Origin of the sequence: Burkholderia sp. lig30 (assembly GCF_000687455.2) — a bacterium.
In the GTDB taxonomy this organism is placed as follows: Bacteria; Pseudomonadota; Gammaproteobacteria; order Burkholderiales; family Burkholderiaceae; genus Burkholderia.
Window position 1 is genome coordinate 1 of the sequence record NZ_JGVW01000055.1, and the last position, 48323, is coordinate 48323.

Genomic DNA, 48323 nt, shown 5'->3' on the forward strand with positions numbered 1-48323 from the left:
ATCAAGGCGAAGACGGGCGCGCCGCTCGACGTGAGCGCCGTTTCGTAAGCGCCGTCTCGTAAGCGCGATACGCGCGTTGCGCACGGACGCCCGGCGTTCCTGAATGGAGCGCGCGGCGTCATGAGAGGGGCGCCCCGATCCCTGCTTGGCGGGCTACGCTGAGCAGGGATTTTTCATTTGGCAGGCCGTCATGAACGCCATCTCGTCATGGTGCGTGACGCCGCGCGTTGTGCAGCGCCTGCGGCATGCCGCACACGCCGGGTCGTATCCGGCCCGCCGACCCGACCCCTCGCGCGGAAGCGGTTTACAATCGACCGCATCGGGCGGCGCGGCGGTCGCGCCGCCGCGCCTTCGTTCGACAGGATGCTTCCGATGCCCACGACTCCAGCGAATTCCCCGGTTCCCCGCATGCGGCGCGTGCAGTGCGCGAGCGCGGCCGGCCTGCATCGCATCGCCTATACGGAATGGGGCGATCCCGCCAATCCGCGCGTGCTGGTCTGCGTGCACGGGCTGACCCGCTCGGGGCGCGACTTCGACCGGCTCGCCGCCGCGCTGTCGGATGCCTATCGCGTCGTCTGCCCGGACGTCGCCGGGCGCGGCCAGTCAGACAGGCTCGGCGATCCGCGGCTCTATGCGATCCCGCAGTACGTCGCCGACATGGTGACGCTGATCGCGCGGCTCGACGTCGAAGCGGTGGACTGGTTCGGCACGTCGATGGGCGGGCTGATCGGCCTCGGGCTCGCCGGGCTTCCGGGCTCGCCGGTGCGACGGATGATCGTCAACGACGTCGGCCCGCACATCGAGCCGGATGCGCTCGCGCGCATCGGCGAGTATCTTGGCGTCGCGCCGCGCTTTGCGACCGAGCAGGAGGGCATCGATTACCTGACGTCGCTGTCGTTGCCGTTCGGCGCGCTGAGCGCCGACGAATGGCGGGCGCTCAACGCGCCGCTGCTGCGCGCGCTGCCGGAAGGCGGCTTCACGCTGCGCTACGACCCGCGGATCGCGGAGCCGTTCAAGGCCGTGACGCCGGAACTGGCCGCGCTCGGCGAGGCCGCGCTGTGGCGCTCGGTCGAGGCGATGGACGCGCAGGTGCTCGTCGTGCGCGGCGAGTCGTCCGACCTGCTGTCGCGCGAAACGGTCGCCGACATGGTGACGCGCGGCAAGCGCGTGTCGCAGGTCGAGGTCGCCGGAGCCGGCCACGCGCCGGCATTCGTGAGCGCGGATCAAATCGCGCTCGCGCGCGGGTTTTTCCTCGGAAACGAAGGGCACGCGTCATAATGTGCGGTTCGGCGTCGCATGGGCCTGGCTCGCGCGACGCGTCCGCTCCTTTCATCCATCCATTCAATCGGGACATTTCATGGCAGTTATTCGTCACCACGTCGGTGCCCGCCTTTCCGAAACCGCCATTCACAACGGCACCGTGTATCTTGCCGGCCAGATCGCCGAAGACACCGCGCAGGACATCCTGGGCCAGACGCGCGAAGTGCTCGGCCACATCGATCGTCTGCTTGCCGAAGCAAACAGCGACAAGGCGCACCTGCTGTCGGTGCAGATCTATATCTCCGACATGGCGAATTTCGCGGGCATGAACGAAGTGTGGGACGCATGGGTCGCGCACGGCGCCACGCCGCCGCGCGCCACCGTCGAAGCGAAGCTCGCGGATCCCGCGTGCCTCGTGGAAATCGTCGTCGTCGCCGCACAGCGGAGCTGAGCGCCGTTTCACGATGACCGTATCCTGCAAGGCCGCCCGATGATCGCCGGTTCCACTTCCAGTCCGTTGGCCGCGTCGCCGTCGTTCGACGACGTGCTTGCATTCGTGCGCGAGCACGCGGGCGACGTGCGGCTGTCGTCGGGCGAGCGGCTCGCCGATCACGCGGCGGGCACGGCGTCGATCGTGCGCACGCTGAACGTCGATCCGCCCGCAGTGGAGGCGGCGGCGCTGTTTGCGCTGACGCCGCACCTGAGCAATCCGGAGCGCGAGCTTGCCGAGCGCTTCGGCGACGAGGTCGCCAGCCTCGTCGCCGACGTGCGCAAGCTGCTGCGGCTCGGCACGGTCAGCCTGCGCGCCGCGCAGAACGCGATGCCGGAGTCGGGGCGCGACGCGGCCGCCGCGCGCCGCGCACAGATCGAGGCGCTGCGCAAGATGCTGCTCGCGTTCGCGCAGGATATCCGCGTCGTGCTGATCCGCCTCGCGTCGCGGCTGCAGTCGCTGCGCTACTACGCGGCGGCGAAGGTCGATCCGCCGCCGGAAGTCGCACGCGAGACGCTCGATATCTACGCGCCGCTCGCGAACCGGCTCGGCATCTGGCAATTGAAGTGGGAGCTCGAGGATCTCGCGTTCCGCTTCGAGGATCCGGTCACGTACAAGCGGATCGCGAAGCTGCTCGACGAAAAGCGCATCGAGCGCGAGGCGTACGTCGCGCAGGCGATCGAGCGCCTGCAGCACGAGCTGGCCGCCGCGCACATCCAGGCGGAGGTGAGCGGGCGCCCGAAACACATCTACAGCATCTGGCGCAAGATGCGCGGCAAGGAGCTGGATTTCTCCGAGCTGTACGACGTGCGTGCGTTCCGCGTGATCGTGCCCGACATCAAGGATTGCTATACGGTGCTCGGGATCGTGCATCACCTGTGGCAGCCGGTGCCGAAGGAATTCGACGATTACATCTCGCGCCCGAAGCCGAACGGCTACAAATCGCTGCACACGGTCGTGATCGGCGACGACGGGCGCGCGTTCGAAGTGCAGATCCGCACGCAGGAGATGCACCGCTTCGCCGAATACGGCGTCGCCGCGCACTGGCGCTACAAGGAAGCGGGCGCGCGCGGCTACGGCGGCCAGTTCTCGGCGAGCGACAAGTACGACGAGAAGATCGCGTGGCTGCGCCAGCTGCTCGCATGGAAGGACGACGTCGAGGACGGCGCGGCCACGAGCGCGGCGGGTGGCAAGGCGTGGGCGCAGTTGCGCGAGACGACGCTCGACGACGACCACATCTATGTGCTGACGCCGCAGGCGCGCGTGATCGCGCTGCCGCAGGGCGCGACGCCGCTGGATTTCGCGTACTACCTGCACAGCGAGCTCGGCCACCGTTGCCGCGGCGCGCGTGTCGAGGGCGCGATGGTGCCGCTCAACACGGCGCTGTCGAACGGCCAGACGGTCGAGATCGTGTCGGTGAAGGAGGGCGGCCCGTCGCGCGACTGGCTGAATCCGCAGCTCGGCTACCTGCAGAGCCCGCGCGCGCGGCAGAAGGTGCGCGCGTGGTTCAACGCGATCGAGCAGCAGGAGAACATCGCGCACGGGCGCGCGCTCGTCGAGAAGACGTTGCAGCGCGAAGGCAGGACGTCGGTCAATCTCGACAATCTCGCCGCGAAGCTCGGCTTCAAGTCGCAGGACGACCTGTTCTCGGCTGTCGGCAAGGAGGAGTTCAGCCTGCGCCACGTCGAGCACGCGCTGTCGGATGCACCGCCGGCGGAGCCGGCGTCCGAGGCGCCCGCCGATTTCGAGAAGCGCGGCAGTGGCGCGAGCGTCGCGCACGGCGCATCGACGGGCGTGCTGGTGGTGGGCGTCGATGCGCTGCTGACCCAGCTCGCGCGCTGCTGCCGGCCGGCGCCGCCCGATCCGATCAGCGGCTTCGTCACGCGCGGCAAGGGTATGTCGATCCATCGCAGCGACTGCGCGACGTTCCGCCGGATGGCGGAGCGCGCGCCCGAGCGCGTGCTGCAGACCACCTGGTCGGCCGATGTGCTCGGCGGGCGCGGTGCGTCGGTCTACCCGGTCGACCTGATGATCGAGGCGAGCGACCGGCAGGGGTTGCTGCGCGACATCTCGGAAGTCTTCGCGCGCGAGAAAATGAACGTGGTCGGCGTGAAGACGCAGAGCCGCCGCAACGCGGCGTTCATGCAGTTCACGGTCGAGGTGTCGAATGCGGCGCAGGTGCAGCGCGCGTGCACGCTGCTTGGCGAGGTGGCGGGCGTGGTGCGCGCAGGCCGGAAGGCCTGATGCGGCGGTCGGCGGCGGGCCGCGCTGAAAAAAATTGGCAGCGAACGCATAAAACCCTTGCCAAGTGAATATCAGGTCCATATAATTTCAGCTTCTTCAGGCTCGTAGCTCAGCTGGTTAGAGCACCACCTTGACATGGTGGGGGTCGTTGGTTCGAGTCCAATCGAGCCTACCAACGAACAGGAGTGTCCGGCTTGCCGGGTACTCGAGGCAGTAAAACATTGACCGCGTATAAGGCGAATACGGTTATGACACCGCGAACGTTGACCGAAACGGTTTCGGAGCGACGCTAGTCGGGGAACGTCTTCGCCCTTGCGGTTGGTTGAAGTATCGAATGCGGCCCCTCGAAAGCGGGGCCGCATTTTTTTTGTCTTTTTAATGCGTTGTTTGCCTGCCGCGCACTGCCGGCATCACGGAGATTGCTATGGTTTCGATACGCCTGCCTGACGGCTCAGTTCGACAATACGAGCATCCGGTGACCGTCGCCGAAGTGGCGGCCTCGATCGGTCCCGGTCTCGCGAAGGCTGCGCTCGGCGGCAAGCTCGATGGCGAGCTCGTGGATACGTCCGCGGTGATCGATCGCGACGCGTCGCTCGCGATCGTCACGGACAAGGATGCGGACGGCCTCGACATCATCCGTCACTCGACGGCGCACTTGCTCGCCTACGCGGTGAAGGGGTTGTATCCGGATGCGCAGGTGACGATCGGTCCCGTGATCGACAATGGTTTCTACTACGACTTCTCGTATCACCGCCCGTTTACGCCGGAAGATCTGGAGAAGATCGAAAAGCGCATGCAGGAGCTCGTGAAGAAGGACGAGCCGGTGTCGCGTCGCGTGGTCTCGCGTGACGATGCGGTCGCGTATTTCCGCGGCATCGGCGAGAAGTACAAGGCCGAGATCATCGAGTCGATTCCGGTGAGCGACGACATCAGGCTGTATTCGCACGGCGGCTTCACCGACCTGTGCCGCGGCCCGCACGTCCCGTCGACGGGCAAGCTGAAGGTCTTCAAGCTGATGAAGGTCGCGGGCGCGTACTGGCGCGGCGATTCGAAGAACGAGCAGCTGCAGCGGATCTACGGCACGGCCTGGACGAAGAAGGAAGACCAGGACGCGTACCTTCACATGCTCGAGGAAGCGGAAAAGCGCGACCATCGCAAGCTCGGCAAGCAGCTCGACCTGTTCCACATGCAGGACGAGTCGCCGGGCATGGTGTTCTGGCACCCGAAGGGCTGGACGCTGTGGCAGCAGGTCGAGCAGTACATGCGCCGCCGCGTGAACGACGCCGGCTATCTCGAGATCAAGACGCCGATGATCATGGACCGCTCGCTGTGGGAAGCGTCCGGTCACTGGCAGAACTACCGCGAGAACATGTTCACGACGGAATCGGAGAAGCGTGACTACGCGATCAAGCCGATGAACTGTCCGGGGCACGTCCAGGTGTTCAAGCACGGCCTGCGCTCGTATCGCGACCTGCCGCTGCGCTACGCGGAATTCGGCTCGTGCCACCGCAACGAGGCGTCGGGCGCGCTGCACGGCCTGATGCGCGTGCGCGGGTTCGTGCAGGACGACGCGCACATCTTCTGTACCGAAGACCAGTTCATCTCCGAGTCGATCGCGTTCAACACGCTGGCGATGAGCGTCTACAAGGATTTCGGCTTCGAGCACATCGACATCAAGTTGTCGCTGCGTCCGGAGCAGCGCGCGGGCACGGACGAGACCTGGGATCGTGCCGAGCAGGGCCTGCGCGACGCGCTGACGGCGTGCGGCCTCAAGTGGGAAGAGCTGCCGGGCGAGGGCGCGTTCTACGGCCCGAAGATCGAATACCACATCAAGGATGCGCTCGGCCGCTCGTGGCAATGCGGCACGCTGCAGCTCGACATGGTGCTGCCGGAGCGCCTCGGCGCGGAGTACGTCGCCGAAGACAACAGCCGCCGCCGGCCAGTCATGCTGCACCGGGCGATCGTCGGCTCGATGGAGCGTTTTCTCGGCATTCTGATCGAGCACCATGCCGGTGCGATGCCGGTCTGGCTCGCGCCGTACCAGGCTGTTGTGCTCAATATCGCCGAAAGTCAGGCCGAATACGCGCAATCTCTGGCCCAATCGTTGCAAAAACAAGGGGTTAGGGTGGCGGCTGATTTGCGTAACGAGAAAATTAGCTATAAAATACGCGAGCACACGCTGGAAAAGGTGCCTTATCTGCTCGTCGTGGGCGACAAGGAGCGTGATGCACAAACGGTAGCCGTGCGTGCCCGTGGCGGCGTCGATCTGGGCGTGATGCCGATCGATGCCTTCGTTGAGCGTCTGCAGGAAGACCTGCGCTCGTTCAAGTAACCGCCCTGGCAGCGCGGCTCGTTTTTTTAATTTTTAGAGGAAACGTAACATCGCTACTGATAAGTCGTCGCATCGCATCAACGGTGAAATCACTGCGCCGGAAGTGCGTCTGGTCGGGGTCGAGAACGAAGCGCTCGGTATCGTAAAACTCGCTGATGCCTTCCGTAAATCGGAAGAGCTGGATGTTGACCTGGTGGAAATCGCGCCGCAAGCGGTTCCGCCGGTTTGCCGTCTGATGGATTACGGCAAGTTCAAGTACCAGGAAGCGAAGAAGCAGCACGAAGCGAAGCTCAAGCAGAAGGTCATCCAGGTGAAGGAAGTGAAATTCCGCCCGGGTACCGATGACGGTGATTACAACGTCAAGCTTCGCAATCTGCTGCGCTTCCTCGAAGAGGGCGACAAGACGAAGATCACGTTGCGTTTCCGCGGCCGTGAGATGGCCCACCAGGAAATCGGCATGCGGATGCTTGAGCGTCTGCGCGCCGACCTCGACGAAGTCGGCCAGGTCGAGCAGATGCCGAAGATGGAAGGGCGCCAGATGATCATGGTGCTCTCGCCGAAGAAGAAGAAGTAACGGGCTTGCGCGCGGGTCGCGCGCAAGTTCGGAAGTGGTTCGGCACGTCGCCCGGTCAGGGCGGCGCGCCAGAAACGACAGTGGCCGCGCATGCGGCGCGCTGTACACAAGTGGACTGGGTTTCGAAGGGCGGGTTGAGGGCGCAAGCCAACCGCACACCCATCTCCATCTAATAAACTGGAGTTGTTCGTCATGCCTAAGATGAAGACCAAGAAGAGCGCTGCAAAGCGCTTCGTGGTGCGTCCGGGCGGTACCGTCAAGCGCGGTCAAGCCTTCAAGCGTCACATCCTGACCAAGAAAACCACGAAGAACAAGCGTCACCTGCGCGGCGCCACGGCAGTTCATGATTCCGATCTGAACTCCGTCCGCGCGATGCTCCCGTTCGCGTAACCCCTCAACAGATACTCACAGGAGAGAAACATGCCTCGAGTCAAACGTGGGGTAACCGCACGGGCCCGTCACAAGAAGATCATCAAGCTGGCCAAGGGTTATCGCGGTCGCCGCAATAACGTCTACCGCATCGCCAAGCAGGCGGTGATGCGTGCAGGCCAGTACGCTTACCGCGATCGCCGCAACAAGAAGCGTGTGTTCCGCGCACTGTGGATCACGCGTATCAACGCGGCTGTCCGTCAGCACGACATGACCTACAGCGTGTTCATCAACGGCCTGAAGAAGGCGTCGATCGAACTCGACCGCAAGGTGCTGGCTGACATGGCGGTGTTCGACAAGGCTGCTTTTGCTGCGATCGTCAAGCAGGTGAAAGCCGCCGTTGCAGCCTAATTGAGAAATTAGCACTGCGTGGTTAGTTGCAGCGACGTTCCGGTAGTCTCGGCCGCTGCAGCGAAAACGGGGCTCTTCCGAGCCCCTTTTTTGTTGGTCGGGCGATTTCGCTCGCCGAAAACGAATGACGTTGGAAATGATGGGATCTATGGATCTGGACCAGATTGTCGCCGACGCGCAGCAGTCCTTCGAACAGGCTGCCGACATCACCACGCTCGAAAACGAGAAAGCCCGCTTCCTCGGCAAGTCGGGGGCGTTGACCGAGTTGCTGAAGGGCCTCGGCAAGCTCGATCCCGAAGCGCGCAAGACCGAAGGCGCGCGCATCAATGTCGTGAAGCAGCAGGTTGAAGCCGCGCTGACGGCGCGCCGCCAGGCGCTTGCCGACGCGCTGCTGAACCAGCGTCTCGCGGCCGAGGCGATCGACGTCACGCTGCCGGGCCGCGGCGCCGGCGCGGGCAGTCTGCACCCGGTGATGCGCACGTGGGAACGCGTCGAACAGATTTTCCGCACGATCGGCTTCGACGTGGCCGACGGCCCCGAGATCGAAACCGACTGGTACAACTTCACGTCGCTGAACAGCCCGGAGAACCATCCGGCGCGCTCGATGCAGGACACGTTCTACGTCGACGGCAAGGATGCCGACGGCCGTCCGCTGCTGCTGCGCACGCACACGAGCCCGATGCAGGTGCGTTACGCGCGCATGAACCGTCCGCCGATCAAGGTGATCGCACCGGGCCGCACGTACCGCGTCGACAGCGACGCGACCCACTCGCCGATGTTCAATCAGGTCGAGGGTCTGTGGATCGACGAGAACATCAGCTTCGCCGACCTGAAGGGCGTCTACACCGATTTCCTGAAGAAATTCTTCGAGCGCGACGACATCCTCGTGCGCTTCCGCCCGTCGTATTTCCCGTTTACGGAACCGTCGGCCGAGATCGACATGATGTTCGAGCACGGCAAGAACGCCGGCAAGTGGCTCGAAATCTCCGGCTCGGGGCAGGTGCACCCGACCGTGATCCGCAACATGGGCCTCGATCCCGAGCGCTACATCGGCTTCGCGTTCGGCAGCGGCCTCGAGCGCCTGACGATGCTGCGCTACGGCGTGCAGGATCTGCGCCTGTTCTTCGAGAACGACCTGCGCTTCCTGCGCCAGTTCGCGTAACGCGCCGCCACTGCGCCGACTTGTGCCCGCGCAGGCCCCTCGGGCGCCGGGCGTCGATCTAACCTGTTTCGAACGTAGACATCCATGCAATTCCCTGAATCCTGGTTGAGAACCTTTGTCGATCCGCAACTGACGACCGACGAGCTGTCGCACGCGCTGACGATGGCGGGGCTTGAAGTCGAGTCGCTGCGGAAGGCGGCGCCGCCGACGTCGAAGATCGTCGTCGGGCGCGTGCTCGAAGTCGTCAAGCATCCGGATGCGGACAAGCTCAATGTCTGCCAGGTCGATGCCGGCACGGGCGCGACGCTCAACATCGTCTGCGGTGCGCCGAACGTGGCGCCGGGCATCAAGGTGCCGGTCGCGCTCGTCGGTGCGGAACTGCCGCCCGCCGAGGAAGGCGGCAAGCCGTTCGCGATCAAGCTGTCGAAGCTGCGCGGCGTCGAGAGCCAGGGAATGCTGTGCTCGGCGCGCGAGCTGAAGCTGTCGGAAGACCACAGCGGTCTGTTGATCCTGCCGGAAGACACGCCGATCGGCCAGGATATCCGCGATACGCTGAACCTCGACGACGCGATCTTCGAAATCAAGCTGACGCCGAACAAGGCGGACTGCCTGTCGGTGTTCGGCATCGCGCGCGAGACTGCCGCGATCACCGGTGCGCCGCTGACGACGCCCGACATCCGCCCGGTGCGCGCGGAACTCGACGAGACGCTGCCGGTACGCATCGCCGCGCCGGATCTGTGCGGCCGCTTCTCGGGCCGCGTGATCCGCGGTGTGAACGCGCGCGCGAAGACGCCGCAATGGATGGTCGAGCGTCTCGAGCGCGCCGGCCAGCGCAGCGTGTCGGCGCTCGTCGACATCTCGAACTACGTGATGTTCGAGCTGGGCCGTCCGTCGCACGTGTTCGACCTGGACAAGATCCATGGCGGCATCGAGGTGCGCTGGGGCAAGCGCGGCGAGTCGCTCAAGCTGCTGAACGGCAACACGGTCGAGCTGGACGAGACGGTCGGCGTGATCGCCGACGACCGCCAGGTCGAAAGCCTCGCGGGCATCATGGGCGGCGACAGTACGGCCGTGACGCTCGACACCACCAACATCTACCTCGAGGCCGCGTTCTGGTGGCCGGACAGCATCCGCGGCCGCGCGCGCAAGTACAACTTCTCGACCGATGCGGCCCACCGCTTCGAGCGCGGCGTCGACTACGCGACGACCGTCGAGCACGTCGAGCGCATCACGCAGCTGATCCTCGAGATCTGCGGCGGCAAGGCGGGCCCGGTCGACGACCAGGCGGTCAACCTGCCGGAGCGTGCTCCGGTGAAGATGCGTGTGTCGCGCGCCAACCGCATCATCGGCGTGACGATCGACGGTGACGAGATCGCCGGCATCTTCACGCGCCTCGGCCTGTCGTTCGAGCGTGACGGCGACGTGTTTTCGGTCATGCCGCCGTCGCACCGCTTCGACATCGAGATCGAGGAAGACCTGATCGAGGAAGTGGCGCGCATCCATGGCTTCGAGAAGATCCCGGCGCGCCCGCCCGTCGCGGCGAGCGAGATGCGCCCGACCAACGAGACGCAGCGCTCGATCCACGTGATCCGTCATGCGCTGGCGGCGCGCGACTACGCGGAAACCGTCAACTTCAGCTTCGTCGATGCGGGGTGGGAGCGCGACTTCGCCGGCAACGAGAATCCGATTCGTCTGCTGAATCCGATCGCGAGCCAGCTGTCGGTGATGCGCACGACGCTGTTCGGCAGCCTCATCAGCGTGCTGCGCCACAACCTGAACCGCCGTGCCGACCGCGTGCGTGTGTTCGAGACGGGCCGCGTGTTCCTGGCCGATTCGTCGATCAAGGCGGGCGAGCTGGTCGTCGAGGGCTACGCGCAGCCGAAGCGTGTCGGCGCGCTCGCGTACGGGCCGGCGATCGACGAGCAGTGGGGCGCGGCAACGCGCGCGGTGGACTTCTTCGACGTGAAGGGCGATGTCGAGGCGCTGCTGGCGCCGGCCGTCGCGCGCTTCGTGAAGGCCGAGCACCCGGCGCTGCATCCGGGCCGCAGTGCACGCATCGAGATCGACGGCAACACGGTCGGCTTCATCGGCGAACTGCACCCGCGCCTGATGCAGAAGTATGAGCTGCCGCATGCGCCGGTGATGTTCGAGATCGATGCGGATGCGCTGATCGCGCGCGCGCTGCCGGCGCCGACCGATGTGTCGAAATTCCCGCCGGTGCGCCGCGATATCGCGGTCGTGGTCGATCAGTCGGTCGAGGTTCAGGCCCTCTTCGACGAAATGAAGAAGGCGCTTGCCGACGACGCCTGCCGGTTCGTCCAGAAGGTTGTACTCTTCGACGAATTTCGTGCAAAATCAAATACTTCCGGTGGACTTGCCGAGCACGAGAAGAGCCTGGCCTTCCGCGTGACGCTGCAGGACGCGGCCGGCACGCTGCAGGACGAGGTGGTCGATCGTGCGATCCAGATGCTCGTCGAGCGGATGGCGGCCGCAGGCGCGCGCATGCGCGGCTGAGGAAGAAGCCCGCCCGTGACGCGGGCGGCTTTTTCCCCATCGTGAGTTTTGGTTTAACGCGCTGTATGGCAGATATGAACGACATGACCTCGAGTGAATTCGAAGCCCTTCTGACGGCGCAACGCAGCGCCATGAGCCGTGACGCCTCGGCGCCGGCGTCCGCCGAGACGCCGACGCTGACGAAGGCGGAGCTGGCCGACCTGCTGTTCGACAGCGTCGGGCTGAACAAGCGTGAGGCGAAGGACATGGTCGAGGCGTTCTTCGAAGTGATCCGCGATGCGCTGGAGAACGGCGAGAGCGTCAAACTGTCGGGCTTCGGCAACTTCCAGTTGCGGGACAAGCCGCAGCGTCCGGGCCGCAATCCGAAAACGGGCGAGGCGATCCCGATCGCCGCACGCCGGGTGGTGACCTTCCACGCGAGCCAGAAGCTGAAGGCACTGGTCGAAAGCGGCGCGGAATCGGATCTCGCGCGCTGATCCCCCGCGCGGCCGCCGCGCACTTTACCGATGGTTGACTGACGATGACCACGACGGTTGACAAAGTCGTCTTGCCTCCGATTCCCGCGAAGCGCTACTTCACGATCGGCGAAGTGAGCGAGCTGTGTGGCGTCAAGCCGCACGTGCTGCGCTATTGGGAGCAGGAATTCACGCAGTTGCGGCCGGTGAAGCGGCGCGGTAACCGCCGCTATTATCAGCACCACGAAGTGCTGCTGATCCGGCGGATCCGCGAATTGCTCTACGAACAGGGCTTCACGATCAATGGCGCGCGCAACCGGCTCGATGCGCCGGGCGGCGATCGCGGCGAGCCGGCTCCGGCCGTGGAGGCCGAGGCATCGGCGGCCGACGCGAAGCCGGCAAGCCAGCCGGGCAGCGCCGTCGACGTTGCCGCGTTGCGTCAGGCGCTGCTCGACGTGATCGACGGGTTGAAGCAAGACTGAGAAGATCGCGCGTCAGCGCCAGGCCCGGCGGCGTCGTACTCCCGGGCTCGATGAGATGGTCAGCCCGATCCCCACTCAGCGGACGACGTCGAGTGGGGATTTTTCATGGGTCGCGCGCTGGTCTCATCGCGCGGCCAGCGGATTCCTCTGTCCGAGGTCGACGACCAGCGTGCCGTCCGCCAGCATGCGCACCGAGCCTTGCGCGACCTGGCTGCGATAGCCGTAGAGATCGAACGGCATCGGGTTCGCATCGGCCGAATTCCGGATCAGTGCACGGACGTTCAGCTCGAGGACGTTGAACATCTTCATGTCGCCGCCTTCCATCCACATGTAGCTCTTCGCGTCGACGGGCGGGCGGCTTGGCGCTCGTGCGTCGGAGGCATGCCGGAACGTCAGGCGCAAGCCGTCGCGCTCGACGCTCGCCTGCGCGAGCCGGCCGTCGAGGCGCGGCGGCGGGAAGGCCGTGTACTGGTCTAGCACCAGCGTGTCGCCGCGCAGCGCCGCGCCCCGCCGCTGGAGCGGCGTGAGCGACGCCAGTTCGATGCCGAGCGCGCGCAGCAATCGCGCCTGCGGGATGCCGAGCACCGACACCCGGGTCGGCGCGAACGCGAGATGCCGGTCGTCCAGCACCGACAGCGTGCCGCTCATGTTCGTCGGCAGCCACGCGCCGGGCACATGGTTCCACAGCTTGATGCCGCCTTGCACGCGCAGGTTCGGCCCGTCGGCGCTCAGTTGCAGATCGTTGAGCGAGCGCGGCGAATAGTCGAGCAGGTAGCCGTTGAAGAGCGCGGACAGCGCTTTCCACGATTCGACGACCGACCCGCCGAGTATGCGGATGTCGTACTGGTTCGGGTCGTCCAGATCGACGGGGGCGCCCGCCTGTTTCGCGACAAGTTCGACGTCCAGTTCCTCGACGTGAAAGCCGATTTCGCCCGACAGGAAGAAATCGACGTTGCGCAGGTGGATCGTCGGGTGGCGGTTCGATACGTGCCGCTCGTCGAATGGCGCACGCGCGGCGCGGCGCATCGCCACCTTCCGTATGCCAGGCTGCGCGGGAGCGTCATCGGCGCGCGCGAACACGTCCCAATACTGGCGGAGATAGCGCAGCGCGTTCTGCTGCGCGGCGAGGAAGCCGTCGTTCAGTCGCGCGGCGGGACTGGCGGCCGGCGCGGCATTTGCGGCGTCCGGCGCGGTGCCGGCATAGGAGGGCATCCGGATCGCCATTGCGCCGCTTTCGTCGAAATTGAAGTAGCCGGCCGATACCTGTTCGCGGTAATGGTAGAGGTCGAAGACGAACGGCCTGCCGGCCGTACGTGGCTCGACCTCGCCGATCAGGATGTCGGCGTTCATCGGCATCGAGCGCATGAACTTGACGTCGCCGCCGCGGATGTACATTGCCTGCTGCGGTGCGTCCGGCGGCATCGCGAAGCCGGCGTGCGTGCCGTCGTCGAGCGTCAGGTCGAGTCCGGCAGGCGTGACGCGCAGCGCGGCGATCGTGATTTTCAGGCGCGGCGGCGGCATCAGCCGGTCGACCGACATCACGAGATCGTCGCCGGCCAGCCGCGCGATCGGCGTGTCGACCTTCAGCAGGTCGGACATCCGCATGTTCGCCGCGCGCATCACGGCTTGCGCATCGACTCCGGAGACCCGCACGGCGGTTGGATGGAATACCAGCTGATTGCCGTCCCGGATCGCGAGCGTGCCGGACAGCGAGAACGGCACCCAGCCGTCGCGCTGCATCTCGCCGCGCAGGTGGATCACGCCATCGCCGGCCGTGACGACGAGCTTGCGCAGCGGTGCATGCCGATAGCCGAAGATGTAGGTGTCGAAGAGGGCCGTCAGCTTGGCGCTGTCGAGCGTCACCGTGCCGCGATGCACGTCGATCCCGAAGCTCCTCGGGTCGTCGAAGACGATCGGTGCGCCGGCCTGCGTCGGCACCAGTGTCGCCGACAGCTGATGCACGTAGAAGCCCAGGTTGCCGACGATGCGGAAGTCGATGTCCCGGAGGAATGTCATCGCGCCGTTCTGGCCGGAGTCGCGCAGGCTGACCGGGCGGGGTTGCGTCAGGCGGATCGACGCGAGCGACGGCACGGTGCGCGCGGCTTGCTGCTCGCGCGCGAGGCGCTCGGCTTTCGTGCGTTCGACGGTAGTGGTGGCGCCCGGTGCGTTGGCGCTTGCGTTGCGCGATGTGTTGGGCTCCGTGCCGCCGGTGTCGAGCAGCGCGAACGCAAGCACAACGCAGCCGAGCACGCGTGCTGCGCGACGCGACGCCAGCACGGTGCGCGGCGGATGCGGGATCGATCGGGGTACTGTCAAAGGCGAGCGATGGCCGAGCCGGACCGTGTGTCGCATCGTCTGTCTCCATGTCCTGTCGTGATCGCACGCGGGAGCGCGGTGCGCGTCGCCGGGTGTCGGTGGCGAGCAGTGTGGCATAGCGCGCTAGAGCGGCGTTACCAAACAGCGGACGGTGAAGGCGGAACGGCGGGTGCGTGGCGGCGCAATGGGGGCGGGGCGGTTTGTCCGGCGGATCAAACGGGCCGTGTGGCTATGGGGTGGTGCCCGTTTTGACACTGCAGAGAAACGTCACAAAAATCCCGAAAACCCGCACGGCGCAAGGCTGAGAGCGATTTAACCCGGCGCAAGACAGGAGCGCGAAAAGTGCGCGAAATCGAGCAGCCATCGGCAGATTTCGCGCACTTTTTGACACCGGAACGAGCAAAAACCGGGCAGTTTCAGACCTGCCGCCCAAACCACACGACTCGCCCGATGACGGCGAAATCGGCTGGCGGCTTTTCCATGTTCACTTCGAACGGCTCATAGGCCGGATTGGCACTGCTGACGCGAAGGATCGCGCCTGGCAGCCGCTGCAACGTTTTAACGATCACATCTCCGTCGATCCGCAGCACGTAAATACCAGCCGCCCCACTGATCTGGCTTCGGTCGATCAAGATCACATCCCGGTCATTCAGTACCCCCTGCTGGGAGTCCCCCTTCACCGACAGTACCGACAGATCCGCTGGATTGGCGTGCAGGTAGTTTTCAATCCAGTATCGGCGGAACGCCATCGTGTGCGTGGGCGTCTCGTCGGTCACGGCTTGGCCGTGACCGGCTGCGGCCTTCACGTTGTAGCGCGGGACGAAAACAAACTCGGATATATCGACGGGATTGCCGAGCGTGTCATGCGTTTGAGACCCGTGACTACTGGTAGTGGTTGACGAATCACCATCAGCCATCCATTCCAAGCTGCGGCCAGATGCACGAGCCAGCTTCACGATTACCTCAAAGGGCGGCTTACTGTCCCCTCTGATGTACCGGCGAAGCATGTCATCTGAGACACCTGCTGCAGCAGCGGCAGCTACACGTCCCCCAATCACCCGGCATGCCGCGTTTATGCGGCTTCCGATCCCCTCAAGAGGAAACGGAACCCGAACATCCGCGTGATCAAGGCTTTCCGGTTCTGACATAAGTTGCTGAAATCAATAGTAATTCCTTGGAATTCGAGAGAAATTTCGGGGTTCTGAAACGGAAAAGAATCGGAAACACGAATTTTCTCTTGATCGACCAAGAGTTTGTGCGTTAAGATCCACGCATATATTCACGGACTGGGTGAACAAATGCGCACATACGAGCAGCAAAAAAATAGTGGCGAAGACTGGAGCGCCAACAAGATTAGATACGCCCTCTATGAAGCCGGCTGGAATTGGTCGTCGCTTGCTAAAGCCACTGGGTACGCCAGTAGCGCAGCTCTTCGCAACGCCGCAGCACGACCGTATCCCAAGGCCGAGCGAATCATTGCAAGCGCAATTGGTGTCGCACCCGAAACTATCTGGCCGAGCCGATACGAGAAACGGAATTTTACGCCCGTTTTGTCACCATCCACCCCTGTCTGTGTGCCGCGTCGCGGGCATCAGCTCGCTGCTGCGATGGAGTGAATCGTAGATGTGCCGAAGCCCGGACGCCACCACGACGATTCCCGATACAGACGAAACGAAGATGAGAAAACGTTCCTGGAAATCCCAGCACGCAACGAGCCTGAGCGAGGCATTCGAACTGTGCGTTGAGCATGCGGCGGAGCGCCGCCGGCCGGCCAAGGTATTGGCCGACCTGATGGGCGTCGAGCTGAAGACGCTGTATCGTTGGCTGGCCGAGACGTCCATGCCGATGAACCGCGTTCGCCAGTTCGAGGAATTCTGTGGTGCACGCTTCGTTAGCGAGTACCTGTGCATTGCCGATGGGCGGCGCGTCGTAATCGAGATCCCGACCGGTCGGCGCCCAAATGTTGCCGATCTGTCCAGCCTGCAAAGCGCTTTTGCAGATGCGGCTGCGGTTCTGTGCCGCTACTACGCGTCCGGTCACGAACAGGCTGACGCGATTGCCGCGCTCACACACGCCATGACGCAGGCGGCATACCACCGCGAGAACGTGACGAAGGATCGCGCGCCCGAGCTGCTGTTCGACGAAGCGGAGGCCAAGTGATGCAGTATCCGAACGCTACTCGAACGGGGACGGTTCAATGTCCGCAAACGCCGTTGGCCACTGCGGAATGCGCATGCGCAAAAGCTCTCGGAATATCGACCCGGCAACGGATGTGGTGTCACGATAGGGCGCACCAGGTTCGAGCACTGGTGCGTTCAAGACAAGCGCATCTAGGACGGCGTGGGCCTGACGGCAATGAATTATCGCTGCTAGCGTTAGCAGCCGACGAATCTCTTCGTCTGCCCATGCCTTGCGACGGTTGCGCTCCGACGGAGTCGCAGCAACGAACGCTTCAATCGCGTCCGCGTTTTTCTCGCGCCAGTCGAGCCAGATTTGAAGCCCGGCGCGCCGTAAGTCGCGTGCGAGTGAAGCTATCTCTTCTTTGGTTAGAGAGTTTTCAAGTTCCGTCGCGAGTCGGATGCTGGCTGACGCGTACTGTCCTAATCCCATTGCGCTCACTCCTCGGAAATGACCGGGAAATCTAACATGGTAATCGTCAAGTCCCATTACAGCGCGCCAGAATTGGCAGCGCTCGGTCTTCGCGGCGTGCCGACTACAGAGCGTGGCGTCCGATATGGTGCGACTCGCGAAAACTGGGTATCTCGGCCGCGCCCGAAAGGAAAAGGTCTCGAATACGCATTTGACAGCCTGCCCGCCGACGCCCAGGCCGAAATCCGACGCCGCGCCGCAGCCGATCTGATCGGCACGCCCGCGTCGACGCCCGCCATCGCACGCCCGCAGCAGATTGACATGCTGGAAACGGACACGCAGCGCCTGAAGGCACATGCGCGAAAGGGCATTCTCACGATGCTCGACCGGCTCATGGATCAGTGCAATATCTCGCGCGAGACCGCGATGGCGACGCTGCTCGCGCAGGCGAAGCTCGGCACGCTCGACGATCACGCCGTCATGATGCTACGCGCCGCACGCGACGAGCGCGGACGCAAGGGTGATTTCCCGAGCGTGCGAACGCTCAAGCGGTGGCTTGCGCAGGAGAAAGCCGGCGACCTCGCACCGAAGATCGCCAGTCAGCAGGACTTCAGCGTGCCTGAATGGGCACGCGTGTTCCTCAGCCACTATCAACAACCGCAGAAGCCATCGGTCGAGCATGCTTATCGCGAGTTCGAGAAGGCGCACCGGATGCGCGACCGCGCTTGGGACTTCCCAACTATCCACCAGGTGCGTCGCTTCTTGGGCAAGCTCGGTAATGTGTCTCGCGAAGTCGGCCGCATGGGACCGCATGAGTTGAAGAATATCCGGCCGTATGTCGTCCGCACGTTCGACCAGCTACTGCCGAACGATGTCTGGAGCGCTGACGGTCATACGTTCGATGCCGAGGTCCAGCATCCATTGCATGGTCGCCCGTTTCGGCCGGAAATCACGACGATCATCGACATCGCTACGCGCATGGCCGTAGGGTTCTCTGTTGGCCTGGCCGAATCGAGCATTGCGGTGCTTGAAGCGATCAGCAATGCGACGCTGAACTGTGGTGCACCTGCAGTCTTCTACGTCGACAATGGCTCGGGATACTCCAATCAACTCCTGAAGCGAGAAGGTACTGGTCTGCAGGGGCTGCTCGGTTTCAACATCAAGCATTCGCTACCGTACAACTCGCAGGCCAAGGGGGTGATCGAACGCTCGCACCAGACGATCTGGATTCAGGGCGCCAAGCTGCTGCCGAGCTTCATCGGCGCATCGATGGATCGTGAAGCGAAGCTGGCTCAGTTCAAGGTCACGCGCAAGGCGATCAAAGACGGTGGTGCGTTGCCACTCATGGGATGGGACCAGTTCATCCAGTTCGCGCAGGAACGAATCGACGAATACAACCATCGACCGCATCGCTCATTGCCAAAGATCGTCGACGAGTCAGGCCAGCGCCGTCATATGTCGCCGCTCGAATGTCGCGAGGCACATCGTGCGCGCGGTTGGGAACCGATCATGCTGAACAAAGCGGAAGCGCAAAGCGTTTTCCGGCCACGCGTCGAGCGCTCGGTAATTCGCGGTGCGATTGCGCTGTTCAACAACGGTTACTTCAGCCCGATGCTGGAAGAGTTTCACGGCGAGCGCGTGCAGGTCGCATTCGACATTCACGATGCGAAGCAAATTTGGGTGTACGACGCCGACGGCCGCTTTGTGTGTACCGCAGATTTTCGTGCGAACGAACGCCACTACTTCGAGATGCCGTTTATCGATCAGTCTCGCGAGAAGCGTGCCGACGCGCGCGAAAAACGCGTCATGGCCAAGCTCGACGAGATCGATGCCGAACGTCGTGGACATCGGGCGTTGCCGATGGAAACGCCCGAGGTACTGGAAATTCCGGGAATTGGACAGATCACGCGCGAAGCCCTTCGTGCACGCGTCGTCAATGTGCAAGACATCGAGCCCGAACAACCGATGGCCACGGTCACCGTCGACGCAGCACCGGTGGCGCAAGTTCTCGCGTTGCCTGAAACGGCAGCGCAGAAGTTCGCCCGCTGGCAAGCCCTGGACCGACACATTACCAACGGAGGAACGATCGAGAAAACCGAAGACTTGAAGTTTTACAGCCTGTATATGAAGAGCAAAGAGTTCGCGGCGCAGAAGCGCCGCGCGGAAGACGCTGGCGAGTTGCAGCTCGCCAGTCAAATGTAAGACCAACCAATGCGAATAATGACACAACACGAATTGAACAGTAAATCCATCGGTTCCATCGCGCAGATCGCGAACCTAGGCATGTGCGACATCGCGATCGAGCGTGCCATCTCGCGCAGCACTAACCTGCCGGGCCTCGTCTGCTTCTACGGCCCGTCCGGTTGGGGAAAGAGCATGGCGGCGAACTACGTCGCTAACACGCGCCGCGCCCGCTACGTGCAGGCGAAGTCGGTCTGGACGAAGAAGCACTTCCTGAAGGCGGTGCTGTTCGAGATGGGCATCAAGCCCGCGGCAACGATTCCGGAGATGGCCGACCAGGTCGCCGAGGAACTCGCCGCGAGCGGCCGGCCGCTCGTCATCGACGAAATGGACCATCTGGTCGACCGCAACGCGGTCGAGCTGGTGCGCGACCTGTACGAGTCGAGCCAGGCCCCGATCCTGATGATCGGTGAGGAAGGTCTGCCGGCCAAGCTCAAGAAGTGGGAGCGGATGCACGGTCGCGTGCTCGCCTGGGTGCCGGCGCAGCCCGTCACGCTCGAAGATGCTCACAAGCTCCGTCCGCTTTACTGCCAGAACGTCGACGTGTCCGAAGACCTGCTCGCGAAGCTCGTCGAGCTGTCGCACGGTTCGGTGCGCCGCGTCTGCGTGAACCTTGAGCGCATCCAGGAAGAAGCGCTGGTACAAGGGCTGGATTCAATTGACCTCGCAGTATGGGGAAAGCGCGAGCTGTACACCGGCGAAGCGCCGAAGCGGAGGGTTTGACGAATGGCTCGCAAACCCGCACATCTGGAACAGAACGGTGGCAAAGGGCCGCGACAACGTGCTTGGGAGGCCATCCGCCGCCAGCGCAACGATTTCACCACGGATAGCGTCGTGAAGACGTCCAAGGTCGACAAGGCTGCGGTGCAGACTTACCTGCAGTCGCTTGCGCGCGGCGGCTTCATCGAGACGATCGGCGATCGTATGGCGCTCGGCGTCACGAAGCACTATCGGCTCGTCCGAGACACGGGTGTAGAAGCGCCGCGCCTTAACCGACAGGGACAGCCGGTGCTGCGTTCGCGCGGCAGCGAGAACATGTGGCGAACGATGCGCATCATGGGTGAGTTTTCGTGGCGCGAATTGGCGATGCACGCATCGACACCCGATACCGTGATCGCTGAAATGGCAGCGAAGGCATACGTTCAGGGCCTCGCGCATGCTGGCTATCTGACGGTGGTCGATCCTGGCCACCCGTTCATCAAGGGCAAGGGGGCGAAGCAAGCGCGCTACCGGTTACTGGTGTCGAAGTACACCGGGCCGCGTCCGCCGATGATTCAGCGTACGAAGTCAGTGTACGACCCGAATCTCGGGAAGGTTGTGTGGCAGGAGGAGCCGGATCATGACGACTGATGATCGCTGGCTCACACTGCTTCGCGAGGCTGTTTCTGTGTCGTCTCGGGCCGAGGTTGCGCGCGAGCTGGATCTATCGCGCACCACTATTTCCCTCGTGCTGTCCGAGAAGTATCCGGGCAAGACCGACCGTGTGGCCGCACGCGTTCTGCGCGTCTTCGGCCAAGTGAAATGCATGCATACCGCCGAGCTGGTGACGCCGACGGTATGCCTGGATTTTGCCGCGCGCCGGCCGCCAGTGAACAACCCGCTCGCCCTGACCCACTGGCGCGCATGCCAGACCTGTCCGCGTCGCCCCGTTAAAGGAGACTCCAAATGAAACAGAGTTCTAACGTACTGAACCCGACCAAGCCGCCGATCAATGAGTTGATGCAGTTGACAGCGCTGCGCATCGCGGCGGCTATCGAGACGCTGACCGAGAAGGGGTTCACGGTCATCGGCATTGAGTTTTCCAGCGGCTCGAAGCCGACGATTCAGATCCAGAGCTGCTCGGCATGCGCCGAGCTGATCGATAAAGACGAAGCGACCTACTACCTAACCGGCGGCTCTGGCGCGAGGCGATACCGCACGGGGACTTTCAAAATCGGCGAGGTGCGCATCATCTGGACGGAAAAGGGTAACTGATACCTGAAACAGGTTGTGCCAAAAGCAACGCGAAACGAAATTATTTTAAGGAGTGCTACATGAGTGATGAAAACAAAATCCCGGATATCGAAAATCCGGATGGCTTCGATACCGTGCCGGAACTCCGGCGTGAGCTGAATCGAGTGAAGGTCGAACTGCTGGCGTGCGCGGAAGCGCTCAAGGAACGCGATGCAGTCGGCTGCGAGCTCGCCGGTCTGATCGACCGCGTATTGATGCAGCACGTTCTTGGCGACCATCGCGGCGTTGCCGCGATCCTCGATGCTCGGCTGGAGGGCAATCCTCGCCTGCGTGAACGGCTTGAGGAGGCAAATGAATCCGCAAAAATCCTGCAGGCTCAGCGGTGGGACGGCGATGCTCGGGAAAAACGAGAGCAGGAATCACTGCCGCCATACAACTGCGGCGGCGACGATCCGTGGTCGACGATGACCGTCCAGGAATTGCGCAAGGCTCTCGATATTGCCAATCGTACCGGCGTGGTCATCTCGTCTGAGCTGGTCGCAGTCAAGGATGTCCTGAACAGCCTGACAGGAGAGATATCGAAGATTGTCGTCGCGCACGTAACGGGGGGCGCGGATGCCGTCTTGCAAACCGTAAGTACGTTCTGTGAGAAGCGTGTCGTCGTGAAAGGCGATCTGACGCGCAAGGTGCACTGATGCCGCTCCCGCAACTCTGTTGCCCGAACTGCCGTGCGGTGATGAGCCTCGACGTGCTGCTGGCCGACGACGCGCCGCGCGAGGCGCTCAATGCAATCGTCGAGGCTCATCCAGCTGGCGAGACGTTCGTGAAGCCACTTCTACGTTACATCGGCCTGTTCGCGCCCGTGAAGAGCCAGATGAGCCATTCGCGCATTGCAGCCCTGATCAACGAACTGGCACCGATGATCCGTGCCGCGCAAATCGAGCGCAACGGGCGCACCTGGCCATGCCCGATTGACTATTGGCGTCAGGGCTTCGATCACATGCTCGCGCAGCGCGACCAAGGCCGGTTAAAGCTCCCGCTGAAAACACGCGGATATCTACTGGAGGTGCTCGCTGGATTCGCGGACAAGGCCGAGTCAAGAGCGGAATCGAATACCGAGCGGCAGCGTCAGGGGCATGCCGGACTCGGGACGCCAGAAGCACGCGCATCGCCGCACCCCGACGTTCCAGCCATTCACGTCGACGCACAGCAGACCGGCCCGCGTCAGGTGACACCCGACGTTGCGCAGAGCCTGACCAAGCTGAGGCGCATCACGAAGGAAATAAACCAATTTTCGAAGGAAGGAAAAAAACATGACTGAACAGCATATCCCGGCCGGCTACGTGAAAGACGCTCGTGGCCGTCTCATTCCGGAATCGCTGGTCGAGCCGATCGACCAGCTGCGCGACCAAACCATCACGTCGCTGATCGACGACGCGAAGCGCCTCCAGACGATCATGGCCGAGTTCAAAACGCGTGCCTTCACCGATATCGCCGCATTCGTCGAGGCCAGTCATGAACAGTACGGCGTGAAGGCCGGCGGCGCAAAGGGCAACATTTCGCTGGTCACGTTCGATGGCCGTTACAAGATCGTCCGGCAGATCGCGGAGCACATCCAGTTCGACGAGCGACTGCAAGCCGCAAAGGAACTGATCGATGAGTGCCTGCGTGAATGGACCGAAGGCAGCGACGACAAAATCAAGGTGCTGATCAACGAAGCATTCCAGGTCGACAAGGAAGGGAACGTGAACACGGGCCGCATTCTCGGATTGAGACGCCTCAAGATCGACGATCTGAAGTGGACGAAAGCAATGGGCGCGATCAGCGACAGCATTCGGGTGACGGGCAGCAAGCCGTATGTCCGACTGTATGAGCGTGACGACGAGACCGAGGAGTATCGCGCGATCAGCCTCGACCTCGCTGTGATCTAGGGAGGCCGCATGTCGAAACTATCGAAACAGGACATTCAACGGATCGACTCCGAGCTGTCGTTTCCGTACGGGTGTGTCGTGCTTCGTTGCGATGGCGATACGGTCACGATACAGGTGCAGCGGACGAAGCCGCGTCGATACGAGCTGATGGTCTACGTGAACGGCTGGTTCCGAGGCGAATATCTGAAGCCGGATGCGAAGGAAAATCGGTTCTACCGGCCAGTCACTGTGAAGCGTTGGAAGCCGTCTCAACGTGCGCAGATCATCAAGGATTTCGGAAAGCGACGAGCGGCGAAGGTGTTCCCCGATCTCGATGCGACGTTCACGTACTGCATGTCGTCATGGACGTCGTCCGGTTCGATGCTGCGCCATTTCGCCCGCAACAACGAATCGATCATCTTGGTATCGGTTGGCGTGCCCATTGACACGTCGGTCGATCCGACCGGAACGGAGCCGCTAAATGTCTGACACGATCACCATCGTGATCGGCATCGTCTTCTTGATTTGTCTCTGCCGCAAGGAACTGCGGCGCTGGTGGAGGTCGTAATGCTGATCGCGAAAACCACTCTGTCGAAGATACACATCGCGAAACAACAACTTGCGATGACCGACGACGAGTACCGAACGGTACTGCATAGTGTTGCCGGCGTCAGTTCCGCGAAGGACCTGACGCCAGAAGGCGCTCACAAGCTGCTGAAGCACTTCGAGCGCTGCGGATTCAAACCGAAACGCACGGTCGGACGACGTCCCAGCATGGACGGGTCGCGCGCGCAGCGCCTGCAGAAGATAGAGGCGCTACTCGCTGATGCTGGCCGGCCGTGGGATTATCTCTCGGGCATGGTTAAGCGCATCTGCAAGGTCGATGCGATCGAGTTCTGTGACGGCCAGATGCTCGGCAAGCTGATCACTGCCCTACAGGTAGATGCGAATCGGCGCAGGGAGGTGCGTGATGGACCTGCATGAAGTCGAACACCTGTTACCACGAACTGCGAAGCGCATCGTGGCCGTGATTGGCTTGCCTGCATTCATCATGCTGATCATGAGAATACCGGGCGTGGTGTTCCCAGTACCGAAACGCGGCAATCGGGAGGGAGAAGCGCGATACGAGGAGCTGGCGGAGCACATCGGTCCGGATGCGGCGAGCGAGATGTGTCGGCACTTCGGTGGAGAACGTATCCCAATTCCGACGTGTAGTGCAGCATGGCGTGAGCTGCGCGACCGTCAGCTGCGTGCCGAATTCGATAAATTGACCAGGGAGAGCAGCGCGCTGCATGCAGTATCAAAGATCGCGATCAAGCATGGGATTACCGACCGAATGGTCTGGTCGATTCTCAAAAAAACGGACGACACCGTTAAATCCACTGACCAGATCCCGCTCTTTTAACGGGCCGCTACTCTGCTAGTAGAATGGCTTGCCGGCAACGAAGTTGTTGTCGTGCCCAACACCACGAAGCCCCGCCATGCGGGGCTTTTTCTTTGGTACTGAAGTCCTTCACGATTCCACTAACCCTCCCCTGAAAACACAATTGTCCCGTACACCACACACAGGAATACGGGATGGCACGAATCACGGCAGAACAGGCAGGCGGGAAGAACGTCGTCGCGTTCCTCGGAATGATCAAGGCGAGCGAGATCGATGCATATACGCGTGCGCACAGCGACGACGGCTATAACGTGCTCGTCGGCTCACACGGCCCGATGACGCGCAGCGGCAAGTCGATTCCGGCCGACGTGCGTCTCTTCGAAAGCTATGCGACCCATCCGAACATCCTCAATCGCGAACTGAACTCGACGGCAGCGGGCGCCTATCAACTGCTCTTCCGCTACTACATGCCGTATGCCAGGCTGCTCGGGCTGCACGACTTCAGTCCGCTTTCGCAGGACCTGATAGCGCTGCAGCAGATCCGCGAGCAGCGCGCGCTGCCCCTGATTCAGTCCGGGCACATTGCGGCTGCGATCGCCGCCTGCTCGAACATCTGGGCATCGCTGCCCGGCAACAGCTACGGGCAGCACCAGAACGACATCGCGATGCTCACCGCCGCCTACAAGCAAGCTGGCGGCATCGTAGCCATCGCATAACGGTTCCAGCATGGCGCTTCGCGATCTCATCACCGGCCTCGACGGCAAGCTCTCGCACTCGAAGTTGTGGCCGAACATTGCGTCGGCCACAGCGACGGGCATGTTTATCTACCAGGGCGTAATGCATACGCTCACGGTCGACGTCTGGCTCACGTACCTCGGGTGCGTGGGCGGCTACTCGGCCGTCATCCAGGCCATCGGCGCATGGCGCGGTGGCCGCCAACAAGGGACACCCGAATGAATCCTTTTTCTGGCTATTTCAAGGTAGGAATCTGGATCGTCGTCGCGGTCGCGTTCGCATTCGCGTGCGTGAAGATCTACGACTTCGGTTTTCACAACGCCGAGGTGATCGGCGAGAAGAACCTCGGCGACTACAAGGCCACGCTCAACTCGGACGCTGCCTCATCGGTCGCCGCCGCCTTCGCCGACTATGCATCGGGCGTCGCGCGCGGTCAGGCGGCTGAATCGAAATTTTTCATCGACCAGCACGCCGACGATGTGAAGTCGGACGCCATGAAGAAGGAGATCGACCATGTTGCACAACCTCACATTGCGGCGTCTGTGCATGCTGTCGCGCCGTCGTCCGCGAGCGCCGCTGATCCTGTGTATCGCTGCGTTTTCAGCCGGGGCTTTGTCCGGTTGTGGAACGCCGCCGTCGGTGCAGATGATCCTGACGCAGCCGTGTCGGCCGGTGCCGATTCCGGCAGCACTGCTTTCGCAGCCGGAAGTGGTGAAGCCGCTGACTCCGGGGTATCACAGCGAGACATCCTCGACTGGCTCGTCGACTACGCCAGCGGCCGCCGTACCGCAGAGCGAAAACTGAGCGAGATTCGTGGCCTGCAGCAGCCAGCATCGGCCGCGTCCGGTGCCCAGTAACCGGGAGACGCATGGACGATTTCGACCACGCGAGCGTCGTCGAGGAGCAATACCGCGCGCTCGTAATCGCGGCCGGCACACGGCCGCTTCCACAGAAGACAACGGATTCGCCGACGCATTGCGCCAATGAAGCGTGCGGCGCCGAGATACCGAAAGCACGCCGCGATGCAGTACCGGGATGCAGGTTCTGCATCGAGTGTCAAAAGCGGTGCGAAGAACGACTCAGGCAGAGAGGCTATGCAATTCATCGTTGACGGAAAAACGATCCTGACCGCTGTCATCGGCGCACTGTGGTTTATCACTATCGCTGCGTGCGGAGCGTGGATCAAGCGAGTGTCGAGCGATCGAAAGGAGCTGCGCGACGATCTGCAGGAGCTTGCCGATAGCTTCGCGCAATACCGCGAAACGGTGGCGCGCGAATATGCGCAACGCTCCGAGGTACGCGACGAGCGCAATGAGACGCGCGAGATGTTTGTGCGTATCGAAGCGAAGATCAACGAGCTTTATAACCATGTGATGGGAAAAAAATGAGCGACATCAACGCAGGCACGAATCAGGTTTCGGTACGGATCGCAGACGCAGCGGGGGCGACGGCACAACCGGATGCACCGACTGCCACGCCACAGGAAACCGGCACGAATACCTCGGCGGCAAGCTCCACAGCGGGGGCGACCACGACGGCGGGCAGTGAACAGCTCGCGCTGCTGCACAAGATCGACTCGGACATCGGCGCGCTGTCGACGAAGATCGACGATGCGCAAAAGCTGGCCGTGCGCAACGGCGCGATCGCGGGTGGCGTGTCTGGTGCCGTGTCGGGAGGCATCGTTGCACTCGGCCTGCAGTTCGTGCGGCACAAGCTCGGCTTCTGATCGCAGATGGCCTATCCGAAGGAAACTCGCGACAAGGTCAGGCGATCGTTCGTATTCGATCGCCTGTCTCTCGAAATCTCGGCATCGAAGCATGGTGTTGCATATTCCACAGCGCGCCGCTGGAAGGAGGATGCGCTCTCAGTCGGTGACGACTGGGAAAAAGCGCAGGCGGCGCAACTGATGGCCGGCGGTGGTGTTGAAAGCGCTGCGCGTCAGATGCTCGCTGGACTCGTGGCGCAGTATCAGACGACTCTCACGGAGATCGAATCGAGTGAGATGCCGGCTGCGCAGAAGGTGGACATGCTCGCGAGCCTTGCCGACGCGTACAACAAGACAATCAACGCGAGCAAGCGTGTACTGCCTGAGACCAACGAGCTTGCCGTAGCGATGGGTGTCGTGCAGCGTCTCGCCGCATTCGTGAGGGAGCACCACCCGAGCCACGTTGAAGCATTCGCCGAGATTCTTGTGCCGTTCGGCGAAGAGCTGAGCGTAGCCTACGGATAGGAGCTGCCATGATCATCAAGCTGGATCAGCACCGCGCGGTCAACACGGAGCACATCGTGTCGGCCAAGATTGACTCGTATGGCGACACATGCCTGGACGTCGAGCTGGTGACTGGCGACAAGGTTCGAGTCAGGCATACACCGCATTGTCTCGATGGCGTCGACGTCTACCGACTGTTCGATCGTATTTGCGCTGCGCAGGAATGAGATGGCGCAGAAATTCACCGAGAAGGATTTCCACAAGGAAATCGCGGAGCTGGCTGCCGAGCTTCGGCGCGACATCGAGGCGTTTTCGACTGGTCTCGATCCATCGCCCGAGGCTCGTCTTGCCCGTCGCCGTCGTGTGCTTGTCGACGGCGATTATCGCTTCTTCGCCTACACGTACTTTCCACACCACATCCGCGGCGAGCCATCGCTGTTCCAGGCACACCTGTGCGACCGCTTCCCAAAGCTGCTGCGCCAGTCTGGCGGCACGCGCGAGTGGTGGGTTGCGCCGCGCGGCGAGGCAAAGTCCTCTCTTGCAACCAAGATTGGCCCCGTGTACATCATCGTGCAGGGGCTGCTGCAACGCGACGATGTGCGCCGCGAGATTGGCTGGACCGGCAAGATTCCGCCATATCTCGACTATCTCATCCTGCTCGGCGCAGAAACCTCGCTGCCGACCAAGCTGCTCGAGGTGGTCAAGACCGAGCTGACCGCCAACGCGGCGCTTGCGCTTGACTTCCCCGAAGTGTGCGGCAAGGGAGCTGTCTGGAAGGTCGGCGAGTTCGTGTCGAAGAACGGCGTCAAGGTCGAGCCGTTCGGCGCTGAGCAGGCGATTCGCGGTACGTTCCACGGTGCAAGCCGCCCGAAGGTGCTCTTCGGCGACGACCTGATCACCGACGCCGAGGCGAAAAGCCCGACCGAGCGCGAGAACCGCTGGACGTGGCTGGAAAAGGCCATCGACTATCTTGGCCCGCCGGATGGAAGCGTGAAATACGTCGGCGTCGGTACCGTCCTCAACAAGGATGATCCGATCTCCCGCGCGAAGAAGAGCATTGGCCACATCGTGCATCACTTCCGCGCGATTGCGCAGATGCCGGCCAACATGGATCTGTGGCAGCAGTGCGAGGAGCTGATGCTCAACGCCGACAAGGGGGCGGTCGACCAGGCGGCGAAAGACGGTCACGTGATCAGCGACGACGCGCTGCCGTCGTACCAGTTCTATGCCGCGCACCGTGCGGAGATGGACGAAGGCGCGGTGATCTCGTGGCCATCAGTGCGCACGCTGTACTGGCTCATGCGTCAGCGTGCAAAGTCGCCGCGCGCATTCGCTACCGAAATGCAGGGGGACCCGCGCACCGAAGACGACAAGGTTTTTGGGCACATCACGTTCTGGGTCAACAAGCTGGCGCAGTGGCTGATGTTCGGAGCCTGCGACCCGTCGATGGGCAAAGGCGAAAGCTCGGACCCGTCCGCGATCCTCGTGGGCGGACTGGACGTGGTCAGTCGCAAGCTGCACGTCGAGTATGCGGAGATCAAGCGGCGCGTGCCGTCGAAGCTCGCGGCCGACCTGATCGCCGTGCAACGCGAATACCGGTGCCTCGCATTCGGCTTTGAGAACAACAACGCATACGAATGGGCGCGGCAGGACCTGCTGCGTACCGGGTTGCGTGCGGGCGTGCCGCTGCCGCTTGTCGCGGTGACCGCCACCGTCGCACCGGAAGTGCGTATCGACTCGCTGGAGCCATACATCACCGACCGCATCGCGCCGTCACTGCTTATTCATCCGGCGCTCACTGCGCTGCTCGCGGAGCTGGACTCGTGGCCGGAGCCGCAAGGCGCGCACCACTACGACGGCCTGTCGGCCCTGCACATCCTGTGGATGCTGGCGCAAACGCGTGGATATACCGGTAACGACGGATACGTGCCGGCCCGGTCGGGATTCCGTGCGGAGGACCAGGACGACGACATGGAACGCGAGATTGACCGCTGGTCATCCAGCAGCTGGAGATAAAAGGAAAACGTCATGGGACAGATCGTCGATATACACGGCAACCCGATTCAGCGTGAAGTGCTGGACGAGCCGCAGACCGCAAAGCTCGGCTGGATTACGCGCGACTTTGCGCAGCACCCGGGCCGCCGACTCACGCCGCAGAAGCTGCACCGCATCCTCGAACAGGCCGAACTGGGCGACCTGATGGCGCAGTCCGACCTGTTCAACGACATGGAGGAGCGGGATACGCATCTGTTCGCGGAGATGAGCAAGCGTCGCCGCGCGCTCATCACGATCGACCGTCGCGTCGTTCCGCCGAAGAACGCGAGCGCCACTGAAAAGAAGCAGGCGGCTCAATTGGCCGAATGGCTGGACGGCATGCTCAACATGGATGAGGTGCTATTCGACTGCATGGACGGGGTCGGACATGGCTTCTCGGCGCAGGAGATCGAGTGGACGCGCCTCGGTACGGCATGGCTTCCGAAGGCTCTTACCCATCGGCCGCAGCGGTGGTTCCGCACGCCGCTCTACGATGGTAACGATCTGCGCCTGCGCGACAATTCGTCGAATGGCCAACCGCTGCTGCCGTTTGGCTGGCTCGTCCACAAGCACCGGGCAAAAAGCGGCTATCTCACGCGCGGCGGCCTGCATCGCGTGCTGGCGTGGCCGTTTGTGTTCAAGATGTACGCGAGTACGGACCTCGCCGAGTTTCTGGAAATCTACGGCATGCCGATCCGCATCGGTCAGTATCAGGTGGGAGCATCTGATGCAGAGAAAGCGAAGCTGCTGCGCGCGGTGATGGAGATCGGACACAACGCTTCGGGCATCCTGCCCGAGGGAATGAAGATCGAATTCCAGAACGCGGCAGCCGGTCAGGCCGACCCGTTCCAGCTCATGATCCAGTGGTGCGAGTTGTGCCAGTCGAAGGCGATACTCGGCGGCACGCTCACCTCGCAGGCTGACGGCAAGACTTCGACGAATGCCCTCGGCAAGACGCACAACGAGGTGCGGCGCGATCTGCTCAAGTCCGATGCAAGCCAGGTGGCGGAATCGATCACGCGCAACCTGCTTTATCCGCTGTGCGCACTGAATTTCGGCCTGACCAATCCGAGCCGCATGCCGCGATACGAGATCGACGCGCGTGAATCCGCCGACGTCTCCATGTGGGCCACGACGCTGCCACCACTGATCGCTGCCGGATTCAAGGTTGGCCGCGAGTGGGCGCAGGACAAGTTGATGATCCCCGAACCGGCGGACGGTGAGGAGCTGCTACAGATTGCCAAGCCCGAGATGACACTGCCGCCGTCCGAGCGCGCAGATCAGCGGCCACCGGTAGGAGCCGATCCGAAGAAAGCCGTGATGCGCTACCGGGCCGTGCTGACCAATTCGGCCGGCGAAATCGTCTACCCTGACCAGCATGCGCTAGACCAAACGGTCGACGCACTGCCGGCCTCGCCGCTCGTCGACGCGCTCGAGCCGATCCTGCGTCCGGCCGTGGTCGCGCTTAGTCGTGGCGCGACGCCCGATGAGGCAGCGGAACTGCTGCTCGAGGCAAACGCACAAATGGATTCGTCCCAGCTCGAAGCGATGCTCGCGCGCTGCCTGTTCGTCGCTGATCTGTGGGGACGGTTGAATGCCAGCTGACATCGATCTCGGCTACGCAATCGGCCTGGAACCGGAAAAGGCTGTCGAATACTTCGAGTCAAAGGGCTACCAAATCGGCTTCCGCTGGCAGGACGTGGCGGCCGAAGCACATGCGAAGGCATTCACGGTCGCTGGCGTGATGAAGGTCGACGTGCTGCAAGATATCCGACAAGCGCTGGGCGATGCGTTAAAAAAAGGCACGACCTTCGATGACTTTAAACGCCAGATCTCGCCTGTCCTGCAGCGTAAGGGCTGGCTTGGTCAGGGCATGATCGTCGATCCCGACACCGGGGAGATCGAGGGCAAGCGCCTGAATACGCGTCGGCTGCAGACGATCTTCCAGACCAACATGCAGTCGGCGTACATGGCCGGACGCTACGCGACCCAACTCGACCAGGTCGACACGCATCCGTACTGGGAGTACGTGGCGATCCTCGACAGCCGCACGCGACCGGCTCACCGCGTTCTAGCCGGCTCGGTGTACCGATATGACGATCCGTTCTGGCAGACGTTCTATCCGCCCAACGGATACCGCTGTCGGTGCCGTGTGCGCACACGCACGGCCGGCTACATCGAGAAAAACGGTATCGCCGTGCGCGCCGGCCGGGCCAACCTGAAGCAGATCGACCAGGTCGTCGGTCGCGATAACCAGACCCGGCCCGCCATCGCTTACACCGATCCGGCCACTGGCCAGACCATCGCGCCCGATCCGGGCTTCGGCGCGAACCCAGGTGCGGCATGGCAGCGGCCGTTCACGCCACCGCCGCTCGACACACTTCCGCAGACGCTGCCGCACGGTGCCGAGTTGCCGCCGCTGCCAGCGGCGAACAGGGTGCGATCCGATGCGCTGTTGTCGGCCGGCGAGTCCCCGCAGCACTATGCGGAGGCGTTCCTGTCCCGGTTCGGCGCGGACATCGGTAAGCCCGTGACGTATACCGACGTTGCCGGTGACGTGCTGCAGATCAACGATGGGCTGTTCCGCGATACGGCTGGCAACTGGAAGGCCGACAAATTCGGGCGTGGACCGTATATGCAGGTGCTTGCCGATGCGGTGAAAGATCCCGATGAAATCTGGCTCGCGTGGTCGCAGGTCGGCGACGGCTGGACACTGCGCCGGCGATACATCCGGGCACTGGAGACGGAAAGCGGAGACTGGGGGCTTGCGATCTTCGAGCAGTGTAAGGATGGCTGGACCGGTGTGACAACCTTCCCACCCAAGGTCGGCAAGTCGGCCGAGGCGCGACGTGCCTACATAGATGGTCAACGCGGGACGTTCCTACGCTGGCGCCGGCCGCAGAAATGAGAATGGCCGTCCCTCGCCGACGGCCATTCGCGCCGCAGCCCTTCGTCGATCCGGAAGCGGGTCCGGCATATACGGCTGCGTCAAACGGAGTATAGACCATGCAGCTAATCGAGATCGACGACGCTCGGTTGAGCGAAACCATGCGGCGGCTATATAGGACGCTACAGCGGCCAGGCCGGATCATGGGGCTGGTCGCGACCATGATGCATGAGGCCGTCGAGGACAATTTCGCCGCCGAAGGCCGTCCGAAGTGGCTTGGCCTGGCGCCATCGACCCTGAAGCGACGGCGTCGCGAGGGTGGTGTCGGCAAGCTGCTACAGCGCAGTGGCCGGCTCGCGGCCAGCGTCTCCCGGTGGAGTGATGAGACAACGGCGCGTGTCGGCACGAACCTCGTATACGCAGCGATCCACCAGTTCGGTGGCCAGATTGAGCGGCACCCGATGTCCGGCTATGTGCGTCTGCGCAAAGATGCCAGTGGCCAGATCATGCGCCAGAAGGATCATGAGCATCTGGCCGTGTTCGCGAAAGACAGCCACAAGCGCGTCAAGATAGTAAAGTGGACGCGTACTTCGGGCTGGACGATCAAGATGCCGGCCCGTCCATTCCTCGTGCTGACCGAGTCCGATAACGTCGACATTGAGGTAGCCGTGGCAGGCTATCTGCGCAACCTGGTCGACCGCTGACGCCCCCAATCCGGACCCCCTGATTTAAGCCGTTCAGACCCCTTGCCTATGCCAAGGTAGCGGGTCAGTGGTTTGGAGGGCGTTAAACCCCCGTTAAAATCGGCCTCAGGGGCATCCGGATGTCGCGCACTCCCCGCGCGACGCAACCCAACCGCTGAGATCGGTGGGTACTGAAACCCTTCAAGGTCGTTTTCCCCTTCGCCGGTCGTCAACATGGCGACATGGCAAATCCACTCCTCATCGCCGCGCTCAGCGCACAGATCGAATCGTCAGGCAGCGAACTGAAGCTGCTCCCGGCGGGCGATTTCCGTGCGCGTGACGGTCGTCCCGCCGAATGCGCAGCGTGGCACATGGACGCGGCGATCGCACGACAACTGATCGCCGCTGCTTCGGTGCGCGAGACGGCGTACGTCGTCGACTACGAGCACCAGACGCTGAATGCCGCGACCAATGGGCAGCCTGCACCGGCCGCTGCGTGGTTTCGCACACTCGAATGGCGTGAGGGTGACGGCCTGTATGCAATCGACGTGGACTGGACGGTGCGCGCAAGCGCCATGATCGACGCGAAGGAATACCGCTACCTTTCACCGGTATTCGCATACGACAAGTCCGGCAACGTCACGGCAATCCTGCATGCCGCGCTGACCAACAACCCGGCGCTCGACTGCCTCGACGACGTGCAGCTCGCAGCAGCTTCGATGCTCGCCGGTGCTCCTGTTCCTGCCGGCGTGGCGGCTCTTTCCACGCAACCCTCCGGAGATACCCAGATGGATGAACTTCTGGAGCAGCTGCGCTGGCTGCTCAACATGCCCGTGGGCGCAACCGTCGATGACGTGACCGCCCAGTTGAAGAAGCTGATCGACTCGCTGTCGGGCGGAGCAGGTGTTGCCGCAGCCAGCGTCAACCTGCCGGCCCTGCTCCAACAGAAGGACAGCCAGATCGCCACGCTGTCGGCCAACCAGGCTGATCCGGCCCGCTTCGTGCCGATCGCTGTGATGACCGATCTGCGCACTCAGCTCGCCGTGGCCACCGAGCAGCTCAGCGGCAACGAGGTCAACGGGCTGGTGACTGCTGCGCTGTCCGACGGCCGGCTGTTGCCGGCGCAAGAAGCGTGGGCGCGCGATCTCGGCAAGACCAACATCGCGTCGCTCAAGACCTATCTGTCGGGCGCGCAGCCGATCGCAGCGCTCACTACCACCCAGACCGGCGGCCAGCCGCCTGCTGGTGTGCGGCCCGATGCGCCGACCGACGACGTGGCGATGACGGCCGTGTGCAAGGCACTCGGCATCGATCAGACGTCGCTCGCAAAGCCGGTCGATGCCAACGCCTGACGCATCGCCACCGATATCCAACCTATACAGGAGAGAAGCATGACCGCACTCATCGCCGACCGCGACACGCAGCAGCGTGGCGGGCTCGTATTCAGTTATCCCGCCAAGGCCGCGAAGCGTTTCTTCGTCGGCGCGATCGCCGCGATCGACGGCGCGAACGGCTTTCTGACGCCGGGCGTCGCGTCCGCGACGCTCAAGGGCGCGGGCATCGTTCAGGAGCAGATCGACAACACCGACGGCGCGGATGGCGCGATTGGCGTGACCATCAAGCGCGGCCTCTGGCGTGTTGCCAATTCGGCGGGCGCCGACCAAATCTCGCTCGCCGATGTGGGGAACAACTGCTACATCGTCGACGACCAGACGGTCGCGAAGACCGACGGCGGTGCGACGCGCTCGATCGCGGGCAAGGTGGCCGACGTCGATTCGCTCGGCGTCTGGGTCGAGTTCTGAACCGCGCGTCGCCACCCCGTCATCCCTCAAGAGGAAAGAAGAAATGGAAATCAACCGCACCAATCTGCGCGCCCTGATGACCGGTTTCAACACCGTGTTCCAGCAGGCATTCGACGGTGCGCCGTCGGATTGGGAGCGCGTCGCGATGGACGTGCCGTCGACCACGTCGCAGGAAGTCTATCCGTGGCTCGGTCAGACCACGCGCTTCCGGGAATGGATCGGCGATCGCGTGATCCAGAACCTCGCGACGCACGACTTCACGATCAAGAACAAGCGGTTCGAGAACACGGTCGGCGTCGATCGCGATGCGATCTCGGACGACACCTACGGCGTCTACAAGCCCGTGATGGCGCAGCTTGGCCTCGATGCCAAACAGCATCCTGACGAGCTGGTGTTCGGCTTGCTCGCGAACGGCACTTCGAAGATCTGCTACGACGGCCAGTACTTCTTCGATACCGACCATCCGGTGACGAATCCCGACGGCTCGATCGGTTCGGTATCGAACTTTGCGGCAGGTGCCGGCCCCACCTGGTATCTGCTCGACATGACGCGCGTGGTGAAGCCGATGATCAAGCAGACGCGCAAGCCGTACAACTTCGTCGCGATGGATCAGGAAAGCGATGAACAGGTGTTCTCGGCCGCCCAGTTTCGCTATGGCGTGGACGCGCGCCTGAACGTCGGCTTTGGCCTCTGGCAGCTTGCATACGCATCGCAGCTCGACCTGAACGAGGACAACTATCAGGCCGCTCGTGCCGCGATGCAGTCGCTCAAGGGTGACAACGGCCGGCCGCTCGGCGTTCGCCCGTCTCTGATCGTGGTGCCGCCGTCGCTCGAAGGCAAGGCCCGCAAGCTCGTTCACGCCGACGCGAACAACTACGGCGCGACCAACATCTGGAAGGGTTCCGCGGACGTCCTCGCGACGTCCTGGCTGGAATAACCCATACCTGTGAGCGAGTAAGCCCGCGCCGACCAAATGGCGCGGGAAAGACAGTCCTGGAGCTGAGGCAAAAGAGGCTCCCGCTACAGAACCTGAAGGAGTAACAGATGAGCAAGAAACACCGACACCCGGCCATTCGCGTGGCTTCCGCAAGGAACGGCTTTCGTCGCGGTGGCCATGAGTTTGGCGTCAAGCCGAAAACGATCCCGCTGGGCGAGCTTCATCCGGACGCATACGCTGCGATCACCGGCGACCAGTCTCTGGTCGTCTGTCACACGGCGATCGAACTCGACGAAGCGCAGGCGGCGGCGCTCCCGCACGCCGACGCGTCGCATGTGATCGAAGCGCTGAGTAACGCATCGTCGCTCACGCTCAGTGTGAGCGACGACGATGCCAAGCGCGTGCTCGCACTGGACGAACGCGAGGTCGATCTGAGGGCGCGCGAGGAAGCCCTCTCGGTCAGCGCGGAAGACATCGCCCGCGAAAAGGCTGCGCTCGCGGAGCGCATCGCTGAATTCGAGCGCGAGGAGGCGGTGCTCGCGGAGAAAATCGCCAGCTTCGATCATGAAAAGGCTGCATTCGAGGCGCATGTCGCGCAATCGAAGACGGGCACGAAGAAGTAACGCACCCATATGTACGCCACCGTAGATCAACTGATCAGGCAATTCGGGCAGCGTGAAGTGATCTCGCTGTCCGATCGCGAAAATACCGGCGAGATGGACGTGGCCGTGCTTGACGATGCGCTCGACAACGCATCCGTCGAAATCGACGCCTACCTCGCCGGCCGTTACACGGTTCCGCTTAACCCAGCGCCGAAGCTGCTGTCTACGCTGTGCGGCGACATCGCGCGGTATCGCCTGTGTGGCGGCGAGACGCGCATGACTGAAGAAATCGAGAAGCGCTACAAGGCGGCGATCGATTTCCTGAAGCTGGTCTCGGCCGGCAGCGTCATGCTTGGTGCGTCGTCGACGGGGGAGCCGGTCGCGCAGCCGGAAAGCACGATCGAGTTTGCCAGCGGTGGCCGTGTGTTCGGCCGGCGTGACAGGTGACCGTGATGACTGCGACTGCAACCATGCCAGTGTACGTGCCGATTGTGACCGCAGTCGAGCTGGCGATAGTCGATCGCCTGAAGCGTGGCCTTGGAAAGATGGTCGCCGAGGTCAAGACCTACGGCGGCGAGTTCGACGATGAGGAACTGGATGAGGTCGTGCGTCGCCTGCCGGCCGCGTGGGTCACGTTCGGTGGTGTGAAGCGAACCGATCCGCACTCGACGAGCCGAGAGAAGTGGCGGGCTGAGGCGACGTTTGTCGTGCTGGTCGGTGCGCGCAGCTTGCGCAATGAACAGGCGGGCCGACATGGCGGTGCTTCGTCTGGTGAGGTCGGCACGAATCTGCTGATCAGCGCAGTGAGGCATCTCCTGAACAGCCAGGACCTGGGCTTGCCGATCCGGCAGATGGCACCAGGTGCGATCCGCACGCTTTTCAACACGCAGGTCCGAAAGGAAGCGATGTCGGTCTATGCGCTGGAGTTTCACACCGCATGGATGGAGGAATCGTTGTTTCTCGGCGCATTCCCGCAGGGATCGGTCGACGGGCCGCTCGGTGTCTTGTTCGAGCAGTACGGCGGTCAGATTGATCCGCCGACGCCGGACTGGAAAACGACGATTTTCAGCTATTTCATCAAGCCTGGCACCAGCGACGAGCCCGATGCGCAGGATCAAATCGATATGGAAAAAGGAGCCGCTTCATGAAAGTGATTGCCCGCAAGGGGCTGCGCGTACCGATGGAAACCGGGCTGCGCCGTTATGTGACCGATGCCACGGGCGTCGAGGTTCCGAACACCGTGTACTACCGCCGCCGCGTCAGCGATGGCGATCTGATCGACGACGCGGACAAGATCGCAAAGCAGGAAGCCGAGGCAAAGGCCAGCGCCGACACTACCGAGAAACCGGCCACAGACACCGCAGCATCGCAAGCAACGGGCGCAGCGAGTGGTTTGGAACCCGTTGTGAACGGTGCCGGTGACAAAAAAACCGCGAATGGAGCATAAGCGATGTCCAGCAAAAACATCAGCTTCAGCACGATTCCGTCGGGTACGCGCTCGCCGGGCCAGTACATCGAGTACAACACCACGCTCGCCCTCCGCACGCTGCCGACCAACGAACAGAGCATGATCATCGTTGGCCAGCGCCTCGCAGGCGGCACGGTGCCGGCACTCACGCCGACCAATGTATTTGATGAAGCGGCGGCCGCAAAGTATTTCGGCGCTGGATCGCTCGCGCACATGGCAGTCGTGGCTGCGCTCACGGCGAACCGCTATCTGGATCTGTCGGTGATCGCCGTCGACGACGCAGCTGCCGGACAGCCGGCAGTGGGCAAAGTGACGTTTGACGGTACGGCAACGTCCGCCGGTGCGTTTGCGCTGTTCATCGGCCGTACGCGCGTCGACGTAGCGGTCAATATCGGCGATACAGCCGTCAACGTGGCAGCTGCGATGGCTGCAGCTATCGCACAACTGCCGGAGCTGCATGTGAGCGCGGCAGCGGCCGCCGAGGTACTGACGTTGACCGCCAAGAACAAGGGTGAAACCGGAAACGGTATCGCCATGTCGCAGCTCAATCAGGCGAGCGGCATCACGGCTGGGATCGTCGCTATGTCCGGCGGCTTGAACGACCCGGATATCGAGCCGGCTCTCGATCGCATCTTCGCGTCGAAATACAACATCGTTGCGCCATGCTGGTCGACGCTGGATGCGCTCACCAAAACGCGCAGCTTCGTCGAAGCGATCTCGGGGGCGATGGAACAGCGCCCCGCGATTGCGGCGGCCGGCCTCACCGGATCGTTTGCAACCAGCTCGACGCTGGCCAGCCAGATCAACGAAGGTCGCATCACGATCGGCTGGTATCCGAACTCGGTGAGCCACCCGGCCCAGATCGCCGCCGGCTATGGTGCAGTGATTGCCAGCGAATCCGATCCGGCCATGCCGCTCAATACGTTGCCGATCGCGGGCATGGACATCGTGCCGGAAGCATCGCAAGCGAGTCGCACCGAAAAGGAACTCGCCTTGCACAACGGCCTCACGCCGCTCGAAGTCGGGCCGGACAAAAACTCGGTGCAGATCAAGCGCGCTGTCAGCACGTACCTGGTCAATCCGCAGGGTGTCGACGATCCGGCACTGCTCGACATCACGACGATTCGCTCGCTCGACTACTCGCGCAAGGCGTGGCGTGATCGATTCTCCCTGCGCTTCCCGCGCTCGAAGCTGTCCGAGCGCACACCGCCGAAGGTGCGCAGCGAGATGCTCGACGTTGCCTACAAGCTGGAGGATCTCGAAATCCTGCAGGACATCGATATCTACAAAGACCAGTTCATCTTCGAGAAGGACGAGCAGAGTATCGGCCAGCTCAACGGCCGCTTGCCGGCGCCGGTCGTGCCGGGCATGCACGTCTTCGCGGCCGTGGTCGACCTGTACCTGCAGTAATCACAACGGGAGCACATCATGGCATTAGAAGAGTACGTCGGTGCCATCGTGATGGAAGTCGACAGCCAGGAAATCGACGTCGTGTCGGTTTCCCCGGATGTCGATACCGGTACGAAGCCGGTCATCACGATGAACCGCAAGGCCCGCGTCAAGGGATTTTCGCGGGGCGTGCGCAAGTACAACCTGAAGGTGACGGTCGTGATCCCGGTCGGCGGCGACACGATCGACTGGGAAAACCTCGAGGGCGCGAAGATCACGATCTTCCCGGTGACGCCTGGGGGAAAGCGCATGACCTACCAAGACTGCTGCACGATTACCGTGAGCGATCAATACACGGCTGACAACGAAGCGCGTCGCGATCTGACAATGTTCGCGGCCGACAAGGTGAACGAATGAACGAAACGATAAAGGGTGAGCTGAAGTACGGTGTCGAATTCCCGGCCGGCAGCGAACAGTACCACTACGACTTCGAGATGCGTCTCGGCACGGTCGAGGACCATATCGACGTCTACGAGCGGCCGGATATTCTCGGCGGCGGCGTGTCGAACATGCGCGTCAATACGGCGCTGCTTGCGCTTTGCCTGGTATCGCTCGGTACGGTGCCGACGGAATCGATCACGCCGGAGTTGCTCGGCAGTGCCGTATCCGACGATTTCGACCTGCTGCAGGCGGCGCAGGACGCGCTCAAAAAAAAGCGGCTGCGGCCGAAGCCGGAGAGCGGCTCCGCGAAATCCGACTCGCAGCCGCCATCCTCGGACAGCACGGAGTCGGGGAAGAGCGATTCCGCAGCATGAGCATCGTGGAGATGGGCGCATGGATCAACGCCATCGCCCAGCTTCGTGGTGTGAAGATCGACGACGACGCAGGGCCTCGCACCATCCGCAGCCTGCGTCGAAAACCAAGGCAGCGCCGACGGCGTTAAAAACTCAACCGGATTAACCGTATGTCCCGCGATCTCGAAGTCGGGCTCACCGCGAAATGGCACGACGAGGCGTCTGGTCCTGCGCAACAGACTGGACGGAACGTCCAGCGTTCGGTTGAGCAAACCGAGGCTGCGGCCGTCCGCGCTGACCACGGTACGCTCGTCTCGGCCGAGCGTACGGCGCAGGCACGTGTGCAGGCCAGCGTGCGAGCCGACGAGATGATCCGCACGTCGGCGCAGCGCTCATCCGAGGCGCGCGCGCAACTCAGCGCGCGCTCTGATCAGGCCATTCGCCGCGAAATAGACCAGAACGTAGCAGCCTATAACCGCCTCGCGCGCGCCGGCTTCGCGTCGGTCAACGAGCAGGCACGTGCGTATGGTGCACTTGCGCAGCGCGTAGGAGCGCTGAACCGTGAGCTGCGCAACACCGAGCAGATTGAGGGACGCATGGCGCGCAGCGGGCGTGCCGTTGGTGCGATGTGGCAGGCCGGTGGTGCAATCGCCGCAGGCGCAGCCGGAGTCATGGTGGCCGCACCGGCCGTGCGCGAGACGATGGGATATGACCGGCGTATTGCGATGATGGCCAATACAGCTTTCTCGGATCGAGACGTCGCTGGGCGACGCGCTGGCATGGTCGAGCTGAACAATGCGATCGTCGGGGCGGTTCGGTACGGCGGCGGCTCGCGCGAGCAGGCGGCCGACACGCTGGACAACCTACTCGCCTCAGGCGCGATCAGCCAAAAGTCAGCGATCAACATGCTGCCGACGCTTCAGAAGTTCGCGACGGCGACCGGCGCAGATCCTAACGAGCTGGGGAACATCGCGATCCGGGCAATGCAGAACTTCGGGATCAAGGAATCGGAGATCCCGCGCGCGCTCGACATGGCCCTGAAAGCGGGTCAAGCCGGCGGCTTCGAACTGAAGGATATGGCGAAGTGGCTGCCGCAACAGATGGCGATCGCGAAAACGGCTGGGATGTCGGGTCTGAAGGACTTCAGCTCGCTACTCGTCGCCAACCAGGCATCGGTCATCACGTCCGGCACGAAGGATGAGGCGGGCAACAACCTCGTCAACCTGCTCGAAAAGCTCAACTCGTCGGACACGCAGCACAAGGCCAAGACTCTCGGCATTGACTTGACTGGGAGTCTGTCGGCTTCGCGCGCACAAGGGGTGAATCCGCTCGATGCGTTCGTAGGCATCGTCGAACGCGTTATTGCAAAGGACTCGCGCTATCAGAAGTTGCAGGCGCAGCTCGCGAAAGCTCCTGAGGGTGAGCGTCGGGATATTCTCGCGAGCCAGGCGGATCTGCTTCAGGGTTCAGCGATCGGCAAACTGATTCATGATCGGCAGGCGCTCGGTGCGTTGGTGGCGTACATGAATCAGGCCGATTACCGTAAGCAGGTCGTGGCCCAGGTCAATGATTCCCGGTCAGCAGTGGATGGGAACTTCTCTCTCATCTCGGGTACGGCATCGTTCAAGACGCAGCAGCTCGATAACGAGAAAACCTTCGCTCAGCAGGACGCGTTACAAGGCGTCGACAGCAAACTGGGCGACGTCGCGAGCAAGCTTACCGAGTACGCGCAGAAATACCCTGGCATCACAACAGCGATGGTGGGTGCAACCGATGGCCTCAAGGTATTCACGGCCGCGCTGACGGCGGCCGCCTCGGTCAGCATCCTGCGAGACGGGTTCCGTGGAGGTGGCGCAGCCGCTGCGGCGGCCGAAGGCGCCGCTGATGCCGCCGCACTCGCGAAAGCTGGCGCACTGGGCGCGGATGCATCGCGCGGATCTCGCCTGCTTGCAGGTGCGAAGTGGGCAGGCCGGCTCGCTGCCCCGCTTACCGTTTTGGCCGGCGGGCTCGAGGCGATGTCGGTCGCGAACGATTCGAGCTTGAGCGCCGAGCAGAAAAAGGCGGCCTATGTGGGGGTTGGTGGCGGCGTCGCGGGCGCGCTCGCCGGCGGTGCGGCAGGCGCCGCAGTAGGATCGGTCGTGCCCGGCGTGGGCACGGCGCTAGGCTTCATCGGCGGTGCTGCGGGCGGCTACTTCGGTCACGACTGGGGAGAAAAGATCGGCAAGATGATCGGTGATGCAATCTTCGCGCAGAAGAAGGACGAGAAACCTGCACCGATCGAGGCACATTTGGTCTTCAACTTGGATGGCATACCGTTCTTCGAGACCATCCAGACGATGAACCGCAAGGCGGCATTGAGGCAATAACATGGCGTGGAAAGACACTTTGCAGGATGCATCGTTCCGCGGCGTCGTGTTCGACTGCCAGCGCACCGATGACACAATTGCCCGTGATGTGGCGCGCTACAGCTATCCAAACGTCGACGGCGAGGATATCGTCGATCTCGGGCAGAAGGCCAACGAGGTCAACCTGACGGCCGTATTCTGGGGCGACGACTACGAGTCGAAGCTGCAGAACTTCCTCGGTGCGTTAGCAATGAAGGGTGTGGGTGAGCTGATCCATCCGGTGTTCGGCAGTATGCCGAACATGCAGTTCCTCGGTGGCCACGTTTCGCATGACGCCGAGAACGTCGATCACTGCCTCATTGAGATGCGCTTTGCCGCGTCGACGCCGAGCAATCCGTTTTTCGTGCAGAAGCTCACGACGCAGGTGGCCGACGCGACGGCCCAACACGCTCAGGATGCGGCGTCGGCCGGTGGTAGCCTGTTCTCGAAGGCGATGTCTGCGCTTAACGCGGCAAAGGCTGGGCTGCGGCGTCTGAACGCGCTCCGCGACGTGCTCAGCGGTACGCTCGGCCCTATCAAGTCGCTGGTGAAGGGACTCGAGACCACTGCCCTCGACTATCTGAAATTTCCGTCGGCTTTTGTCGGTGATCTGACCAGCCTTGTCGGCGGCATGGCAGATCTGCGTTCGTTCGATGTCGGTTCGATCATGTCCGACTGGGGTGGTATGTTCGAACAGATGCAGACCGTGATCAAACTGCCGAGTGCTGCATCGAGCGGACAGCCGGTGACGATGCCTGGTGCAGCAGCAGCCGCAACCATCCCGAATGGTCCCGTCGATCCGGCGCAGCCATACTCGCCGCCACGCACTAACGCGGTATCGGTCGATCCCGGCGATCTGAAGACCGTCGATGCTATCGTGCAGATCGGAGTTGCCACGACCGTCGCTGGCGTTGCGTCTGACGTGCTTGCCAACGAGGTGGCAGCACCGACACTCACGCCCGAGCAGATCGAGCAGATCACGAACGATACCCGCTCGCTATTGCAGGATGCCATCGATGCCGTTAGCGCATCGGGCGATCTCAACGAGACCAGACCGGTGGCGGAAGCGCTGCGCACCGTGGCGCTGTCCGTGCAGCAGCTCGCGGTCAGCACGATTGACGCGATGCCGCCGCTCATCACGCGCACGGTGCCTTCTCCATGCAACCTAACGCTCCTCGCATTCCGATGGTACGGCGACTACACGCGCTCGGCCGAGTTACTGCGCCTAAACCCATCGATCAAGAACCCGAATTTCATTGCAACTGGAGAGGTGCTACGTGCTTTCGCCAAGTAATGACATCTCTGTACTGATCGGCGGCAAGGCCCACAGGGAGTGGACCTCATACTCGATCGACTCGGACTTGCTGGTGCCGGCTGACGCATGGGAGGTAACGCTGTCCCGACCGAATGGCACGATGCCGGCCGACATCAACAAGGGAGCGGCCGTGCAGGTTCGAGTCGGCGGAGACACCGTACTGGTCGGCTATGTCGGTTACGTGAGGCGGCGTACGGCGAAAGGCAGTAAGTCATTTTCGATTTCCGGCCGGGATCTCGCTGCGATCCTGCGCGACTGCTCAGCGCCAATCTTCACGGCGAAACAGGTTTCACTCGAAGAGGTCGTCGCCAACATCGTACGTCCGCTCGGCATCCAGAAAATCCGCATCGACACTGCACAGGAGGTGCCGGGATGGGACAAGATCAGCATCGACCCCGGTGAAACTGCGTGGGATGCACTCCAGCATGCAGCCGAAGGCGTCGGCCTGTGGCCGTGGTTCGATCCGGATGGTACGCTGGTCATCGGTGGCCCGGACTATAACGCGCAGCCGGTCGCGAGCTTGATCCTGCGTGAAGACGGCAAGGGCAATAACGTCGAGTGGTTCGATGAAGACGATTCGATCGAGGAGCGTTACTCCGAGGTCACGGTGCTTGGCCAGGCGCACGGCACACATCTCGGAACAGGCAAGAATGCGATGAAAGTCACGGTTAAAGATCCGAGCGTGACCGTGTACCGCCCGAAGGTGTATGTCGATCACGATGCGCCGAATCTTGCAGCATGCGAGTCGCGCGCGCGCAAGATCATCTCCGATTCGGCGTTGCACGCGCACACGCTGAGGGCGTCGGTGCGAGGTCATCGAACGAGCGATGGCGTGCTTTGGAAGCCGGGTCAGCGCGTCCACGTGATCTGGGAGGAGTATGGTATCGACGCAGTGTACTTCCTGATGGGCAGGCGTTTCACGGGAGGGCGCGACAGTTCGCCTGGTGCGCGTACGACACTGACGCTCAAGGAAGATGGCGTATGGGTGCCGGACGCTCACCCCCATTCCGGCCGCAAGCATCGCCACAAGGGGCATAGTGGCCCGCTGGAAATCATCACGACCGACGCGAGCGGTCATACCGCGGTGAGCAAATGATCGGGGATATCGACAAGCGCATCCAGCGCGCACTGGCTGGCGTCCGACAAGCATTTCGAGGTGTGGTCAACAGTGTGTCCAGTGATGGGCCGGTGCAGATCGTCGGAGGAGAAGGTCTGTCCGGGGAGGCAATGACTGACCTCGAATACATGCAGCACTATGGCTTCAGCAGCAACCCGCCAGACGGGACGATGGCGGTTATCCTGCCGATCGGCGGAAAGACCGGTCACGGCATCATCATCGCGACCGAGCATGGTGCATATCGGTTCAAGCAACTCATGCGCGGAGAGGTCGCAATATCGAGCGATGAGGGAGATTCCGTCGTCCTGAATCGCGGCCGCGTAATCAACGTTAAAACGAAGACGTTAAACATCGACGCGGACGACGAGGTGAACATCAACACGAAGAAGATGGCAATCAAGGCGGATTCCATTGACGCGGACACGCCGGAGCTGGCCGTGAGCGGTCTGACGTCGGCGAATGGTGGTCTAGCGGCAAAGGCAGGCGAAGGCAGGGAGCACGCGATCGATATTGACGGTACGGCTAACGTCACCGATGACGTGTTCATCAACGGAAAATCTCAGAGTGGCCATCGCCACAAAGACAGTCTGGGCGGTATGACGACGGCGGAACAGTAACCCGCCTACTGAAGCCCAGCAGTATCCCCTCATTCATGCCTCGCACGGAGAATCGCCGGCATGGATGCCTTTCTTGACCCGAAGACCCGCGATTACACCGGGACGCGCGCCACGTCGCTGCAGAACGCGGTGTATATCCGCCTTGAAACGCCGCTCGGCTTCTACTGGGCGGCACCCGACATCGGGTCGAAGCTGTATCTGCTCAAGCGCGAAAAAGACGTTTCGCGCGTGCACACCCTTGCTGTCCAGTACGCGCAGCAGGCGCTCAATCCGTTGGTTAAAAACGGCCGCGCGCAAAGGGTGTCGGTGTCGCCAATGCCAGGCGAGACCGGCTGGCTCATCCTGATCATCGACGTTGTGGATGCAGCAGGCAATCCGCAACACTTCCAGCACCCCGTGAAGGTTTCCTGATGCCGGCGACCGTCCTCACCGCAGCGCAGATTCGCGACAACATCCTGCGCGACAGGCAGAATCTGCAGACCGACCAGCAGATCGACATCGACTCCGACTCCGATAACTTCATACGGGCGGCCGCGACCGGAAGCGCGATCGAAGGGTTATATGGGTACGGACAATGGGGCGCGAAGCAGGTCTTTCCCGATTCGGCCGACGAGGCGAACGTAATTCGCCATGCAGCGCTACGCGGCCTTTACCTGAAGGATGCAAAGTACGCATCGGGGCCGGCGCTGATCACCGGGACGCCTGGCGTTGAGTTCGCGAGCGGGTTAGCTGCGAAGTTCTCCGACGGTACCCAGTACGTGACGACATCGGGCGGCGTGTTCGATGCGTCCAGAGCGGCGACGGTCACGGTGAGAGCCATAGTCGCTGGAACAGCTGGTGGCCGCGCGTCGGGAGATAAACTCACACTGACCGTTCCGCCGGTTGGGGTGGATGCATCGATCACAGTGACCGGAGACACGGGTATCACTGGCGGAACCGATCAGGAAACGGTGGAGAGCTTGCTGCAGCGTCTCCTAGTGAGGATGCGCAAACCGGCCGCCGGCGGAAACAAGTACGACTACTGGGACTGGGCAATGGAGGTGCCGGGTGTCACGGGCGCCTTTGTGTATCCGCTGCGGCGTGGTCTTGGCACGATCGATGTTGCAATCGTATCGGCCACGGGAATGCCCTCGAAGGAAACGATCGATGCTGCTCAGGCGCACATCGACGACGTGCGGCCTGTCTCTGCAAAAAACTCGCTCGTATTTGCGCCGACGATCAAGTCCTATGACGTGGTCGTCGGCGTGCAGCTCGATGGCATCTCACTCGCTGATGCGACGACTGCTATCAACAGCGCGCTCACCGTGTACGACTTGTCGATTGTTCCGGGTGCCAGTGCGATCCGAAACCACATCGGTGGGATCGTCAACGATATCAGTGGCGTAGTGGACTACGTGCTGGCTTCCCCCGCCGCCAATGTCGTGCCGGACGTCGGTGCGGACAAGGTTGAGTGGTGCCGTATCGGACGCATCACGGTGAATCCGATGGGAGCGTAGCCATGACGACGCACGCTGACCTACTCGGCCAGTTGATGCCGCCGGTCTCTTACGACGCGACCGCACCGAATTTGGCTGCTGACCTGCAGGCCGAAGGATCAGCGCTTGACGCGGCACAGGCCGCGCTTGCCATGATTCAGGAAGCGGCGATTCCGTCGTTCGTGTCGATTCAATTCCTGCCCGACTGGGAACGTCTGCTCGCGATCACGCCATCTTCGGGTGCCTCGATGCAGCAGCGGCTGACGTTTGTGATCGCCAAGCTCAATGAGACAGGTGGATTGTCGATTCCGTATTTCAAGCAACTCGCGTCGAGCCTCGGATACACGATTGACATCGTGGAGCCGCAGCCGTTCCGGGTTGATTCCGGTCGAATCGGTGACGCCCTCTACGTCGAGGACATCATCTATTGTTGGCGCGTAGTGGTACAGGGAAAGCCAAGCGTCAGCTACTACTTTCGGGTCGGCCAGAGTGCTGTTGGCGAACGGTTACTGTCGTTCTCGGAACCGATGCTGGAACAGCTTTTCAATGATCTGAAGCCGGGTCACACGTACGTTTCATTTTCGTATCAAGGTTAAAGCATGCAGCGGATTAATACGCCGGACGGCGCATTTCATGCAGGTGACGATTCGACGGGGGCGCTAGGCACGATCGTCACGTCTGCGTACATGCAGTCGATGCAGGAAGAGGTCGTGGGTGTGGTCGAGGGCGCCGGGATGGAGCTTGATCCTGCTGATAACGGCCAGCTGTTAAAGGCACTGGTGAAGATTATCAAGATGCAGGAAGTCGTCAGCTCCTACTCGATCGCTGCACTTCCAACGCAGAATGTCGGACCGATCCTTGTCACCGAGGTGGCCGAGATCTGGACGTGGTCAGCGAGCGCCCATTTCACGGGATATCGGTCACAGTTGTGTGGCGACCCGCTTTTTAGTGCGCGCGCTACGCCACTCATCCAGCATCTGGACGCGGTCGGCGGCTCGGTCAGTATGGCGGCCTATCCGGGCCTGTGGGGATGGGCGCAGGATCAAGGGCTGGTTGTGACTGCCGCGAACTGGGTTGCTGGCACGCATACCTTCGTGGACAACGGCAACAGCACGTTCAGACTCCCCGATCTTCGCAACCAGTTTTTCCGTGCGACCGGAACTAACGCTGACACTGCAAATGCGCGGGC

The 48323-nt window shown here is 62.5% G+C and carries 58 protein-coding genes and 1 tRNA gene; 56 read left to right on the plus strand and 3 right to left on the minus strand.

Features of this window, described 5'->3' with window-relative positions:
• Positions 1–372 precede the first annotated feature (372 nt).
• The 12 genes from LIG30_RS05860 (at position 373) to LIG30_RS05915 (ending at position 12293) form a co-directional block, all read left to right on the plus strand.
• Entirely contained in the window at positions 373–1278 is a 906-nt protein-coding gene (locus LIG30_RS05860) for an alpha/beta fold hydrolase (RefSeq protein WP_038710537.1), read from the plus strand.
• Positions 1279–1357: 79 nt separating this feature from the next.
• Positions 1358–1711, plus strand: coding sequence for a RidA family protein (locus LIG30_RS05865; RefSeq protein ID WP_038710474.1), 354 nt, complete (start codon positions 1358–1360; stop codon positions 1709–1711).
• Positions 1712–1750: 39 nt separating this feature from the next.
• Positions 1751–3994: a RelA/SpoT family protein gene (locus LIG30_RS05870; protein WP_038710476.1), complete on the plus strand. Its 2244-nt coding sequence runs from the start codon at positions 1751–1753 to the stop codon at positions 3992–3994.
• Between the two features lie 98 nt (positions 3995–4092).
• Positions 4093–4169, plus strand: a tRNA-Val gene (locus LIG30_RS05875).
• Positions 4170–4418: 249 nt separating this feature from the next.
• The gene (gene thrS / locus LIG30_RS05880) at positions 4419–6326 is read left to right on the plus strand and encodes a threonine--tRNA ligase (protein WP_038710478.1); all 1908 of its coding nucleotides are present in this window, start codon (positions 4419–4421) and stop codon (positions 6324–6326) included.
• Positions 6327–6375: 49 nt separating this feature from the next.
• Entirely contained in the window at positions 6376–6900 is a 525-nt protein-coding gene (gene infC, locus LIG30_RS05885) for a translation initiation factor IF-3 (RefSeq protein ID WP_083493923.1), read from the plus strand.
• Between the two features lie 192 nt (positions 6901–7092).
• Complete coding sequence (gene rpmI / locus LIG30_RS05890; protein WP_004191477.1) at positions 7093–7290, plus strand: 50S ribosomal protein L35; 198 nt, start codon at positions 7093–7095, stop codon at positions 7288–7290.
• Positions 7291–7320: 30 nt separating this feature from the next.
• Positions 7321–7680: a 50S ribosomal protein L20 gene (gene rplT / locus LIG30_RS05895; protein WP_007585475.1), complete on the plus strand. Its 360-nt coding sequence runs from the start codon at positions 7321–7323 to the stop codon at positions 7678–7680.
• A gap of 148 nt (positions 7681–7828) precedes the next feature.
• Positions 7829–8842 (plus strand): phenylalanine--tRNA ligase subunit alpha, encoded by a 1014-nt coding sequence (gene pheS, locus LIG30_RS05900; RefSeq protein ID WP_038710480.1) that lies wholly within the window; start codon positions 7829–7831, stop codon positions 8840–8842.
• A gap of 84 nt (positions 8843–8926) precedes the next feature.
• Positions 8927–11356, plus strand: a complete 2430-nt coding sequence (gene pheT, locus LIG30_RS05905; RefSeq protein WP_038710481.1) for a phenylalanine--tRNA ligase subunit beta — start codon at positions 8927–8929, stop codon at positions 11354–11356.
• 74 nt (positions 11357–11430) lie between these two features.
• Positions 11431–11832, plus strand: a complete 402-nt coding sequence (locus LIG30_RS05910) for an integration host factor subunit alpha (protein ID WP_038710482.1) — start codon at positions 11431–11433, stop codon at positions 11830–11832.
• A 44-nt stretch (positions 11833–11876) separates the two neighbouring features.
• Positions 11877–12293, plus strand: a complete 417-nt coding sequence (locus LIG30_RS05915; RefSeq protein ID WP_038710483.1) for a MerR family transcriptional regulator — start codon at positions 11877–11879, stop codon at positions 12291–12293.
• A 123-nt stretch (positions 12294–12416) separates the two neighbouring features.
• Here LIG30_RS05915 and LIG30_RS05920 read toward each other — a convergent pair whose 3' ends face one another.
• Together LIG30_RS05920 and LIG30_RS05925 are read right to left on the minus strand one after the other, a co-directional pair.
• Positions 12417–14645 carry a hypothetical protein gene (locus LIG30_RS05920; RefSeq protein ID WP_038710484.1) on the minus strand — a complete coding sequence of 743 codons (2229 nt, stop codon included), beginning with the start codon at positions 14643–14645 and terminating at the stop codon, positions 12417–12419.
• 380 nt (positions 14646–15025) lie between these two features.
• A complete protein-coding gene (locus tag LIG30_RS05925; RefSeq protein WP_038710486.1) occupies positions 15026–15757 on the minus strand; it encodes a LexA family transcriptional regulator in 732 nt (243 codons plus the stop codon).
• 150 nt (positions 15758–15907) lie between these two features.
• On the opposite strand from LIG30_RS05925, the gene LIG30_RS25075 reads away from it, so the two are divergent.
• Together LIG30_RS25075 and LIG30_RS05930 are read left to right on the plus strand one after the other, a co-directional pair.
• Positions 15908–16225: a helix-turn-helix domain-containing protein gene (locus LIG30_RS25075; protein WP_083493924.1), complete on the plus strand. Its 318-nt coding sequence runs from the start codon at positions 15908–15910 to the stop codon at positions 16223–16225.
• A 61-nt stretch (positions 16226–16286) separates the two neighbouring features.
• Positions 16287–16769 carry a hypothetical protein gene (locus tag LIG30_RS05930; protein ID WP_038710539.1) on the plus strand — a complete coding sequence of 161 codons (483 nt, stop codon included), beginning with the start codon at positions 16287–16289 and terminating at the stop codon, positions 16767–16769.
• A gap of 15 nt (positions 16770–16784) precedes the next feature.
• Here LIG30_RS05930 and LIG30_RS26045 read toward each other — a convergent pair whose 3' ends face one another.
• Positions 16785–17219, minus strand: coding sequence for a hypothetical protein (locus LIG30_RS26045; protein ID WP_152986019.1), 435 nt, complete (start codon positions 17217–17219; stop codon positions 16785–16787).
• A 36-nt stretch (positions 17220–17255) separates the two neighbouring features.
• Between LIG30_RS26045 and LIG30_RS05935 the strand changes: the two genes are divergently transcribed.
• The 42 genes from LIG30_RS05935 to LIG30_RS06125 all read left to right on the plus strand — a co-directional run.
• Positions 17256–19400 (plus strand): Mu transposase C-terminal domain-containing protein, encoded by a 2145-nt coding sequence (locus LIG30_RS05935; protein ID WP_160326682.1) that lies wholly within the window; start codon positions 17256–17258, stop codon positions 19398–19400.
• A 33-nt stretch (positions 19401–19433) separates the two neighbouring features.
• Positions 19434–20162, plus strand: a complete 729-nt coding sequence (locus LIG30_RS05940; protein ID WP_235510207.1) for an AAA family ATPase — start codon at positions 19434–19436, stop codon at positions 20160–20162.
• 3 nt (positions 20163–20165) lie between these two features.
• On the plus strand, positions 20166–20789 hold the full coding sequence (locus LIG30_RS05945) for a hypothetical protein (RefSeq protein WP_038710489.1): 624 nt from the start codon (positions 20166–20168) through the stop codon (positions 20787–20789).
• Positions 20779–21108, plus strand: coding sequence for a hypothetical protein (locus LIG30_RS25080; protein ID WP_083493926.1), 330 nt, complete (start codon positions 20779–20781; stop codon positions 21106–21108). The genes LIG30_RS05945 and LIG30_RS25080 overlap by 11 nt, the downstream gene beginning before the upstream one ends.
• A complete protein-coding gene (locus LIG30_RS05950; RefSeq protein ID WP_038710490.1) occupies positions 21105–21413 on the plus strand; it encodes a hypothetical protein in 309 nt (102 codons plus the stop codon). The genes LIG30_RS25080 and LIG30_RS05950 overlap by 4 nt, the downstream gene beginning before the upstream one ends.
• A gap of 59 nt (positions 21414–21472) precedes the next feature.
• Positions 21473–22087 carry a hypothetical protein gene (locus LIG30_RS05955; RefSeq protein WP_038710492.1) on the plus strand — a complete coding sequence of 205 codons (615 nt, stop codon included), beginning with the start codon at positions 21473–21475 and terminating at the stop codon, positions 22085–22087.
• 41 nt (positions 22088–22128) lie between these two features.
• A complete protein-coding gene (locus tag LIG30_RS05960; RefSeq protein ID WP_083493927.1) occupies positions 22129–22713 on the plus strand; it encodes a hypothetical protein in 585 nt (194 codons plus the stop codon).
• Positions 22706–23323: a DUF3164 family protein gene (locus LIG30_RS05965; protein WP_038710494.1), complete on the plus strand. Its 618-nt coding sequence runs from the start codon at positions 22706–22708 to the stop codon at positions 23321–23323. Before LIG30_RS05960 ends, LIG30_RS05965 begins: the two co-directional genes overlap by 8 nt.
• A 9-nt stretch (positions 23324–23332) precedes the next feature.
• The gene (locus tag LIG30_RS05970; protein WP_038710495.1) at positions 23333–23791 is read left to right on the plus strand and encodes a hypothetical protein; all 459 of its coding nucleotides are present in this window, start codon (positions 23333–23335) and stop codon (positions 23789–23791) included.
• A gap of 78 nt (positions 23792–23869) precedes the next feature.
• Entirely contained in the window at positions 23870–24286 is a 417-nt protein-coding gene (locus LIG30_RS05975; RefSeq protein WP_038710544.1) for a gp16 family protein, read from the plus strand.
• Entirely contained in the window at positions 24273–24707 is a 435-nt protein-coding gene (locus LIG30_RS05980) for a Mor transcription activator family protein (protein ID WP_038710496.1), read from the plus strand. Before LIG30_RS05975 ends, LIG30_RS05980 begins: the two co-directional genes overlap by 14 nt.
• A 173-nt stretch (positions 24708–24880) precedes the next feature.
• On the plus strand, positions 24881–25402 hold the full coding sequence (locus LIG30_RS05985; protein ID WP_038710498.1) for a glycoside hydrolase family 24 protein: 522 nt from the start codon (positions 24881–24883) through the stop codon (positions 25400–25402).
• Between the two features lie 10 nt (positions 25403–25412).
• Entirely contained in the window at positions 25413–25643 is a 231-nt protein-coding gene (locus tag LIG30_RS05990) for a hypothetical protein (RefSeq protein ID WP_038710500.1), read from the plus strand.
• The gene (locus LIG30_RS05995; RefSeq protein WP_051994889.1) at positions 25640–26278 is read left to right on the plus strand and encodes a hypothetical protein; all 639 of its coding nucleotides are present in this window, start codon (positions 25640–25642) and stop codon (positions 26276–26278) included. The genes LIG30_RS05990 and LIG30_RS05995 overlap by 4 nt, the downstream gene beginning before the upstream one ends.
• An 11-nt stretch (positions 26279–26289) precedes the next feature.
• The gene (locus tag LIG30_RS25085) at positions 26290–26532 is read left to right on the plus strand and encodes a TraR/DksA C4-type zinc finger protein (RefSeq protein ID WP_038710501.1); all 243 of its coding nucleotides are present in this window, start codon (positions 26290–26292) and stop codon (positions 26530–26532) included.
• On the plus strand, positions 26516–26809 hold the full coding sequence (locus tag LIG30_RS06000; RefSeq protein ID WP_056405824.1) for a hypothetical protein: 294 nt from the start codon (positions 26516–26518) through the stop codon (positions 26807–26809). The genes LIG30_RS25085 and LIG30_RS06000 overlap by 17 nt, the downstream gene beginning before the upstream one ends.
• The gene (locus LIG30_RS06005) at positions 26806–27147 is read left to right on the plus strand and encodes a hypothetical protein (RefSeq protein ID WP_038710504.1); all 342 of its coding nucleotides are present in this window, start codon (positions 26806–26808) and stop codon (positions 27145–27147) included. Before LIG30_RS06000 ends, LIG30_RS06005 begins: the two co-directional genes overlap by 4 nt.
• 6 nt (positions 27148–27153) lie before the next feature.
• Complete coding sequence (locus tag LIG30_RS06010) at positions 27154–27651, plus strand: DUF1804 family protein (RefSeq protein WP_038710505.1); 498 nt, start codon at positions 27154–27156, stop codon at positions 27649–27651.
• A gap of 8 nt (positions 27652–27659) precedes the next feature.
• Entirely contained in the window at positions 27660–27857 is a 198-nt protein-coding gene (locus LIG30_RS06015) for a hypothetical protein (RefSeq protein WP_038710506.1), read from the plus strand.
• 1 nt (position 27858) lies between these two features.
• On the plus strand, positions 27859–29646 hold the full coding sequence (locus LIG30_RS06020) for a hypothetical protein (protein WP_038710507.1): 1788 nt from the start codon (positions 27859–27861) through the stop codon (positions 29644–29646).
• 12 nt (positions 29647–29658) lie between these two features.
• Positions 29659–31269: a DUF935 domain-containing protein gene (locus LIG30_RS06025; RefSeq protein WP_038710509.1), complete on the plus strand. Its 1611-nt coding sequence runs from the start codon at positions 29659–29661 to the stop codon at positions 31267–31269.
• Positions 31259–32572 (plus strand): PBECR2 nuclease fold domain-containing protein, encoded by a 1314-nt coding sequence (locus LIG30_RS06030; RefSeq protein ID WP_038710510.1) that lies wholly within the window; start codon positions 31259–31261, stop codon positions 32570–32572. The genes LIG30_RS06025 and LIG30_RS06030 overlap by 11 nt, the downstream gene beginning before the upstream one ends.
• A gap of 98 nt (positions 32573–32670) precedes the next feature.
• The gene (locus LIG30_RS06035) at positions 32671–33255 is read left to right on the plus strand and encodes a phage virion morphogenesis protein (RefSeq protein ID WP_038710511.1); all 585 of its coding nucleotides are present in this window, start codon (positions 32671–32673) and stop codon (positions 33253–33255) included.
• Positions 33256–33476: 221 nt separating this feature from the next.
• The gene (locus tag LIG30_RS06040) at positions 33477–34586 is read left to right on the plus strand and encodes a phage protease (protein WP_038710512.1); all 1110 of its coding nucleotides are present in this window, start codon (positions 33477–33479) and stop codon (positions 34584–34586) included.
• 39 nt (positions 34587–34625) lie between these two features.
• Entirely contained in the window at positions 34626–35036 is a 411-nt protein-coding gene (locus LIG30_RS06045) for a hypothetical protein (protein ID WP_038710514.1), read from the plus strand.
• Positions 35037–35079: 43 nt separating this feature from the next.
• On the plus strand, positions 35080–35973 hold the full coding sequence (locus LIG30_RS06050) for a Mu-like prophage major head subunit gpT family protein (RefSeq protein ID WP_038710516.1): 894 nt from the start codon (positions 35080–35082) through the stop codon (positions 35971–35973).
• Between the two features lie 107 nt (positions 35974–36080).
• Positions 36081–36596 (plus strand): hypothetical protein, encoded by a 516-nt coding sequence (locus LIG30_RS06055; protein ID WP_038710517.1) that lies wholly within the window; start codon positions 36081–36083, stop codon positions 36594–36596.
• A gap of 9 nt (positions 36597–36605) precedes the next feature.
• Positions 36606–37022 carry a gp436 family protein gene (locus LIG30_RS06060; protein ID WP_038710519.1) on the plus strand — a complete coding sequence of 139 codons (417 nt, stop codon included), beginning with the start codon at positions 36606–36608 and terminating at the stop codon, positions 37020–37022.
• Between the two features lie 5 nt (positions 37023–37027).
• Entirely contained in the window at positions 37028–37723 is a 696-nt protein-coding gene (locus LIG30_RS06065; protein ID WP_235510211.1) for a DUF1834 family protein, read from the plus strand.
• Positions 37720–38022, plus strand: coding sequence for a DUF2635 domain-containing protein (locus LIG30_RS06070; protein ID WP_038710520.1), 303 nt, complete (start codon positions 37720–37722; stop codon positions 38020–38022). The genes LIG30_RS06065 and LIG30_RS06070 overlap by 4 nt, the downstream gene beginning before the upstream one ends.
• 3 nt (positions 38023–38025) lie before the next feature.
• Complete coding sequence (locus tag LIG30_RS06075; protein WP_038710521.1) at positions 38026–39453, plus strand: phage tail sheath C-terminal domain-containing protein; 1428 nt, start codon at positions 38026–38028, stop codon at positions 39451–39453.
• Between the two features lie 18 nt (positions 39454–39471).
• Complete coding sequence (locus LIG30_RS06080; protein WP_038710522.1) at positions 39472–39849, plus strand: hypothetical protein; 378 nt, start codon at positions 39472–39474, stop codon at positions 39847–39849.
• Positions 39846–40247, plus strand: coding sequence for a hypothetical protein (locus LIG30_RS06085; protein ID WP_038710524.1), 402 nt, complete (start codon positions 39846–39848; stop codon positions 40245–40247). Before LIG30_RS06080 ends, LIG30_RS06085 begins: the two co-directional genes overlap by 4 nt.
• On the plus strand, positions 40244–40375 hold the full coding sequence (locus tag LIG30_RS27445) for a hypothetical protein (protein WP_268760689.1): 132 nt from the start codon (positions 40244–40246) through the stop codon (positions 40373–40375). Before LIG30_RS06085 ends, LIG30_RS27445 begins: the two co-directional genes overlap by 4 nt.
• A 21-nt stretch (positions 40376–40396) precedes the next feature.
• The gene (locus tag LIG30_RS06090; RefSeq protein WP_038710525.1) at positions 40397–42592 is read left to right on the plus strand and encodes a phage tail tape measure protein; all 2196 of its coding nucleotides are present in this window, start codon (positions 40397–40399) and stop codon (positions 42590–42592) included.
• 1 nt (position 42593) lies between these two features.
• Positions 42594–43904: a DNA circularization protein gene (locus tag LIG30_RS06095; protein WP_038710527.1), complete on the plus strand. Its 1311-nt coding sequence runs from the start codon at positions 42594–42596 to the stop codon at positions 43902–43904.
• A complete protein-coding gene (locus LIG30_RS06100; RefSeq protein WP_038710529.1) occupies positions 43888–45021 on the plus strand; it encodes a phage baseplate assembly protein in 1134 nt (377 codons plus the stop codon). The genes LIG30_RS06095 and LIG30_RS06100 overlap by 17 nt, the downstream gene beginning before the upstream one ends.
• Positions 45018–45659 (plus strand): phage baseplate assembly protein V, encoded by a 642-nt coding sequence (locus LIG30_RS06105; protein ID WP_038710530.1) that lies wholly within the window; start codon positions 45018–45020, stop codon positions 45657–45659. The genes LIG30_RS06100 and LIG30_RS06105 overlap by 4 nt, the downstream gene beginning before the upstream one ends.
• A 60-nt stretch (positions 45660–45719) precedes the next feature.
• Positions 45720–46070, plus strand: a complete 351-nt coding sequence (locus tag LIG30_RS06110) for a phage GP46 family protein (protein ID WP_038710531.1) — start codon at positions 45720–45722, stop codon at positions 46068–46070.
• Complete coding sequence (locus LIG30_RS06115; RefSeq protein ID WP_038710533.1) at positions 46070–47155, plus strand: baseplate J/gp47 family protein; 1086 nt, start codon at positions 46070–46072, stop codon at positions 47153–47155. The genes LIG30_RS06110 and LIG30_RS06115 overlap by 1 nt, the downstream gene beginning before the upstream one ends.
• A gap of 2 nt (positions 47156–47157) precedes the next feature.
• Positions 47158–47730 carry a YmfQ family protein gene (locus tag LIG30_RS06120; protein WP_038710535.1) on the plus strand — a complete coding sequence of 191 codons (573 nt, stop codon included), beginning with the start codon at positions 47158–47160 and terminating at the stop codon, positions 47728–47730.
• 3 nt (positions 47731–47733) lie between these two features.
• Positions 47734–48323 (plus strand): hypothetical protein (locus tag LIG30_RS06125; protein WP_038710536.1); only part of this gene is annotated, 590 nt, incomplete at its 3' end.

Excerpts from the sequence above, each read along its gene's own strand:
- rpmI (WP_004191477.1), top strand. The coding sequence starts at position 7,093 with ATGCCTAAGATGAAGACCAAGAAGAGCGCTGCAAAGCGCTTCGTGGTG.
- LIG30_RS05945 (WP_038710489.1), top strand. The coding sequence starts at position 20,166 with ATGGCTCGCAAACCCGCACATCTGGAACAGAACGGTGGCAAAGGGCCG.
- LIG30_RS06005 (WP_038710504.1), top strand. The coding sequence starts at position 26,806 with ATGAGCGACATCAACGCAGGCACGAATCAGGTTTCGGTACGGATCGCA.
- LIG30_RS05925 (WP_038710486.1), bottom strand. The coding sequence starts at position 15,757 with ATGTCAGAACCGGAAAGCCTTGATCACGCGGATGTTCGGGTTCCGTTT.
- LIG30_RS05910 (WP_038710482.1), top strand. The coding sequence starts at position 11,431 with ATGAACGACATGACCTCGAGTGAATTCGAAGCCCTTCTGACGGCGCAA.
- LIG30_RS05870 (WP_038710476.1), top strand. The coding sequence starts at position 1,751 with ATGATCGCCGGTTCCACTTCCAGTCCGTTGGCCGCGTCGCCGTCGTTC.
- LIG30_RS05920 (WP_038710484.1), bottom strand. The coding sequence starts at position 14,645 with ATGCGACACACGGTCCGGCTCGGCCATCGCTCGCCTTTGACAGTACCC.
- LIG30_RS26045 (WP_152986019.1), bottom strand. The coding sequence starts at position 17,219 with ATGGGATTAGGACAGTACGCGTCAGCCAGCATCCGACTCGCGACGGAA.
- LIG30_RS06000 (WP_056405824.1), top strand. The coding sequence starts at position 26,516 with ATGCAATTCATCGTTGACGGAAAAACGATCCTGACCGCTGTCATCGGC.
- LIG30_RS27445 (WP_268760689.1), top strand. The coding sequence starts at position 40,244 with ATGAGCATCGTGGAGATGGGCGCATGGATCAACGCCATCGCCCAGCTT.
- LIG30_RS06095 (WP_038710527.1), top strand. The coding sequence starts at position 42,594 with ATGGCGTGGAAAGACACTTTGCAGGATGCATCGTTCCGCGGCGTCGTG.
- LIG30_RS05955 (WP_038710492.1), top strand. The coding sequence starts at position 21,473 with ATGAGTGATGAAAACAAAATCCCGGATATCGAAAATCCGGATGGCTTC.
- LIG30_RS05935 (WP_160326682.1), top strand. The coding sequence starts at position 17,256 with ATGGTAATCGTCAAGTCCCATTACAGCGCGCCAGAATTGGCAGCGCTC.
- LIG30_RS06045 (WP_038710514.1), top strand. The coding sequence starts at position 34,626 with ATGACCGCACTCATCGCCGACCGCGACACGCAGCAGCGTGGCGGGCTC.
- LIG30_RS06105 (WP_038710530.1), top strand. The coding sequence starts at position 45,018 with ATGATCGGGGATATCGACAAGCGCATCCAGCGCGCACTGGCTGGCGTC.
- LIG30_RS06025 (WP_038710509.1), top strand. The coding sequence starts at position 29,659 with ATGGGACAGATCGTCGATATACACGGCAACCCGATTCAGCGTGAAGTG.
- LIG30_RS06020 (WP_038710507.1), top strand. The coding sequence starts at position 27,859 with ATGGCGCAGAAATTCACCGAGAAGGATTTCCACAAGGAAATCGCGGAG.
- LIG30_RS05960 (WP_083493927.1), top strand. The coding sequence starts at position 22,129 with ATGAGCCTCGACGTGCTGCTGGCCGACGACGCGCCGCGCGAGGCGCTC.
- LIG30_RS06075 (WP_038710521.1), top strand. The coding sequence starts at position 38,026 with ATGTCCAGCAAAAACATCAGCTTCAGCACGATTCCGTCGGGTACGCGC.
- LIG30_RS06050 (WP_038710516.1), top strand. The coding sequence starts at position 35,080 with ATGGAAATCAACCGCACCAATCTGCGCGCCCTGATGACCGGTTTCAAC.
- LIG30_RS06120 (WP_038710535.1), top strand. The coding sequence starts at position 47,158 with ATGACGACGCACGCTGACCTACTCGGCCAGTTGATGCCGCCGGTCTCT.
- LIG30_RS05975 (WP_038710544.1), top strand. The coding sequence starts at position 23,870 with ATGCTGATCGCGAAAACCACTCTGTCGAAGATACACATCGCGAAACAA.
- LIG30_RS06030 (WP_038710510.1), top strand. The coding sequence starts at position 31,259 with ATGCCAGCTGACATCGATCTCGGCTACGCAATCGGCCTGGAACCGGAA.
- LIG30_RS05950 (WP_038710490.1), top strand. The coding sequence starts at position 21,105 with ATGAAACAGAGTTCTAACGTACTGAACCCGACCAAGCCGCCGATCAAT.
- LIG30_RS05930 (WP_038710539.1), top strand. The coding sequence starts at position 16,287 with ATGAGAAAACGTTCCTGGAAATCCCAGCACGCAACGAGCCTGAGCGAG.
- LIG30_RS05915 (WP_038710483.1), top strand. The coding sequence starts at position 11,877 with ATGACCACGACGGTTGACAAAGTCGTCTTGCCTCCGATTCCCGCGAAG.
- pheT (WP_038710481.1), top strand. The coding sequence starts at position 8,927 with ATGCAATTCCCTGAATCCTGGTTGAGAACCTTTGTCGATCCGCAACTG.
- LIG30_RS06090 (WP_038710525.1), top strand. The coding sequence starts at position 40,397 with ATGTCCCGCGATCTCGAAGTCGGGCTCACCGCGAAATGGCACGACGAG.
- LIG30_RS05995 (WP_051994889.1), top strand. The coding sequence starts at position 25,640 with ATGAATCCTTTTTCTGGCTATTTCAAGGTAGGAATCTGGATCGTCGTC.
- LIG30_RS05860 (WP_038710537.1), top strand. The coding sequence starts at position 373 with ATGCCCACGACTCCAGCGAATTCCCCGGTTCCCCGCATGCGGCGCGTG.
- LIG30_RS25075 (WP_083493924.1), top strand. The coding sequence starts at position 15,908 with ATGCGCACATACGAGCAGCAAAAAAATAGTGGCGAAGACTGGAGCGCC.
- LIG30_RS05980 (WP_038710496.1), top strand. The coding sequence starts at position 24,273 with ATGGACCTGCATGAAGTCGAACACCTGTTACCACGAACTGCGAAGCGC.
- LIG30_RS06070 (WP_038710520.1), top strand. The coding sequence starts at position 37,720 with ATGAAAGTGATTGCCCGCAAGGGGCTGCGCGTACCGATGGAAACCGGG.
- LIG30_RS25080 (WP_083493926.1), top strand. The coding sequence starts at position 20,779 with ATGACGACTGATGATCGCTGGCTCACACTGCTTCGCGAGGCTGTTTCT.
- LIG30_RS06035 (WP_038710511.1), top strand. The coding sequence starts at position 32,671 with ATGCAGCTAATCGAGATCGACGACGCTCGGTTGAGCGAAACCATGCGG.
- LIG30_RS25085 (WP_038710501.1), top strand. The coding sequence starts at position 26,290 with ATGGACGATTTCGACCACGCGAGCGTCGTCGAGGAGCAATACCGCGCG.
- LIG30_RS06010 (WP_038710505.1), top strand. The coding sequence starts at position 27,154 with ATGGCCTATCCGAAGGAAACTCGCGACAAGGTCAGGCGATCGTTCGTA.
- LIG30_RS06065 (WP_235510211.1), top strand. The coding sequence starts at position 37,028 with ATGACTGCGACTGCAACCATGCCAGTGTACGTGCCGATTGTGACCGCA.
- LIG30_RS06110 (WP_038710531.1), top strand. The coding sequence starts at position 45,720 with ATGGATGCCTTTCTTGACCCGAAGACCCGCGATTACACCGGGACGCGC.
- LIG30_RS06015 (WP_038710506.1), top strand. The coding sequence starts at position 27,660 with ATGATCATCAAGCTGGATCAGCACCGCGCGGTCAACACGGAGCACATC.
- LIG30_RS05970 (WP_038710495.1), top strand. The coding sequence starts at position 23,333 with ATGTCGAAACTATCGAAACAGGACATTCAACGGATCGACTCCGAGCTG.
- pheS (WP_038710480.1), top strand. The coding sequence starts at position 7,829 with ATGGATCTGGACCAGATTGTCGCCGACGCGCAGCAGTCCTTCGAACAG.
- LIG30_RS05985 (WP_038710498.1), top strand. The coding sequence starts at position 24,881 with ATGGCACGAATCACGGCAGAACAGGCAGGCGGGAAGAACGTCGTCGCG.
- LIG30_RS05865 (WP_038710474.1), top strand. The coding sequence starts at position 1,358 with ATGGCAGTTATTCGTCACCACGTCGGTGCCCGCCTTTCCGAAACCGCC.
- LIG30_RS06085 (WP_038710524.1), top strand. The coding sequence starts at position 39,846 with ATGAACGAAACGATAAAGGGTGAGCTGAAGTACGGTGTCGAATTCCCG.
- thrS (WP_038710478.1), top strand. The coding sequence starts at position 4,419 with ATGGTTTCGATACGCCTGCCTGACGGCTCAGTTCGACAATACGAGCAT.
- LIG30_RS06115 (WP_038710533.1), top strand. The coding sequence starts at position 46,070 with ATGCCGGCGACCGTCCTCACCGCAGCGCAGATTCGCGACAACATCCTG.
- LIG30_RS06055 (WP_038710517.1), top strand. The coding sequence starts at position 36,081 with ATGAGCAAGAAACACCGACACCCGGCCATTCGCGTGGCTTCCGCAAGG.
- LIG30_RS06040 (WP_038710512.1), top strand. The coding sequence starts at position 33,477 with ATGGCAAATCCACTCCTCATCGCCGCGCTCAGCGCACAGATCGAATCG.
- LIG30_RS06060 (WP_038710519.1), top strand. The coding sequence starts at position 36,606 with ATGTACGCCACCGTAGATCAACTGATCAGGCAATTCGGGCAGCGTGAA.
- LIG30_RS05990 (WP_038710500.1), top strand. The coding sequence starts at position 25,413 with ATGGCGCTTCGCGATCTCATCACCGGCCTCGACGGCAAGCTCTCGCAC.
- LIG30_RS06080 (WP_038710522.1), top strand. The coding sequence starts at position 39,472 with ATGGCATTAGAAGAGTACGTCGGTGCCATCGTGATGGAAGTCGACAGC.
- LIG30_RS05965 (WP_038710494.1), top strand. The coding sequence starts at position 22,706 with ATGACTGAACAGCATATCCCGGCCGGCTACGTGAAAGACGCTCGTGGC.
- rplT (WP_007585475.1), top strand. The coding sequence starts at position 7,321 with ATGCCTCGAGTCAAACGTGGGGTAACCGCACGGGCCCGTCACAAGAAG.